The organism is Actinoplanes sp. NPDC048796, assembly GCF_040650035.1.
In the GTDB taxonomy this organism is placed as follows: domain Bacteria; phylum Actinomycetota; class Actinomycetes; order Mycobacteriales; family Micromonosporaceae; genus Actinoplanes.
This window is the reverse complement of record NZ_JBEZGO010000027.1, coordinates 1-48,004: the sequence shown is the minus strand read 5'-3', so window position 1 is coordinate 48,004 and position 48,004 is coordinate 1. Positions and strand designations below refer to the sequence as shown.

General features: G+C 71.0%; 35 protein-coding genes and 1 pseudogene. 19 read left to right on the top strand and 17 right to left on the bottom strand.

Annotated features, from left to right (window positions below):
- Positions 1-142: 142 nt before the first annotated feature.
- From AB0C26_RS45345 to AB0C26_RS45330, 4 genes are read left to right on the top strand one after another with little or no spacing between them, the layout of a single operon-like run.
- Positions 143-853, top strand: coding sequence for an ABC transporter ATP-binding protein (locus tag AB0C26_RS45345; RefSeq protein WP_360261274.1), 711 nt, complete (start codon positions 143-145; stop codon positions 851-853).
- Positions 850-2,130 (top strand): ABC transporter permease, encoded by a 1,281-nt coding sequence (locus AB0C26_RS45340; protein ID WP_360261272.1) that lies wholly within the window; start codon positions 850-852, stop codon positions 2,128-2,130. Before AB0C26_RS45345 ends, AB0C26_RS45340 begins: the two co-directional genes overlap by 4 nt.
- Positions 2,131-2,174: 44 nt before the next feature.
- Complete coding sequence (locus tag AB0C26_RS45335; RefSeq protein WP_360261270.1) at positions 2,175-3,383, top strand: sensor domain-containing protein; 1,209 nt, start codon at positions 2,175-2,177, stop codon at positions 3,381-3,383.
- Between the two features lies 1 nt (position 3,384).
- Positions 3,385-4,029 (top strand): response regulator transcription factor, encoded by a 645-nt coding sequence (locus AB0C26_RS45330; RefSeq protein ID WP_360261268.1) that lies wholly within the window; start codon positions 3,385-3,387, stop codon positions 4,027-4,029.
- A 463-nt stretch (positions 4,030-4,492) separates the two neighbouring features.
- Here AB0C26_RS45330 and AB0C26_RS45325 read toward each other — a convergent pair whose 3' ends face one another.
- The 3 genes from AB0C26_RS45325 to AB0C26_RS45315 are packed head-to-tail and all read right to left on the bottom strand — an operon-like array spanning position 4,493 to position 7,792.
- Positions 4,493-5,719, bottom strand: a complete 1,227-nt coding sequence (locus tag AB0C26_RS45325) for an ABC transporter permease (RefSeq protein ID WP_360261266.1) — start codon at positions 5,717-5,719, stop codon at positions 4,493-4,495.
- Complete coding sequence (locus tag AB0C26_RS45320) at positions 5,712-6,380, bottom strand: ABC transporter ATP-binding protein (RefSeq protein ID WP_360261264.1); 669 nt, start codon at positions 6,378-6,380, stop codon at positions 5,712-5,714. Before AB0C26_RS45320 ends, AB0C26_RS45325 begins: the two co-directional genes overlap by 8 nt.
- Complete coding sequence (locus tag AB0C26_RS45315; protein ID WP_360261262.1) at positions 6,377-7,792, bottom strand: peptidoglycan-binding domain-containing protein; 1,416 nt, start codon at positions 7,790-7,792, stop codon at positions 6,377-6,379. Before AB0C26_RS45315 ends, AB0C26_RS45320 begins: the two co-directional genes overlap by 4 nt.
- A gap of 288 nt (positions 7,793-8,080) precedes the next feature.
- Here AB0C26_RS45315 and AB0C26_RS45310 point away from each other — a divergent pair, with 288 nt between their 5' ends.
- Together AB0C26_RS45310 and AB0C26_RS45305 are read left to right on the top strand one after the other, a co-directional pair.
- Positions 8,081-8,509: a hypothetical protein gene (locus tag AB0C26_RS45310; RefSeq protein WP_360261260.1), complete on the top strand. Its 429-nt coding sequence runs from the start codon at positions 8,081-8,083 to the stop codon at positions 8,507-8,509.
- A gap of 69 nt (positions 8,510-8,578) precedes the next feature.
- A complete protein-coding gene (locus AB0C26_RS45305; protein ID WP_360261258.1) occupies positions 8,579-9,529 on the top strand; it encodes a hypothetical protein in 951 nt (316 codons plus the stop codon).
- A gap of 46 nt (positions 9,530-9,575) precedes the next feature.
- Here AB0C26_RS45305 and AB0C26_RS45300 read toward each other — a convergent pair whose 3' ends face one another.
- Positions 9,576-14,897, bottom strand: coding sequence for a GH92 family glycosyl hydrolase (locus AB0C26_RS45300; protein WP_360261256.1), 5,322 nt, complete (start codon positions 14,895-14,897; stop codon positions 9,576-9,578).
- A 215-nt stretch (positions 14,898-15,112) separates the two neighbouring features.
- Between AB0C26_RS45300 and AB0C26_RS45295 the strand changes: the two genes are divergently transcribed.
- Both AB0C26_RS45295 and AB0C26_RS45290 read left to right on the top strand, forming a co-directional pair.
- Positions 15,113-15,772, top strand: a complete 660-nt coding sequence (locus AB0C26_RS45295; RefSeq protein WP_360261254.1) for a Bax inhibitor-1 family protein — start codon at positions 15,113-15,115, stop codon at positions 15,770-15,772.
- A gap of 18 nt (positions 15,773-15,790) precedes the next feature.
- Complete coding sequence (locus AB0C26_RS45290; protein WP_360261278.1) at positions 15,791-16,018, top strand: VOC family protein; 228 nt, start codon at positions 15,791-15,793, stop codon at positions 16,016-16,018.
- A 237-nt stretch (positions 16,019-16,255) separates the two neighbouring features.
- On the opposite strand, the gene AB0C26_RS45285 is transcribed toward AB0C26_RS45290, so the two are convergent.
- From AB0C26_RS45285 to AB0C26_RS45275, 3 genes are all read right to left on the bottom strand, one after another.
- On the bottom strand, positions 16,256-17,356 hold the full coding sequence (locus AB0C26_RS45285) for a DUF3500 domain-containing protein (RefSeq protein ID WP_360261252.1): 1,101 nt from the start codon (positions 17,354-17,356) through the stop codon (positions 16,256-16,258).
- 190 nt (positions 17,357-17,546) lie between these two features.
- Entirely contained in the window at positions 17,547-18,251 is a 705-nt protein-coding gene (locus AB0C26_RS45280; protein ID WP_360261250.1) for a hypothetical protein, read from the bottom strand.
- A gap of 21 nt (positions 18,252-18,272) precedes the next feature.
- Entirely contained in the window at positions 18,273-18,785 is a 513-nt protein-coding gene (locus tag AB0C26_RS45275; RefSeq protein WP_360261248.1) for a GrpB family protein, read from the bottom strand.
- A gap of 326 nt (positions 18,786-19,111) precedes the next feature.
- Here AB0C26_RS45275 and AB0C26_RS45270 point away from each other — a divergent pair, with 326 nt between their 5' ends.
- Complete coding sequence (locus AB0C26_RS45270) at positions 19,112-19,324, top strand: helix-turn-helix transcriptional regulator (RefSeq protein ID WP_360261246.1); 213 nt, start codon at positions 19,112-19,114, stop codon at positions 19,322-19,324.
- A 339-nt stretch (positions 19,325-19,663) separates the two neighbouring features.
- The gene (locus AB0C26_RS45265) at positions 19,664-21,076 is read left to right on the top strand and encodes an NAD(P)/FAD-dependent oxidoreductase (RefSeq protein WP_360261244.1); all 1,413 of its coding nucleotides are present in this window, start codon (positions 19,664-19,666) and stop codon (positions 21,074-21,076) included.
- Positions 21,077-21,084: 8 nt separating this feature from the next.
- Here AB0C26_RS45265 and AB0C26_RS45260 read toward each other — a convergent pair whose 3' ends face one another.
- The 5 genes from AB0C26_RS45260 to AB0C26_RS45240 all read right to left on the bottom strand — a co-directional run bounded on the left by AB0C26_RS45260 (position 21,085) and on the right by AB0C26_RS45240 (position 31,475).
- Entirely contained in the window at positions 21,085-21,882 is a 798-nt protein-coding gene (locus tag AB0C26_RS45260; RefSeq protein WP_360261241.1) for an ATP-binding protein, read from the bottom strand.
- Between the two features lie 72 nt (positions 21,883-21,954).
- Entirely contained in the window at positions 21,955-26,742 is a 4,788-nt protein-coding gene (locus tag AB0C26_RS45255; protein ID WP_360261239.1) for a DUF4011 domain-containing protein, read from the bottom strand.
- A gap of 1,100 nt (positions 26,743-27,842) precedes the next feature.
- Positions 27,843-30,020 (bottom strand): MMPL family transporter, encoded by a 2,178-nt coding sequence (locus AB0C26_RS45250; protein ID WP_360261237.1) that lies wholly within the window; start codon positions 30,018-30,020, stop codon positions 27,843-27,845.
- Between the two features lie 12 nt (positions 30,021-30,032).
- Positions 30,033-30,599: a TetR/AcrR family transcriptional regulator gene (locus tag AB0C26_RS45245; protein WP_360261235.1), complete on the bottom strand. Its 567-nt coding sequence runs from the start codon at positions 30,597-30,599 to the stop codon at positions 30,033-30,035.
- Positions 30,600-30,719: 120 nt separating this feature from the next.
- Positions 30,720-31,475 carry a trypsin-like serine protease gene (locus tag AB0C26_RS45240; protein WP_360261233.1) on the bottom strand — a complete coding sequence of 252 codons (756 nt, stop codon included), beginning with the start codon at positions 31,473-31,475 and terminating at the stop codon, positions 30,720-30,722.
- Positions 31,476-31,732: 257 nt separating this feature from the next.
- Between AB0C26_RS45240 and AB0C26_RS45235 the strand changes: the two genes are divergently transcribed.
- Complete coding sequence (locus tag AB0C26_RS45235; protein ID WP_360261230.1) at positions 31,733-33,919, top strand: MMPL family transporter; 2,187 nt, start codon at positions 31,733-31,735, stop codon at positions 33,917-33,919.
- 57 nt (positions 33,920-33,976) lie between these two features.
- Here the strand turns inward: AB0C26_RS45235 and AB0C26_RS45230 are convergent, their stop codons facing one another.
- Complete coding sequence (locus AB0C26_RS45230) at positions 33,977-35,104, bottom strand: YncE family protein (protein ID WP_360261276.1); 1,128 nt, start codon at positions 35,102-35,104, stop codon at positions 33,977-33,979.
- 215 nt (positions 35,105-35,319) lie between these two features.
- Between AB0C26_RS45230 and AB0C26_RS45225 the strand changes: the two genes are divergently transcribed.
- Both AB0C26_RS45225 and AB0C26_RS45220 read left to right on the top strand, forming a co-directional pair.
- Positions 35,320-36,504 carry a helix-turn-helix domain-containing protein gene (locus AB0C26_RS45225; RefSeq protein ID WP_360261228.1) on the top strand — a complete coding sequence of 395 codons (1,185 nt, stop codon included), beginning with the start codon at positions 35,320-35,322 and terminating at the stop codon, positions 36,502-36,504.
- 22 nt (positions 36,505-36,526) lie between these two features.
- A complete protein-coding gene (locus AB0C26_RS45220) occupies positions 36,527-37,069 on the top strand; it encodes a DUF4240 domain-containing protein (protein WP_360261226.1) in 543 nt (180 codons plus the stop codon).
- 14 nt (positions 37,070-37,083) lie between these two features.
- Here the strand turns inward: AB0C26_RS45220 and AB0C26_RS45215 are convergent, their stop codons facing one another.
- Complete coding sequence (locus AB0C26_RS45215) at positions 37,084-38,877, bottom strand: cellulose-binding protein (protein ID WP_360261224.1); 1,794 nt, start codon at positions 38,875-38,877, stop codon at positions 37,084-37,086.
- A gap of 304 nt (positions 38,878-39,181) precedes the next feature.
- On the opposite strand from AB0C26_RS45215, the gene AB0C26_RS45210 reads away from it, so the two are divergent.
- Positions 39,182-39,634 (top strand): hypothetical protein, encoded by a 453-nt coding sequence (locus AB0C26_RS45210; protein WP_360261222.1) that lies wholly within the window; start codon positions 39,182-39,184, stop codon positions 39,632-39,634.
- Positions 39,635-40,013: 379 nt separating this feature from the next.
- Here the strand turns inward: AB0C26_RS45210 and AB0C26_RS45205 are convergent, their stop codons facing one another.
- Positions 40,014-40,910 (bottom strand): LysR family transcriptional regulator, encoded by an 897-nt coding sequence (locus AB0C26_RS45205; RefSeq protein WP_360261220.1) that lies wholly within the window; start codon positions 40,908-40,910, stop codon positions 40,014-40,016.
- An 84-nt stretch (positions 40,911-40,994) separates the two neighbouring features.
- On the opposite strand from AB0C26_RS45205, the gene AB0C26_RS45200 reads away from it, so the two are divergent.
- The 3 genes from AB0C26_RS45200 (at position 40,995) to ftsH (ending at position 45,371) form a co-directional block, all read left to right on the top strand.
- Entirely contained in the window at positions 40,995-41,852 is an 858-nt protein-coding gene (locus tag AB0C26_RS45200; RefSeq protein ID WP_360261218.1) for an NAD-dependent epimerase/dehydratase family protein, read from the top strand.
- Positions 41,853-42,097: 245 nt separating this feature from the next.
- The gene (locus tag AB0C26_RS45195; RefSeq protein WP_360261216.1) at positions 42,098-43,219 is read left to right on the top strand and encodes a hypothetical protein; all 1,122 of its coding nucleotides are present in this window, start codon (positions 42,098-42,100) and stop codon (positions 43,217-43,219) included.
- 94 nt (positions 43,220-43,313) lie between these two features.
- Positions 43,314-45,371: an ATP-dependent zinc metalloprotease FtsH gene (ftsH, locus tag AB0C26_RS45190; protein WP_360261214.1), complete on the top strand. Its 2,058-nt coding sequence runs from the start codon at positions 43,314-43,316 to the stop codon at positions 45,369-45,371.
- A gap of 80 nt (positions 45,372-45,451) precedes the next feature.
- On the opposite strand, the gene AB0C26_RS45185 is transcribed toward ftsH, so the two are convergent.
- Positions 45,452-45,895, bottom strand: coding sequence for a hypothetical protein (locus tag AB0C26_RS45185; protein ID WP_360261212.1), 444 nt, complete (start codon positions 45,893-45,895; stop codon positions 45,452-45,454).
- Between the two features lie 17 nt (positions 45,896-45,912).
- The gene (locus AB0C26_RS45180) at positions 45,913-47,151 is read right to left on the bottom strand and encodes an FAD-binding protein (protein WP_360261210.1); all 1,239 of its coding nucleotides are present in this window, start codon (positions 47,149-47,151) and stop codon (positions 45,913-45,915) included.
- A 98-nt stretch (positions 47,152-47,249) separates the two neighbouring features.
- Here AB0C26_RS45180 and AB0C26_RS45175 point away from each other — a divergent pair, with 98 nt between their 5' ends.
- Both AB0C26_RS45175 and AB0C26_RS45170 read left to right on the top strand, forming a co-directional pair.
- Positions 47,250-47,510 carry an STAS domain-containing protein gene (locus AB0C26_RS45175; RefSeq protein WP_360261208.1) on the top strand — a complete coding sequence of 87 codons (261 nt, stop codon included), beginning with the start codon at positions 47,250-47,252 and terminating at the stop codon, positions 47,508-47,510.
- Positions 47,511-47,546: 36 nt separating this feature from the next.
- Positions 47,547-47,882: pseudogene (locus AB0C26_RS45170) on the top strand (transposase); the annotation flags it as partial.
- Between the last annotated feature and the right edge of the window lie 122 nt (positions 47,883-48,004).

Here is a 48,004-nt window from a genome sequence, read left to right as displayed (position 1 = left end):
TTCTTCCCTAGACAAGAAGAGATGATCGATCAAGGGCTGTCCTCATGATCAGCCGGGGTCGATGCCGCACAGCTGCACGTTAAAACTCAAGCTAGCGCCAGCACCGATGACCGGCGGGCCCGTTCCGGCCAGGCTCGACGGCATGGAGAACGTCGTACAACTCGAGAACGTCGACCGCCGGTTTCCGCGGGGGATCGTCGCTCTGCGGAACGTGTCATTGGCCGTACGGGCCGGGGAGTTCGTCGCCGTGATGGGGGCGACCGGGTCGGGCAAGAGCACGCTGCTGCACTGCGCGGCCGGGCTCGACCGGCCCAGCTCCGGGTCGGTTCGGCTGGCCGGGCGGGAGGTCAGCCGGATGCGGGAGGGGCCGCTCGCCCGATGGCGGCGGGATCGGGTCGGGTTCGTGTTCCAGTCGTACAACCTGCTGTCCGAGTTGACCGTGGCGCAGAACCTGCGGCTTCCCGGGCGGCTGGGCGGGCCCCGGCGGCGCGGGGTGGACGAGGTGCTGGCGGCGGTCGGGCTGGCCGGGACCGGGAAGCGGCCGGTCGGTGAGCTCTCCGGCGGGCAGCGGCAGCGGGTGGCGATCGCCCGGGCGCTGATCACCGGGCCGTCGGTGATCTTCGCGGACGAGCCCACGGGGGCGCTCGATCCGGCCACCGGCGGCCAGATCCTCGGTCTGCTGCGCGGGGCGGTCGACCGGGACGGGGTGACGGTGGTGATGGTGACCCACGATCCGGGCGCCGCCGCCTGGAGTGACCGCCTCGTGCTGCTGCGGGAGGGCGCCGTCACCACCGACACGGCCACCCCGGACGCGGCCGCCATCGCCGACCGGCTGCGGGCGGTGGCCGCGTGATCCGGCAGGCGCTGCGGCGCAATCCGTGGTCGTTCCTCGGCCCGTTCTCCACCCAGCTGCTGGCGGCCGCGCTGGTCGCGGCGGGGCTCGGCATCGGCGAATCGGTGGGTGAAGGGGATCTGGCCGACGTGGCGGTCCTCTTCGTCATGATCGCCATCTATCTGTCGATCATCATCGTCGGCGTGACGATGAACGCGACCATCGCCCAGCAGGCCCGGGACATCGCTCTGGTACGGGCGATCGGCGCCACCCCGGGCCGGGTGCGCCGGGCCGTGGCCTTGCAGGCCGCCATCGTCGCCGTGCCCGCGACTCTGCTCGGCGTTCCGCTCGGCGCCTTCGGCGGTCGGCTGTGGATCGACGGCGTCGTCGGGCACGGGCTCGCCCCGGCCGACCTGACCTTCCACTCTCATCCCGGCGCGCTCCCGATCGCGCTGGCCGTCACCGTCGGCACCTCGCTGGCCGGCGCGCTGATCGCCGCGATCCGCCCGTCCCGGATGCGGCCGGCGGCGGCGCTGGCCGAGTCGGGTGCGCCGCGACGGCGGATCGGCCTCACCCGTACGGCCGCCGGTCTTGTCCTGGTCGCCGGCGGGGTGGTGCTGTCCGTCGCGATCGCCGATCTGGACGCGGAGACCACCGGCGACCTGGGTCTGTTCGTCATGCTCGCGCTCTGCGTCGGCGCCGGACTGCTCGGCCCGGCCCTGCTCAAGCTCACCGCGCTGGTGGCCCGGGCGTTCGGCGACACCGGGCGGATGGCGGGAGACACGATTGACGTACGGGCGAAAGCGCTCTCCGGCGCACTGGTGCCCCTGACCCTGGCCATCGCGTTCACAGCGGTCAAAGTGATCATCTTGAAGACCACCGAGCACGCGACGGGTACGCCGGCACCGGCCGCCGAGACCTGGCTGGAATACACCGGAACCGCCGTCTACGTGGCCTTCGCCGCCGTGGCCGCCGTCAACACGCTGGTGACCGTCGTGCTGGCCCGCCGGCGCGATCTGGCCGTCACCCAGCTGGCCGGCGCGACGAGGGGGCGCGCGCTCGCCGTCGTGATCTGCGAGGCTCTGCTCGTGACCGGAACCGCCCTGGTGGTCGGCGCGGCCGTGGCCGCCACGACGACGTTGCCGATGCTGCACACCGCTCTCGGCACCTGGACCCCGCACGTGCCCGCCACCTGGTTGCTGACCGGCGTCCTGGCCACGGCCGCCCTGGTCTTGGCCGGCACCGCCCTGCCCGCCGCCCTGGCCATGCGCCGCCCGCCGATCGAGGTGGTCTCCTGACCACGGCCCGCTGGAGCCGGGCCGGCGCCACCGCCGGGACCGCGGTGACGGCGTGGGCCACCGGCCGCGCCTGGCGGGAGCTGGCCTACCTGGTGTCCGGCGTCGTCCTCGGCCTGCCGCCGTTCGCGCTGGCCCTGGTCGGCGTCGTCGCCGCGGCCGCGTCGGTGCTGACCGTCGGCCTGCCCCTGCTGGTCGGGGTGCTGGCGCTGGCCCGGCTCCTCCCCCGCTACTTCCGGGGCCCGGCCCACCGGATGCTCGGCTGGGAGTGGGGCGACCCGCCGCCGTTGGCCGGGCGAACCCTGTGGGGCCGGATCCGCGCGTTGCCCAGCGACCCGACGGCCTGGCGTGCCCTGGCCTACTGCCTGGCCCACTGGCCGATCACGGTCGCCGGCGCCTACCCGGCCCTGGTCTGCGTGGTGCTCGGCCCGATCGGCATCACCTATCCCCTGTGGTGGCCGGCCGTCCCCGACGGCTGGCTGTTCGACAGCGACTCCTGGGCCGGCACCTGGCAGGTGGCGGGGCAGGGCCTGGCGCTGCTGCTCGCCACGCCATGGTGGCTCCGCCTGATGGTGCTGACAGACCGGTTTCTCGTCCGGGGTCTGCTGCACCCCAGCCGGGCCCAGCAACGCATCGCCGCCCTGGAAGCCGGCCGCGCGGCCCTGCGGTCGGACGCCGCCGCGCTCCTGCGGCGGGTGGAACGCGACCTGCACGACGGCACCCAGGCCCGGCTGGTCGCGCTGGGCCTGACCCTGTCCCGCATCGAGGCCCGCAGCTCGGAAGACCCGGTGCGCGCGCTGGCCTCCGACGCCCGCGACACGGTCACCGAGGCTTTGGCGGAGCTTCGCGACATCGTACGGGGAATGCACCCGCCCGCCCTCGACGACGGCCTGGAGGTCGCCCTGACCACCCTGGCCGCCCGCAGCGCCGTCCCCACCCAGGTGAGCGTCTCCCTACCCGGCCGCCCACCGGACGCGACGGCGTCGGCGCTCTACTTCGCCGCGGCCGAGCTGATGACCAACATCGCCCGCCACGCCGGCGCGACGAGGGCCCACATCGAGCTGCGCGCCGGCGACCGCCGCCTGCGCCTGACGGTGACCGACAACGGCCACGGCGGCGCGGCCGCCACCACCGGGACGGGCACCGGACTCGCCGGCCTGGCGCGGCGGGCGGCGGCCCTCGACGGCGAGCTGACCGTGGACTCCCCCACCGGCGGCCCGACCACTGTGACCATGACCGTCCCCGAGGAGGGCTGACATGCGCGTGATGATCGCCGAGGACAACCCGCTGCTCCGCGACGGCATCGCCCTGTTGCTCGGCGAGAACGACATCGAGGTGACGGCCGCCGTCCCGGACGCGGAGGCGCTGCTGCGGGCCGTCGCCGCCGACCCGCCGGACGCCGCGGTCGTCGACGTGCGCATGCCGCCCACGCACACGGACGAAGGCTTGCGGGCGGCGTTGACGATCAGATCCGCGTACCCCGCAATCGGGGTCCTGGTCTTCTCGCAGTGGGTCGAGACCGGTTATGCGCGCCGCCTGCTCTCGGACAACACCGGCCACGTCGGCTACCTGCTGAAGGACCGCATCGTCAGCACCAGCGAGTTCATCGGCGCCCTGCGCCGCGTGGCCGGCGGCGGCACCGCCCTCGACCCCGAGGTGGTGCGCCAGCTCCTGGCCACCCCCGCCGTCGACGCCGGCCTGGCCCGCCTCAGCGACCGCGAACGCGAGATCCTGGCCCTGCTGGCCGAGGGGCGCTCCAACGTGGCCATAGCCGAACACCTGCATCTGGTGGAGCGCAGCGTGGAGAAGCACGTGACGGCCATCTTCACCAAGCTCGACCTCCCCCAGGCCCGCACCGACCACCGCCGAGTCCTGGCCGTCCTGCGCTACCTACGCTCCTGACCGATCCGCCAAGCCGCGTCAGGTCCACGGTGCGCACTCGGGTTCTGCCCGTCCCGGCCGGCCGTCGCTACTCATCCGGCGTCCCGGTCGTGGGCCGAGAGCTAGACGCCGTGCTTGCGGAAAGCGGCCGGCGCGAGGGCGGCCAGCAGAGCGTCCCCATGATCGTCGCCGGTGGGCGACGGCTCTTCGCGGAAGAGTGGCGGGCACTTTTCGGCCGGCTCCCACCGATACTCCTCGCGAAACTCCCAGACGTGCTTCCATCTGACTTTCTCGTCCTACTGGCGACGCAGGTGTTCGGAGAGATCAGTCATCGCCATCGGCCGATGTTCCACGGATCCTGATCCCACGAGTCGGCGCACCGGCCGCGATTGCGATCGGCCCGCCGATCGGCTGGCTCTCGGGGACGTTCGCATGACGGCGGTGCTGCGGTGTCCGCGCTTCGTCGGGGCGGGGGCGGTGCCAGCTAGCGGCGCAGGGCCTCGAGCGGTTCGATGCGGGCGGCGCGCAGCGCTGGGTAGGCGCCGGCGAGGAGGCCGGTCACCGTGCCGATCAGTGGGGCGGCCAGGGTGGTGGCCGGGTCGAGGACCGCCGTCCACTGGTTGGCCAGGGCGACGACCACCGTGACGCACACGCCGATCGTGCAGCCGACCAGGCCGCCCAGGGTGCCGAGCAGGGCCGACTCGGTCAGGAACTGCCACGCGATGTGGCGGGGGCGGGCGCCCAGCGAGCGCCTGATGCCGATCTCGTTGGTTCTCTCCATGACGGCGACCAGTGTGGTGTTCGTGATGCCGGCCGCGCCGATGATCAGGGTCAGGCCGGCGAGCAGCAGGAACAGGGTGTCGAGGTTGCCGGCGACCTGGTCCTGGATCTGGCGTGGGTCCGGCGGGGGTGTGGCGGCCAGCAACTCGGGCCGGTCGGGGCGCAGGGCGCGCGGCGCCTGGGCGGCGATCAGCGGGGCGGCGCCGAGGCGGGTCTCGATCAGCATGCCCGGTGGGGTGTCGACGCTCGGCGGTCCGTACTCGGCGCGGGCCGTGCCGGCCGGGAGCAGCACCTTGAGCAGGGCGTCCGGGTTGCGCTGGACGGCGTCGAGGATTCCCACGACGGTGTATCCGACGCCGTCGACGAAGACGGCCGGCGCGGACGCGACGTTGGCTATGCCGAGCTGGGCCGCGGCCGCGGAGCCCAGCACCGCGACCCGAAGCTTGCGCTGGTCGTGGAAGCGGTCGAAGAGCACGCCGCTTCTCAGGGCCGGGTGCAGCGCCCGCAGGTAGCCCGGTGACACCGCGTCGGTGGCGATGGGATGGGACGGCGCGATCGGCGACGCCGACACCTGGGGCTGCTTCTTGCTGAAGACGGGCCAGGTCACCCCGGCGTGCACCACGCCGTTGAGGCGTTCGATCCGGGCGTCGGCGTCGGCCGGGAAGTCGTCGACCGTACGCCGCACCTCACGGTCGTGCGGGGTTCCGACGTCCTGCACGACGACCTGGGTGGCGGCCAGCTCGGTGAAGTCGCGGGAGATCTGGCCGGAGGCGGTGGAGGTCAGGCCGAGGGTCAGCGTGAAGGCGCCGACGCCGAGGATCGTGCCGATCATGGTGAGCAGGGTGCGGCCGGGCCGCTGGCCGACGCCGGCCAGCGCCTCGCCGGCCAGGTCGCGGGCGCGCAGGCGGGACGGCTTGATCGGGCTAGGCATCGGTGAGCCGCCCGTCGCGGATGCCCACGACCCGTTCGGCGCGGGCGGCGACCGCGGCGTCGTGGGTGATCATGACGATGGTGACCCCGTCGGCGTGTACCTGGTCGAGCAGGTCGAGCACCGTGGCCGAGGTGACCGAGTCGAGGTTGCCGGTCGGCTCGTCGCACAGCAGCAGACTGGGCCGGTTGACCAGCGCCCGGGCGATGGCGACCCGCTGGCACTCGCCGCCGGACATCGTGGCCGGGAAGGCGTCGAGTCGATGGGACAACCCGACCCGGCTCAGCGTCTGCCGGGCGGTCCGGGTGCGCTCCCGGGCCGCGACTCCACTGTAGAGCTGGGCCAGGGCCACGTTCTCCGTCGCCGTTCGGTGCGGGATGAGGTGGAAGGACTGGAAGACGAAGCCGATCCGGCGGCCCCGCAGCGCGGTGCGTTCCCTTTCACGCAGCGATTGCGTGTCGACGCCGTCGAGGCGGAGGGTGCCCTCGTTCGGCCGGTCGAGGAGACCGAGCAGGTTGAGCAGCGTCGACTTTCCGGAGCCGGACGGGCCGATCACGGCCAGGAACTCACCGGCCGCCACGGTGAGGTCGACCGGCAGCAGCGCGTGCACCGGCGGCGGGCCCGGGTAGGCGCGGCTCACGCGGGTCAGTTCCAGGACGTTCACCCGATCACCACCTCGTCACCGGCGCGGAGCCGGGCGCCGGCGGCCGGGCGCACCTCGACGAGGCCGTTGGCGTCGAGCCCGGCGGCGACGGGTACGCGGGTGCGCCCGCCGGAGGCGTCCAGGACGGTGACCGCGGTGCCGCCGTCCTGACCGGCCGACACCGCGGCCACCGGCACGACGAGCACCGGGCCGCCGGTCGACGCGGCGTCGACGGAGATGCGGACGTCCTGACCGAGCCAGCCCTCGGGCAGCGCCGGCTTCGGGGTGACCGTCAGCGGATGGCCGGCCGGGCGGGCGGCGGCCGGGTCCTGCCCGGGACCGGCCGTGCCACCCGCCTCGTAGGCGCCGATCGCGGTCACCGAACCGGTGCCGCGCTGGTTGAGCTGCTCGGCGTCGAGCCGCACCGCCATGCCGGGCTTCACCAAGGACTTCTCGGTCGGCGGGAGGATGCCCCGGACGGCGAGCTTCCCGGTGTTGAGCGTGACGAGCGGCGCGGTCACCGGGGCGCCGACGCCCCCGCGCAGCCGCTCCAGCCGCGCCGGGAAGCGCGGCACGAAGACGAACTCGTTGAGCGGCATCATGGCGCCGGTGGTGGCGACCAGCCGGGCCTGGTCCTGTTTCGCGGCCGCGAAATCCTCCCTCGCGTAGGTCAGGGTTTCCTTCGCCCGGTCGCGTTCCTGCTTCGCCCGGGCGACCGCGCCCGGGTCGGCCGGGGTGGCGGCCCGGGCCGCCGTCAGGCCGCTCTCGGCCTGAGCGGCCGCCTCCTCCGCGCTCGACACCGCCCGCCGCGCCTGGGTGACGGCGCGCTCCGCGGTCCGCGGCGTGGTCTCCGCGCCGCCTGTGGTCGGCACGTTGTAGCCCAGCTTCTGGTAGAGCCTGGTGACAGCCCGTTTGGTGCCCGGCCCGAACTCGCCCCGCGGGTCCCGGTCGGCGTATCCGAGGCTCCGCAACGCCTTCTGCAGCTGGGCGACGTCCCCGCCGCGGTCACCGGGGCGCAGGTCGCGGTAGGCGGGCACCGCGCCGGGCAGCGCGATGAGCGGCCGGCCCGACACCTCGACGAGGACCTTGCCGGCGGCCACGGCGGCGCCCTGCCGGGCCGGGGTACGCGTGACCACCAGAGCGCTGGCGCCCTGCGCCGCGGTCGGGGTGACGGTCAGGGAGGACTCGGCGGCGACCGTGCCGCGCAGCACCACACTCTTGCGAAGCACCTGCTCGGTCACGGCGGCGGTCAGCGCGCTCGGCGCCGGCGGGCCGTGCTCGGCGGCGAGCTGGGCCGGTGACTTCACCCGTGTCGAGGCGATCAGGCCGGCGGTGGCGAACAGGGCCGTGGTGACGACCACCGCGATCAGGAAGCGGTGCCGCCGAAAACCAGGGCCGCGGACAGACATGGACGGGCCGACCTGCGTGGTCATCGTTTCCCCCGTGGATTCGGATCTCACATTGGCCTGTTTCTATCATCGTCCCGCTTGCCGCGCCTTCGCAATCCCGTTCGCATTTCGATCATCGACGGGATGATCGAAAGGTGAACCGGGCTGCCCGTTGCAGGTTTCTGCCATTCCGGGGAGCGGCCTTGCCGGAATGTAAATGAGACGCCTAGCATCCAGAACCAAGTCGTAATCGACGGGGTTCCGGCCGGAGCCATGCACCTCAGGGAACGCATGCAAGGTCAGAAGGTTCGATTGCACACACGGGGAGGAAAAATGCGCAGAATCATTGCTGCGCTCGTGGGCACCGCGGTGGTCACCGCGGGAGCCGTCGGCTTGTCGACACCGGCGCTCGCCACCGACGCGCACGCCGACTGCTACGGCGCGTACAACGGCAACGGCGACGCCTGCTTCTTCTATCGGGACGGCCTCAAGGGCTCGTACGTCGGCATCTCCGACAACTCGGTGAACGACGTGATGAACCCCTGGGTGGTCTTCATGACGTCGACGCCCAGCAGTGACGGCAAGGGCAAGGGCATCGGCAACGCCGCCGGGTCCGAGCTCAACGGCGACTTCAGCTACTCGCTGCGGATCTGGGAGCACGCGGGCTGGTGGGGCCGTTACGACACCCTGCCGCCGAACACCTGGATCGGCCACAACCAGGGCGTGACCATCAACAACGAGCGGTCGTTCTCGCTCGTCTAGCCGCTTGACCGGAGTCGCCGGCGCCCGGCGCCGGGCGCCGGCGGCTTCACGCCTCACGGGGGAGTCACTGTGTTGTTGAGAGCCGCACGCTTCGTCGCGGCGGGAATCGTCCTGACCATCTGCGCCTCGGCCTGCGGTTCCCATGCCGCGCCACCGGCCGGCGACCGCAGCCGGTTCACTGTGGACAGCCCGCCGCCCGCCACCTTCACCCCGTCCACCGACGGCCCGGCCGGGCTCACGTTCCCGGTCGACGCCTACCGCGCGACCGCGTCGCAGAGCCTGGCCATCGAGAACGCGACGCAGATTCTGATAGCGCGGTGCGCGAAGCAGTTCGCGGTGACCGTCCCGGTCCAGCTACGGGCGATCGAGCCGGTGCTGAGCTACCGCCACCTGTACGGCGTGACCGATTCGGCCGAGGCCCAGCGCTGGGGCTACCAGGTGCCGCCGGGGCAGGCGCCGGCCGCCCCCGCGGCCGCCGAAGCGGAACCGATCTCCCGCGACGACATGACAGTGGTCTCGGGCTGGCCGCAGGGCCGGATCGGCGACCCCGCTCACCCGCCGGCCGACCTCGTCCGCAACGGCCGGAAGGTGCCGGTCGGCGGCTGCCGCGGCGAGGCGACGCGCACGCTCGGGCTGCGCGCCAACGAGAATCCGCAGGAGTCGCCCACGGTGCGCGGCATCGCCGACAGCGCCAGCCATCAGGCACAGGCCGACTCCCGGGTGACGGGGGCCTACCAAGCCTGGTCCCAATGCATGAAAGATCGGGGATTCAATTATCAGAGTCCCTGGGAGCCGATCGACAAGGTGTGGCCGAAGCCGACCGCCGGAGAGGAGACGAACACGGCGGTCGCCGACGTGGCCTGCAAAAAGAAGGTCGATCTGATCAGCATCTGGCATGGCGTCGAGGTGGCCTACGAAAAGGTCCTCATTCAGCGGAACCTGACGACGCTGACCGAAGAGAAGAAACGATTCGACGTGATCGCCGAAAAGGCGGCGAAGGTGCTCGCCGAGGGGGCGTAAAAAATGGGCCGGCCGTGATCACGGCCGGCCCATTCAGGAATTACCGTCAGTCCGTTCCGGTCACCGTGAACGGCAGCTTCACCGTGGCCGCCGACTCGGCGCCGGTCAGAGTGACGCCGGTGGCGCCGGGCTTGGCCGCGCCGGGGACGCTGACGGTCTCGCCCGAGACGATGCCGTCGGCGTTGGCCCGCAGGGTCGTGGTGGTGAGGCCGTCACCGAAGGTGCCGGTGACCGTCTCGTTCGGGGCGAAGCCCGAACCGTCGACCGTGATCGCCGTGCCGCGCGGGCCCGACGTGACCGACAGGGACGCCTCCGGGGCCGTGGCCGGCGGAGCGGACTCGGCGGCGGCCTTGAGGGTGGTCGCCGTCGCCGCCGACGCCGTGCCGGTCACCGTCACGGTGAAGGTGGCCGTCCGGCTCGACTGCGCGTCCCACGCGGTCACGTGCACCGTGTAGGTGCCGGCCTGGGCGTACGTGTGCGCACCGCTGATCGCCCCGCCGGTGACCGTGGCGCCGGCCGGCGCCGTGCCGTCGCCCCACTGGACGCGGGCGTTCGTGCCGGTCGTCGTGCCCAGCTGGGCCGTCAGCGACTGGCCGGCGGTGGCCGTCTGGTCGGCCGGTGCCGTCAGCTCGAGCGCCGGCGGCGGCGTGCCGTCGTCGGCCACCGCGAACACGTGGATCCGTCCCGCCGAGCCGGGGTCACCGGACTGCGTCGGGAGGGTCACCGAGACGAGCGTCTTGCCGGCCGGGATCTGGTAGGGCGCGGTGGCGAACAGGAACGGCTGCGCGTTGTCCCGGCTCGTGCCCAGCAGGCGGTACGCCGACTTGGCCACGATCACATTCCCGTACGACGGAGTGCCGTTGGGGTTGCCCCCGAGCGTCCAGTCGCTCATCTGGATCGGAAGGGATGCCGTGGTGCCGTCGGAGAACCTGGCGACGCCGGTCGTGCTCTGGTTGCCCTGGGTGCCGGCCCCGATGAACGAGATGCTCTTGGCGTCGGCGGGCAGGTTGAGCGTGATCGTCCGGCCGTTGCCGGTCGCGTTGTCCGGCTGCCCGGCCGGGATGGCCGGCGGGGTGAAGTGCAGCGCGGTTCCGGGCACCGTGGCCTGCTTGCCCGGCGTGACACCGGCCGCGGCGAGCGCCGTGGCCGAGTACGCCCAGTTCTTGGCGTCGCAGTTGGCCGCCCGCACCCCGTCCTCGCCGATGCAGACGTTGTCGAACGCCCGGACGAGCCCGCCCGCCGGCGCGTACGCCACGTCCACCCCGACCGTGGCCGAGCCCTGGCTGACGCCGTCGGTCACGGTGACCGAGGCCTGGTAGTAACCGGGCTCGGCGTACGTGTGGGAACCGCTGACGCTGTAGACCGCCCGCGAGCTGAGCGCCGTCGTGCCGGCGGTGACCGGCGTGCCGTCACCCCAGTCGATCGTCGCCTTGTATCCGCTCGCCGTGCCGCCCGTGACCGTGGCCAGCGGCACCGACACCGCCGCGCCCGAGGTGGCCGGCACCGCGGACACGCCGTCCACGGTGACCGCTCCGCCGCCGAGCTCGACGTCGCCGCCCGCAAGCAGCTCGATCTCCGCGAGTGAAACCGAAGCGGCGCTTGATTTACCGACGACCAAGCGGAACTGCGAGAAGCTGCCCGGCTTGGCGATGGCGAACGGCCGGGTCTGGTTACGCCACGCGAAGACCTCACCCTTGCGCGAGTCCACTGTGGTCCACGTGACCCCGTCCTTGGACCCCTGGAGTTTCCAGTCCGTGGGGTCGCCGGCCACCGCGCCCGAGGTGAGCGTGTAGTAGGTCGGCGTCTGCTTGCCACCCCGGTAGGCCCAGGTGACCGTCGGCGTGGCCGAGTCGAAGGTCAGCTGCGTGCTCGACGAGTCGTCGAACAGCTGCGCCGCGTTCGTGGTGCCGAGGCCGGGGCCGGTGGTGTCCTGCAACGGCTTCGGCTTCTCGGTGCCCTCGGTCAGCGACGGCGGGGCGTCCTTGGCCGCGGAGCCCCACGACGACGGGTTCGGTCCCATCGCGAACTCGATGGTGCTGCCCGTCCGGAAGATCGACGAGTCGACCGTGGTCGAGGTGTACTTGCGGCCGTCGACCTTCACGCTCTGCACGTACACGTTCTTGGTGCTGTTGTTGGTGGCCTTGACCGTGAGGTCGCCGCCCGGGCGGTGCACGGTCATCTGGGTGAACTGCGGCGAGCCGAACGCCCAGCCCGACGAGCCGACCTGCAACGGGTACAGGCCGAGCGAGCTGAGGATGTACCAGGACGACATCTCGCCGTTGTCCTCGTCGCCCAGGTAGCCCTGCCCGATCTCACTGCCGACGTAGAGGCGGCGCAGGATCTCGCGGACCAGGGACTGCGTCTTGGCCGGGGCGCCCACGTAGTCGTACATGTAGGGAATGTGGTGCGAGGGCTGGTTGCTCATGCCGAGCTGGCCCATCCGGACCGCGCGCGCCTCGAGGATCTCGTGGATGATGCCGCCGTAGCCGCCGGGGTGGTCGGCCTTCTCCGGCGTGGCGAAGAACTCGTCGAGCTTCTTCTCCAGGGCCTCCCGGCCGCCGTACAGATTCGCCAGTCCCTGACCGTCCTGCGGCGCGGTGAAAGCGAAGTTCCAGCCGTTGGTCTCGGTGTAGGCGCCGCCCCAGTCGAGCGGGTTGCTGTCGAGGAACGTGCCGGTGGCGGTGCGGCCCTGGAAGAACTTCGACTTCGGGTCGAACATGTTGACGTAGTTGCGGGCCCGGTTGAGGAAGTACGTCGACTCCTCGGCCAGCTGCGCCCGTCGCGCCTTCGGCGTGGCCGGGTCACGCGAGAGGTCGTACGCCATGTTGCCGATGCCGTAGTCGTTGATGAACCCTTCGAGGGCCCAGGACACCGACTCGCCGGTCGTGGTCGGCGTGTAGCCGAGGAACAGCGAGGTCTCGATGCCCTTGCGGCCGACCGCGCCGCGGCCCGAGGCCACTGTCGCGTCCTTCACGGCCGAGTCGTAGGCGGCGAGGGGGTCGGGGAGCTTCACATAATTGACGTACGCCTCGGCGAGCGCCACGTTCGCACTGGTGCCGGTCATCAGGTCGGCGTAGCCGGGCGACGACCACCGGGCGACCCAGCCCCCGTCGCGGTACTGCTGGACGAACCCGTCGGCGATCTTCCCGGCGATGTCCGGGTAGAGCAGCGTGTAGGCCGGCCAGACCGTGCGGTAGGTGTCCCAGAACCCGTTGTTGACGTAGATCTGGCCGTCGGCGACCTTGGCGCCGGTCGTGGTGGCGGTCGACGCGCCGGTCGCCGCCGACACCGGGCTCGCGTACTGCCAGCGCGGCGCGGCCGCGGTGCCGGTGTTCTCCGACTGCGAGTTCGGGTAGAGGTTCAGCCGGTACAGGTTCGAGTAGAGGCTGACCAGCTGCGTCTCGGTGGCGCCCTTGACCGAGATCCGGTCCAGCCGGTCCTGCCACGCGGCGGTGGCGGCGGCCCTGATCTCGTCGAAGCTCTTGCCGGTGGCCTCGAGGTCGAGGTTCTTGTGGGCCTGGTCGACCGAGAGGAACGACGTCGCGAAGCGCACGGTCACCCGCGGGTTCGCGGCCAGGTCGAAGGTGGCGGACGCGGCCGCCGTGCCGGTCGGCGCGCGGTCGAAGGCGCCGTACACGAACATCCGGCTCCGGCCGGCGGACAGACCGCTGCCGTTGTCCACCCAGCCGGTGAAGGTGCCGTCCGCGGCGTACGTGAAGGTCCCGTTGTGGAAGACGAGGGCACCGATGGTCTGCCCGGCCGGGAACGTGAAGTCCATGATCGCGGCGTGGTCGGTGGGCGCCATCCGCGCGGTCAGGCCGTTGCGCAGCTTGACGCTGTAGAAGTCGGGCCGGGCGATCTCGTCGTCGTGGCTGAACGGGACGGCCCGGGTGCTCGGCGTCCCGGTGGTGTTGCCACCCGCGAGCACCGGCATGATCGACATCTGGTTGCGGTCACCCATCCACGGGCTGGGCTCGTGCGAGATCGCGAGACCCTGCAACAGCGGGAGGTTGGCCGCGTTGTTGGCGCGCTGGTAGTCGTACTCCCAGGAATCGGACGTGGCGTTGGTGACCGGCGTGAGGAAGTTGAAGCCGTTCGGCACGGCCGACAGCGGCAGGTTGTTGCCGCGCGAGAAGCCGCCGGTCGCGTTGGTGCCGCGGCGCGTGTCGACGTAGTTGGTGAGGACCGAGCCGTCGATGGCCGCCGGCGTACCGGTGACGGTGACGTCGTCGATCCAGCCCTGGAACCGCGTCGCGGCGGTCGCGCCCGGATTGTCGTACGAGAGCAGGATCCGGTCGATCGTCTTGCCGTTGGCGACGGCGCCGAGGTCGGTCTGCACCGCGTTCCACTCGTCGGCGAACAGCGCCTTGGCCGCGCCCTGCCCGGCCGCGGTGAGCGCGTTGCCGTGCTGGTCGACCGGCGAGCGCTTGCTCAGGTAGCTGCCGTCGGTGAAGTGCAGGTCGAGGGCCGCGAAGGTCGACGGGTACTGCAGGTTCTCCCCGGTGAGCTCGGGGAAGATCTTGTAGCTCAGCCGCGACTTCGGGCCGACCGGGATGGTGACGTCGAAGAGCTTGTTGGTGGCGTACGAGCGCCCGTCCACCTCGGAACCGCCGGCGTACCGCAGCGACGCGACACCGGTGAACCCGGCCTTCGGCAGCATGTTGGCCCCGCGGACCGGCCCGTCGGCGACGACGCTGACCATCGGGGTGGACGGCGGCAGCACGTTCGAGCCGTCGCTGATGTCCCAGTCGGCCAGCTGCACCAGCGAGTCACCGGAGTTGGCGGTGACGTTCAGCCGGTAGTAGGCGTACGGCGTGGTGTTGGTGAAGGTGTACGTGTTCGTCGCGTACCGCCCGCCGAAGCTCTGGCCGGTCCGCTTGTCCAGATCCTTCCAGGCCGAGCCGTCGTTCGAGCCCTGCAGCGCGAAGTCCTTGGGGTCGCGCCCGGGCGCGTCGTTGGCCGAGGTCAGCGAGTACTTGACGACGGTGACCGGCGCCGCCAGCTGGTAGGCGGCCCAGCCGGTCGGGCTGAAGACCAGCCACTTGGTCGACGTGTCGCCGTCCTTGAGCTTCACCGCGGTCTCGTTCGGCGCGTTCTCGCCGCTGGCGGTCACCGCGGTGACCTGGCCGAGAAGGCTGCCGGGGAGCCCGGTGCGGATCGAGCCGGTCAGGTTGCCCTGTACCGGTTCGCCGGCCGCGTCGAGCTCGGCGGTGCTGGCCGCCGGCTGCTGGTCGCCGGTCTCGAACGACGAGCCGAAACTGCCGGGTTTCACGGCTGCGCTGGCCGCGGTGGGGATGCCGAACAGGCCTATCGGTAGCAGAAGCGCACCGGCGACGGCAACCCACCGCCGTGGCAGGACAGGGTTCATGCCTACTCCACTATGTAATCGAAGATCGCCAGCTTCACCTCCGCCTGACAACGTTGTCAAGAAAACTTCTCGAAATCGGCCCGAAACAAATCCGGCTTGGCCCCTGTGGCCATCCCCTCGACGGCGTGGGCCGCCATGGACGCTGGTCCAACACCACGCGTACCTCATCCCCGGCGAAGGATTTCCGCACGTTGCCGCCGGTACAGAGTGATGACATGGATGAGACCTACGCCTACCGTCCGGCCGTGGCCGCCGCCCGCGACCGGGGCCGCACCCTGTTCGCCCAGACGATGGGCTACGTCGCCGCGACCACCGCGCTGTTCGCCCTCGGCGCCTACCTGGGCCGCGACCTGTCCGGCCTGGCCGCCTTCCTGGCCTGGCTGGGCGCGTTCGCCGCCCTGATCGCCATGCAGTTCAGCGTACGGAGGTCCCGGCCGGCCACGGTCGCCCTGCTGGCCGCGTTCGGCCTGCTGATGGGCGTGGCGGTCGCCCCCACGATCGTCTACTACGCCACCACCGACCCGCAGGCCGTCTGGCAGGCGGGCGCCGCCACGGCCCTGTTCGTGGCCGGCTTCGGCGCCGCCGGCTACGCCACCCGGCGGGACCTGAGCGCCGTGGCCCGCATCTGCTTCTGGGCCCTGCTCGCCCTGATCGTCTTCGGCATCGTGCTGATCTTCGTCAACATCCCGTACGGCTCGCTGATCTACTCGATCCTCGGCCTGGTCATCTTCGCCGGCTTCATCATGGTCGACTTCCAGCGCCTGCGCCGCTCCTCGAACGTCGAAGTCGCCCCGCTCATGGCCGCCGCCATCTTCCTGGACATCCTCAACGTCTTCCTGTTCTTCCTGCGCATCTTCCGGGGCGGCAGCCGCTGACCCCGCGGCCAGCGCCTCCTGCTGGACCGCGGCGCCCCCTCGGCCCTGCACTACTTCCTGGTCGACGACGTCACCGCCACCGTCGACCGCCTCCGCGCCGCCGGCACCCCGATCGAGTCCGAGCCCCACGTCATCTTCACCCACCACGACGCCCTCCTCGGCCCACCCGGCACCGAGGAGGTCCACGCTTTCCTCCGCGACACCGAGAACAACCTGGTCGGCCTCGTCGAGCACCGCCCGCTCTGACCTCGTCGAAGGCGGCCCGAAACTGGGCGAAGGTGTCGGCCACGCGGTGGGAGGACGCGGTCGTCGCCGATTCAAGCGACTGCGGGCTCGCCGGGGGTGGCGTGGTCCAGCATCACCGTGTCCGGGCCGGCCGCCGTTCTGGATGCGCAGCACGTCGAGGTAGGAGGCCGGCAGGCGGCATCTCGGCGTCGACGGGTGGGCCGGTCCACGCCGGCGGGCCGGGTTCGAAGGGGGCCGTCATGAGTGGTGGCGGGAGCGGTGGGCGGCCAGCACGTCGAGGCCGAAGTCGTTCGACGGGTCTCGCCACACGGAGTGGGCGTGGTTGGCGCCGCGCTGCGTGTTGTCCCATTCGATCAGCAGCCGTGGACCCTGCACGCGGTAGTAGTGGGGCGCCCCGGGCTCGGTGGAGCCGGCCCAGGCGAAATGCGCATCGTCGACGGTGTACGCCGTGGGCACCGGCACGCGGTCGAAGTAGGTTCCGAGCAGGGCCTCGAGCAGGTCGCGCTGCCCGGCCGTCAGGTCGGCGCCGGGGACGCCCTTCGGCCGTGCCGTGTACTTCAGCGCCTCGTGTTCCCGGTCCCCGTAGCCGGCCGCGTCGTCGATGGCGTCGCTGGCCGCGCGCAGCTTCGCCCACTCGGCCGGGTCGGCGAAGGCGGAACGCCAGATGCCGGCCAGCGGAATCACCCGGTCGCCCTCGGCGATCGTGCTGCGGTTACCGGTCACCAGGTCGGACGGGGCCTTCGCCGACAGCAGGGCGCGGTCTCCCAGCGACACCGCGAGTTCCCGGGCCAGGTCTTCGACGCGGCCGAGCGGCCGGTTGGCGGCGCCGCCGAGCAGCGGTGACGTCGCCGGGTCGGCGCCCATGAAGCACGGCGTGGCCGAGACCAGTTCGCCGTCGGCGACCAGGTTGTTCAGCGACACGTGGTGGCCGCCGAACCGCCAGCCCCACGTGCCCTCGCCGGACGGCTTACCGAAGACCCGCAGGTAGTACAGGCCGGGGTCGCGGCCGCGTTCCCGGTCGAAGCGGGCCGTGAAGCCCTCGGTGTGGTCCAGGACGTTCTCCAGGCCGATGATCGTGGCCACCGTGACGTAGCCGGCCCGGGACAGCCCGGAGGCGACCAGCTTCATGGCCGCCCGCTGCTGCGCCGGCCGCTGCTCGTGCAGGGTGAGCCCGCCGTGGTCGGTCGGCGTGTAGAACCAGCGCAGCCGCTCGCCCCCGTCCACCGTCCCGGTCGCGGCCGGACGCTGCGTGGCGTCGAGCAGGTCCAGCCACGACACCGCGGCCGACGTCATGGCCGCGGCGACCTCGCGACGAGTGGAACGGCGGGAGTCAGTCATGGCCTCAATCTATCCTCGCCTCTGTGGCGCCCGTCACATGACAGAAGGAGGCGCTGAGGAGCCGGGCTACGCCAACTACGACCTTCACCAGGGTACGGAGGATCCGGCGGCCTCTTCTTCTACGAGAACTGGGAGTGGCCGAACCTGGACGCCCACCTGGCGACGCCGCATCTGGTCCACTTCGCCGAGATCATGGGTGGGCTCTCGACGAGAAGGGTTGAGCGAGCTCGAAGAGCGGGTCTACGTGGAGGTGCTCAGCGGGCGCGCGGCCGCGGTTGCCGCGTTCGCCGACCGTACCCAAGCGGGCTTGATTGAAGTCCGGGCGGCGGTGGACAAGCTCCGCGAGCAGCGGCTCGTCGCGGTGGACGGCGACCGGGTGTCGCCGGCGCCACCCGACCTGGCCATCGACTCGTTGCTGCTCGACCGGATGCGGCAGTTGCAGGAGGCCCGTCTCGGGCTCGGCGAGCGGGTGCGCCGCCAGCGTGGTGACAAGCCCCCCGATCAGGGCGTCGAGGCGGTGGTCGGCGCGGCCGAGGTCAGTCAGGTCTTCGATCAGGTGCTGCGCGGGGCCCAGGAGGAGGTTTTCGGCTTCGACTGGCCGCCCTATCTGGGCGCCTGCCACGACAATCCGACCGAGTTGGCGTTGCTGGCCGAGGGCGTACGGTTCCGGATCGTCTACGACCGGCGCACTCTGGAACGGCCGATGGCCGCGCAGCGGATCGGCGCCCGGGTGGCGGCCGGCGAGCAGGCCCGGGTGGCGGCCGGCGTCCCGGCCAAGCTGGCGGTGGCCGACGGCCGGATCGGCATGCTGTCGTTCCCCGGTCCTAGGTGGGGGCCAATTCTTGGCTGCCGCGGAGCTCGAAGAGCCCTTCCACCCCTGGCGAAGAAACGCCATGACGGAACTCCGCCACATCTGTTAAGACTCGTCACCTCCCCGCAACAGGGCGGCGATCAGCGCCCCTTTGCCCGCGGTGTACGCCTCCCGATCGTCCGCGTACCGCTGCGCCAGCTCCACCTTCAGCTCCGCATAGCGCCGAGCGTCCTCCGGGTGGCTCCGCAGCCGATCCCGAAACGCCAGCACGTCGGCGAACCGCCGGGACCCCACCGGAACGAGATGCAGATGGTGGGTCCGCCGAGCCGGATCCGGCTTGCAGAACCAGTGCATGACATCAGTCCGATAGGGCGCGTAGAGATAGTCGAGCCCCGCCACCAGCTCGATACAGCCCCGGCTCGACTCGAGGTCCCGAACCCCCACCATGATGTCGATGATCGGCTTGGCCGTCATCCCCGGAACAGCAGTGCTCCCCACGTGGTGTACCCCGCCCTCGACATGCTCCCCCAGCACTTCCTTGAGAGCCGCCGCTTCCCGCTCGAACCGCTCACCCCACACCGGGTCGTAGGCCTCAAGCCGAATCCGCTCATCCGTCATGCCCCCACCCTGCCCCACCCGCGCCGACCCCGCTGCCCGCGAAGAACTCCTGCACGACTGAGTTGCCATATATCCCGCACGCGAAGCTGTGTTCCTGGTGGCTGGTGACCAGTCAGGCCAATGGCAAGCTTGGTATCACATGGCGATTCCCCTGGCAGATGACCGTTTCACCGAGCACTTGGCAGCCCGGAAGCAAGAGGAGCAGTCATGACGAAGCCCACCAACTGGCGTGACGTCAAGGCCAAGGCGCGCGCGACCGACCGGCGTGGGACAGCGATGAGCGGGTGGCTCGCCGTCAACAGATGCGGGAGCAGATGCTCGCTTCGGTGAGCGGGGTCCAGCTGGCCGAGATTCGTCAGCAGCTCGGGGTGACCCAGGTGCAGCTGGCCGAGGCGACGGGCCTGTCGCAGGCCCGCATCAGCCAGATCGAGAACGGCGACGCCGTCAGTCTCGACACCCTCCGGGCCTATGTCACCGGCCTGGGCGGCCAACTCGACGTCGTCGCCCGGATCGGCAACATCCAGCTCAACGTGGCCTAGTTCGCACCTTGCCCGATCAAAAAAGCGGCCGTGAGCGGACCGAGGTCAGGAACGGGTCGCCGGCGGCCGAACGCCAGTGCTCCGCCGGAGACGCTGGTACACGCGATCGAGGGCGACGGCCGGGAGATCGCCAACCTGAACGATACCGGGCACGGGTGGGACAACGTGGCCATTTTCGACTGGAGCGGCCGGGTTAATCCCTCGCTGCGCTGGGCAAGCTGATGATCGGCGTCCGGCGGGCAGTTTGCGCCGGGCGCTCCACAGTGTCGGTTCTCACGGCATACTGAGCCTGTTCAGGGTGCTCTACTAGACGAGTCACCGAGCACCGAGGGAGTGTCAATGCAGCGGCATCGGGTGGCAGTGATCGGCGCCGGCTTCGGGGGTCTTTTCGCGATCAAGGCGCTGCGCAATGCCAACGTCGACATCACGCTCATCAACGGCACCGCGTACCACTTGTTCCAGCCTTTGCTCTACCAAGTGGCCACCGGCGTCCTGTCCGAGGGGGAGATCGCCCCGCCGATCCGCGAGGTGTTGCGCGGTCAGGACAACGTCGATGTGAAGCTCGGCTGGGCCGAGAGCGTCGACACCGACAACAAGGTCATTTCTGTACGGGGTCCGGGCATCGACTACACGGTCGAGTACGACACGTTGATCGTGGCCGCCGGCGCCTCGCAGTCGTACTTCGGCAACGACCACTTCTCGGACAACGCGCCGGGCATGAAGAGCATCGACGACGCGCTCGAGCTGCGGGCCAAGATTTTCGGCGCCTTCGAGATCGCCGATCTGCAGACCGACGAGGAGGCGAAGGAGCGCTGGCTCACCTTCGTCGTCGTCGGCGCCGGCCCGACGGGTGTCGAGATGGCCGGTCAGATCGCCGAACTGGCCCACCGGAACCTGCCGGGGCAGTACAAGCACATCGACCCGCGCCGGGCCCGGATCATCCTGATCGACGCCGTGGGCGCGGTGCTCAACACGTTCGGCGACCATCTGTCGACGCGGGCGCTGGCCCAGCTGCACAAGATGGGTGTCGAGGTCGAGCTGAACACCAAGGTCGTGAACGTCGACCGTACCGGCATCGAGGTCGAGTCGGAGCGCGGTCACCAGCGCATCCCGTCGATGACCAAGGTGTGGGCGGCCGGTGTGGCCGCTCCCCCGTTGGCCCGCAAGATCGCCGCTTCGACGGGGGCCGAGGTCGACCGGGCCGGGCGCATCATGGTCAACCCCGATCTGACGGTGCCGGGTCACCCGGAGATCTTCGTGCTGGGCGACATGATGAACCTGAACGATCCGTCGACCGGCCGTCCGCTGCCGGGTGTCGCGCAGGTCGCCATGCAGGGCGGCAAGTACGCGGCTCAGACGATCAAGGGGCGGCTCAAGCGCAAGCCGGCCGGTGACCCGTTCAAGTACTTCGACAAGGGCAGCATGGCGACGATCTCGCGGTTCTCCGCGGTCGCCAGCATCGGCAGCAAGATCCGGTTGTCCGGCTTCTTCGCCTGGGTGATGTGGCTCGTGGTCCACGTGTTCTACCTGGTGGGTTTCAAGAACCGCTTCACCACGGTGCTGCACTGGGCGGTCAGCTTCCTGGGCCGCGGCCGGTCCGAGCGGGTGGCCACCGAGCAGCAGGCCTTCGCGAGAAAGGCCATGTACGAGTACGGCAACCCGTTCGAGCGGGCCCGCCTGGCCGACGCGCCACCGGCCGACGAGTTGTCGACGACGCAGGTCGAGCCGGAGAAGGTCTCGGCCAAGAAATAGCCGGGAAGCTACGAGGGGAAGATGGTCGCCCAGACCATCTTCCCCTCTGCTGTCGGCAGGGCTCCCCATGCCGCCGAGGCCGCCTGCACCGTCCGCAGTCCCTGGCCGCGGGCGTTCCACAGGTCGCCCGGCGGCTCTTTCGGTGGGGGAAGCAGGGTGGGCAGCCGCGGGTCGCGGTCGTTGACGACCAGGTGCAGGCCTTCGTCGCGGCGCAGGACGACGACCACGATCGGGGTACGGGCGTGTTCGACCGCGTTGGCGGCGAGTTCGCTCATCACGAGCCGGGCCGGGTAGAGCACGCCGGAGGGCAGCCGCCAGGCCGCGCAGGCGTCGGTGACCAGGTTGCGGGCCAGCGCCGGGGTGTCCGGTTCGGGCGGCAGGGTGAGGCGCCGCTGGTCGGTGTGCGGGCGGGCGGCGATGGCCGCGGCCCGGGCCTGGATCAGGTCGGCGTAGGTGGGCAGGTAGTACGCGGCGCCGAGCCGGTCCAGGCGGTCGGCGAGCACGCTGGTGGCCGGCACGCAGGCGACCACGTGCACGGGCGGGTCCATGGCGTCGGCCACCCGGCGGGCCGTGATCCAGGTGAGGGCGCTGGCCGCGTGCGGGTCGTCGAGGTCGCACAGGTCGATGATCACCGCGTCGGGGTGACCGCCGAGGGATTTCTTGAGGGCCAGGAACGCGTCCCGGCTGAGCGAGCGTCCCCATGAGCCCCGAACGGTCACGGTGGTGACAACGTTGTCGACGTCCGCCGTGACCGTGACCTGGCTTGCTCGTACCGTGCGGCGGGCGAAGGGGTGGCGTGCGCGCATGACAGGCCAACGAGGGGTGTACATGAACGGGCACGCCTACCCGGCGAAGAGATCACCATGCGCGAATACCGGCTATTCACTCGTTAGTGGCAGGTCCTCTTCCGAGTGAAGTGGGGGCAGCAGCTCGCCCGAGATCGCGCGGTACGCCGACGGCGCCGGCGCCGCCAGCTGGTCCACGCCGACCGGGTCGGCCAGGGCCCGCTGGATCGCGACCCGCAGCCGCTCCTGCTCGGCCGCGGGATCCTGGTACCAGGCCACCGACCACACCCGGTGCACGTGCCAGCCGAGCTCACGCAGCTCCTCGTCGCGCAGGCGGTCCCGCTCGCGGGCCGACGGCACCCGCGCGTACTCCGGGCCGTCGAACTCGATGCCGAGCGCGAAGATGTCCTTCTCCTCCCCCGGGTGCAGCACGGCCAGGGGGATCCAGTGCCCGGCGGCGCCGACCTGACGGCGTACCCGATGACCCCATTCCAGCAGCACGGCGGAGACCGCGTCCTCGAACGGCGACGCGTCCTCGCGATCGGCCAGGTCGCGCCCGAGTGTGGCGGCGGACCTCTCGGCGTACTCCAAATAGGCCTTGAGATGACGCACGCTCTCGTTGCCCATGTCGGGAACGTCGCCCGAGCGGATCGAGGAGACCACCTCGATGCGGCGGGAGGCGCGGGTGATGGCCACGTTGAGACGGCGCCAGCCCATCGGGCGGTTGAGCGCGCCGAAGTTCGTGCTGATCTTGTCGTTCTCGTCGTAGCCGTAGCCGACGGACAGGATGATCACGTCGCGGACGTCGCCCTGCACGGCCTCCAGGCTCTTGACGAAGAAGCCGGTGAGCCGGTCGTCGTCGGTGAAGAAGTGCTCCAGGTCGGGCCGTTCGGCCACCGCCCGGCGCACCGCGTCGTCGATCGCGTCGGCCTGGGCCACCGAGAGCGTGACCACGCCGCACGTCTGACCGGGACGGGTCGTGTAGTGGTGCAGCACCCGCTCGGCGACCGCGTCCGCCTCGATCGGGTTGTCCGAGGTGGTCTGCCGCCGGTAGACGCCGTCGACCAGGTACATCTCCACGCCGTGGTCCGGCTCCTGCGGGTACGCGCGGGTCAGGCTGACCAGCCGGCCGTGGTAGTAGGCCAGGTCGGCGAAGGCGAACAGCGCCTCGTGGCTGCTGCGGTGGTGCCAGGTCAGATGCAGGATGGGGAAGGTGTCGCGGGCCAGTTCGAGGATGGACGGGAAGTCGGTCACGTCGTCCTCGACGCGGTCGTAGTACGAGGTGGGCGGCAGCTGCTGGTGGTCGCCGGAGACCACGAGCGCGTCGCCGCGGTAGATGCAGTTGATCGCGTCGGCCGTGGTCACCTGGGACGCCTCGTCCAGGATGACCATGTCGAACTCCATCTCGGGCGGCAGGTAGCGGCTGACCGCGAGCGGCGACATGAGCAGGCACGGTTTGAGCGCCTGGACCGAGTGCCGGGCCTGGGCCAGCAGTTCCTGTACGGCGAGGTGGCCGCTCTGCTTGTTGCCCTCGCGCCGCAGGATGCCGGGCTCGCCGGTGGCCGACGACGACGGGCGGCGGGCCTCCACGGCGTACACGATGTCGGCCAGCGCGGCCGCCGTCAGCTCGTTGTCGAGCAGCCGGAACACCTCGACGATATGGGTGCGCTCCTCGGCCGACGACGGGTGCAGGCCGGGGTCGTCGCGGATCACCGCGTCGGCCCACCCGCGGAGCAGAGCCCTTTCCAGTACGGGCCACACGTGCTCCACACTGATGTCCTCGGCCGCGCAGTAGTCGAGGGCGCCCTCGAGCCCGTGCTCGACCAGCACGCTGCGCGCGTCCTCGTGGCGGAACCACTCGTGCTGCCCCTCGGTGTCGTGCAGCAGCTCGACCAGCAGGTCGCGGGCGCTGTCGTAGTCGCCCAGCCGCTCGACCAGCTCACCGTGGCGGGCCGAGCCGAACGCGTCCAGCACCTGGCCGCGGGCCGACTCCCAGCCGGCCACCGCGGCCGGCAGGCCCTCGGTCGGGTGGGCCTCCATCAGCGCGTGCGCCTGCCCCGGGCTGAGCGGGGCGTCCTCGCCGGTGAGCACCCGCCGGGCGTGCGCGGTCCACGCGACGATCTCGTTCATCACCTCGTCGTCGGTCTTGGTGCCCCGGTAGACCGAGCCCAGCACGGCCGCGTGGGCGGCGGCGTCGGCCCAGATCGCCGTCTCGGCGTCGGTGGCCTTCTGCCGCTGGGCGGCGATCTCGCGGGCCTCGGTCAGGGTCAGGTCGCGGCCGGTGGGCACGCTGTAGGCGCGGATCATCTCGGCCGCCGCGTGCAGCGGGGCGATGTGCGCGCGCAGCCAGGTCACCGCGTCGGCGATCGGGCCCTCGCCCAGCTCGGGGCGGGGCGCGCGGGCCGGCGCCGGGCGCAGCGTGGTGCGGAACCGGGTGAACTCGTCGCGGGCCTCGCCGACGATGCGCAGCAGGGCGCTGTTCGGCCGCGGCGCGCACACGTGCACGGTCACCGCGGGCAGGGCGTCGGCCGGCACCTCCCGGATCACCTCGTCCGCGTTGTGCAGGGCGTGCTGGATGGCCGCGAAGTCGGTGTCGCGCCCGTCCCAGTGCCGGCCCAGGATCTCGGCGTGCTCGGCCTCGGCGTCGGCCAGGTCCTCCAGGGCCTGCTTCCAGGCGGCCGCGTCCTCCACGTTGGCGATCGCCTCGGCCGGCTTGACCTCGGGCCGCGCGGCCTCGACGGCCGCGTCCTTGGCCCGCCGGTACGGCCGCAGCAGCTTGCGCGGGCCGCGGTGCCGGGTGAGCCGGTCGGCGATCTCGGTGACCGGCTCGTTCAGCACCTCCTCGTTGAAGTGCCGGCGCGCCTGCGCCTCGGCCTCGGCGACCGCCTCGACGGCCAGCCGCAGGGCCCGGACGGCGGCGTGCGCCTTGGCCATCCCGCCCGGCTCGAACCAGGCCGCCTCCGGCTTGTGCTCGCGGCCGATCAGGTCGGCGATGGTGATGACCCGGGCCGAGTCGGGGAAGGTGACCACGTTGGGCAGGCCGAGCCGGGCGGTGACCCGGTCCATGCTCTCGTGCCGGCTCTCCAGACGGTCGGCCTCCTCGGCGAACTTGTTGGCCAGGTGGTCGGCCTGGGCGGCGTTCAACGGCCCCAGGTCGACGGCCTCGGGGACCAGTTCGGACAGGTCCGGTACGCCGGTCAGGTCCTCGGCCGACGGCAGCTCGGCCCACGGGATGCCGCCGTAGCGCAGCGCGGCCAGGTGATGCGTGAGATCCGTGGCCGCCTTCTGCACCGGGGCCAGGCTCTCGATGGTCAGCCACTCCTCCTCCACCTTGGGCGGCCGCTTGGCGGCGTGCCCGGCCAGGGCGGCCAGCTTGGCCGCGCCGGCCGGCTCGTGCAGGTCGAACGCGTCGGCCAGGGTCGAGTTGGCGATCACCGCCTCGGCCAGCTTGGTCAGCGAGGTCAGCGCCTGGCGCAGCCGCCCGTCGAGCGGCTCGCGGTCGGTCGCCTCCCGCCACAGGTAGGTCTCGCTGCTCACCCGCCCGAGCCGGGCCACGGCGTCCCGGATCCGGTACAGCGACTCGGCGGTCAGATCCTGCGGGTTGATCGTGGCGACCGGGGCGGCCGGCGCGTCCAGCAGCCGGGTGCACACGCCCAGCACGTCGAACAGGCTCCGGCCGAGCGGCTGACGAACGCGGTTGAGGGCTTCGGCGTACGCGCTGAGCCGCTCCCGCCGCTCCCGGACCGCCCGCCGGTCGATCGGGTCCATGGTCGCCAGCGCCGGCGGGTCGGTCTCGAGCGAACCGGCCAGGGCGGTGGCCACCTCACGCCGGCCGACCAGGTTGCTGTGCAGGGCGAGCAGGTAGTTGCCGAGCCCGGCCTCGGTGAGGCGGCGCTGCACGGTGTCGAGGGCGGCCGCCTTCTCCGAGACGACCAGCACCCGCTTGCCGGCGTGCAGCAGCCCGCCGACGATGTTGGCGATGGTCTGCGACTTGCCGGTGCCGGGCGGCCCGTCGAGCACGAAGCTGCGCCCGGCCAGGGCGGCGGCGACGGCCACCCGCTGCGAGGCGTCGGCGTCGAGCAGCAGCGGCGTGTCCTCGGGCGGCGCGACCTGGTCGATCTTCTCGGGCGCGATCGGCTCGAAGGCGAACGCCCGGTCGGCGTCGTGGGTGGCCAGCGCCCGGACGACCGGGTGCTCGACGATGTGCGGCTCGTTCTCGTAGAGGTCGTAGTACATCGCCTCGCGGTGCACGCTGAGGCAGGCCAGCACGACGGTCTCGTCGGCGTACCAGCCGCGGCGCTCCCCGATGGCCACGTCGACCTTGGCCCACAACACGGTCACGTCCAGCTCGGCCAGCGAGTTGATCTCGGGGATCTCGATGTCGAGGTCGGCCATCCGGATCACCAGGGCCGGGTTGACGATCGGATCCTCGGGCCGGGCGACCAGCTTGGGCCCGGTCGGATCGATCTCGACGGGGACGAGCAGAATCGGGCTTTCGTACGGCGAACCGTCGTCGTCCGACCAGTGCATCATCCCGATGCCGAGGTAGAGAGGCGAGACACCGCGGTCCTGCATCTCGGCCCGCGACCGGCGGTAGAACCGGTGCAGCAGGGCGCCGAGCACTTCATCGGGCAGATCGGTGCGCAGAACGTGCGCCGACCCGTCGTTCTCGAAGGCGTACCCACCGCCCTCCTGAAGAACCTTGACGATCGCCTTGGGCGACGGCCCGGTGATCTCCACCGAGCTCTGCGCGATCCGGGCGAAGTTGAGCAGCGGGTTGGCCCCGGTCAGGTCGACCAGTCCCGAGCGCCAGGTCTCGAGGGCACTCCTGACCTCGGCACCGGGCAACCCGACGACTTCAACTTCAGTTTCCGGCCACATGCCCTCAATTCCAGCAACCGAACGGCTGTCACGCTGGTCATTTCGCCGCTTACTTCCGGATATTTACGATATCGCCAATGACTCCCCCGCCGCCGACCCTCTACCCCACCCACAAACAGTCCCGCTCCGGCAGGCAACCACCCCCTCCCCCGACCCACCCCCGCCCCGCACGAACAGCCACCCGAAGCCGGCACTCACCTCTGTCCCGCGCGGGCAGCCACCCGAAGCCGGCACCCAGCTCCCCACCGCAGGCACTCCGCCCACTCATCCCCGGGACGGCCGGCAATCCACCCACTCACCTCCGGACTTGGTGCTCAACCCACTCACCTCGGCCCTGGCGTGCTCCACCCCCTCACCTCCGGACCTGGCGCTCCACCCACTCACCCCGGACCTGGCGCTCCACCCACTCACCTCCGCACGTGGCGCTTCCACCCCCCTCACCTCCGGACATGGCGCTTCGATCCACTCACTCCGGACAGCGGGCAATCCACCCGCCCACCTCGGGAGCGCGATCGCCAGCGGCAACTCGCCTCTGGGCGACGGCGCAGGGATCGGCATCGCCGGACACCTCAAGGCGATCAACCCCCTCGGCGTCCCGCTCACCTTTCGCCAGCCCGCTCGGGCGATCACGAGAGCTCCCCGAAGGCTCGTTGAGGGCTGCCAGCGGCAAGGACCACCACCGCGAGGCATCTAATGCCCCATGTCCGCTAAATCACCTTTTAGCGCACGGGCACATAAGGGCCGAGCCGTCGCCTGAGAAGGTGGATGCAAGCCGATCCAGCGCCTCAGAAGCCGAGCCGGCGCCGCAGAAGCCGACGCAAGCCGGGCCAGCGCCGCAGAAGCCGACGCAAGCCGGGCCAGCGCCGCAGAAGCCGACGCAAGCCGGGCCAGCGCCGCAGAAGCCGACGCCAACCGAGCCGGCGCCGCAGAAGCCGACGCCAACCGAGCCGGCGCCGCAGAAGCCGACGCCAACCGAGCCGGCGCCGCAGAAGCCGGCGCAAGCCGAGCCGGCGCAAGCCGAGCCGGCGCAAGCCGAGCCGGCGCCTAGGACTTCGGGCGCCGGCTCGGGTGGGGGCTGAGGGGCCGCTGGGGCCGAGGGGTCAGGAGGTGCTCAGGGCCTGCTCTTCGGTGCGCTTCGTGGGGGCCTCGCGCTCCAGGGCCGCGCCCTCCACGTCGACGGCCGGGAGCCAGGTCAGCCAGCGTGGGAGCCACCAGGCGGAGCGGCCCAGCAGGGCGATGGCGGCCGGTACCAGGATCATGCGGACCACGATGGCGTCGAACAGGATGCCGATGGCCAGGGCGAACGCGATGGGCTTGATCGTGTCGTTGCCCTCGGGGACGAAGCCGGCGAAGACCGAGAACATGATCGTGGCCGCTGCCACTACCACCGGGGCCGCCTGTTTGAAGCCGGTCACCACCGCGTCGCGGGGGGAGGCGCCGTGGGCGTGTGCCTCGTGCATGCGGGAGACCAGGAAGACCTGGTAGTCCATGGCCAGGCCGAACAGGATGCCGACGATGATGATCGGGGCCAGGCTCAGCAGGGGTCCCGTGGTCTGGGCGTTCACCAGGCCGGACAGCCAGCCCCACTGGAAGACGGCGACCGTCGCGCCCAGGGCCGAGCCGATGGTCAGCAGGAAGCCGAGCACGCCGACGACCGGGACCAGCAGGGAGCGGAAGACCAGCACCAGCAGGATGAAGGCCAGGCCGACGACCAGGATCAGGTAGCGCGGCAGCGCCTGGTCGAGTTTCTGCGACACGTCGATGCTGACCGCCGTCTGGCCGGTGACGTAGACCTTGGCGTCGGGGCCGTCGGCCACGTCGTCGCGGATCGCGTGGACCAGGTCGATCGTGGCGGTGTCCTCGGGGCCGGAGGTCGGGATGATCGTGATCAGGGCGGCGTTGCGGGCCTGGTTGGGCTGGGGCGGGGCCACCACCGCGACGCCGGGGAGCGTCTGCACCTTCTGCTGGACCGTGGCCGCGTACGCCGAAGAACCGGAACCGTCGACCAGGACCAGCAGCGGGCCGGCGAAGCCGGGCCCGAATCGCTCGGCGATGATGGCGTCGGCCTTGGCCGCGCTGCTGCCGTCGGGGGACTTCTGGATGAGCGTGGTGCGCAGTGAGAAGAACGGGATGGCGATGACGGCCAGCGCCGCCACCGCGAGGACCAGGCTGATCACCCGCTGACCGGTGACCAGGGCGGCCCAGCCGCGGAAGAAGCCGCGGTCGCGGACCGGCGCCCCGGCCGGGTTGGCGCGGACCTTCTTCGGCAGCGCCCGCATGCCGAGCGCGCCCAGGAACGCCGGGAGCAGGGTGATCGCGACCAGCACGGCGACCACGATGGTGGCCGCGGCGGCCAGGCCCATCTCGGTGAGGAACGGGATGCCGGCCACCGAGAGGCCGGCCAGCGCGATGACCACGGTCAGGCCGGCGGTGACCACGGCGGATCCGGCCGTGCCGACGGCCAGCGCGGCCGCCTCGGCCGGTGGCAGCCCGCGCCTGAGTTCCTGCCGGTGCCGGGTGACGATGAACAGGGCGTAGTCGATGCCGACGGCCAGGCCGAGCATGACGGCGAGGATCGGGGTGGTCGACTGCAGGTCGACGAAGCCGGTCAGGGTGGTGATGCCGAGCGCGCCGATGGCCACGCCGACCAGTGCGGTCAGCAGGTTCATACCGGCCAGGACCAGGGAGCCGTACGTCACCGCGAGCACCACCAGCGCGACGACGACACCGAGGATCTCGCCGGTGCCGCCGATGTCGGCCCCGGACTCCTGTGTCGCGTCGCCGCGAGCCTCGACGGTGAGCCCGCCCAAGCGCGCCTCGCCGACCGCCGCGGTCAGCGCCTCCCGCTCCTCGGGGGTGATCTCCGAGTTCTGGACGCCGTAACTGACCGTGCTGTACGCCGTGCTCTGGTCCCGCGAGACGGTCGGCGCCTGCGGGTTGAGCGGGTTGCTGGCCGACAGGACGCCCGGGAGCTTGCCCAGCTTCTCGACGGCGGCGGCGACCTTGGCCGCGTTCGCCTGGTCGGTGATCTTGCTGCCGCTGGGCGCCTCGAAGACCACCTGCGCGGACGCGCCGGCCGAGCCGGCACCGAAGCGCTCGCGCAGCAGCTTGAGCGCGACGGTCGACTCCTGGCCCGGGATCTCGAACGTGTTCACGGTCTGGCCGGACAGGGTCGCCGCGCCCACGCCGAGGGCGATCAGCGCCACCAGCCAGACGACCATGACTATGGCCTTGTGTCGTACCGAGGCCAGTCCCAGGCGATGCAGCAACGTTGCCATTAGCGATGTCCCTTACTTGTGGCCGGTTTGTTGGTGGCCCAGCGCGTCGTAGCTGACGGCGATGAGGTCGTCGTGGGTGACGACCAGGGGCTTGTCACGCATGGTGATGCCGAGCAGGACCAGCGCCCCGAGCGCGCCGACGACCCGGATGGCGCGCGCGTTGTCGCACTCCGGCTCGAGGGCGAAGGCCGCGAAGATGCCCTGCCCGAGCTCGTGGAGGGCGAGGCCCAGGTCGGACTCCGGCTCGCTCTGCAGGCCGGAGAGGAGGAGGGCGACAGTGCCCGGCAGGTCCATGGCGAGCTGGGCGAACTCGCTGAGCACGGCCCGGTCCCGCGCGGGCCCGGGTGGCATGTCCTGAACCTGGGCGGCGATCTCGCGGACCGCGCTCAGGGCCTTGTCGACCACCGCCTGCTGCAACGACTCCTTGGTCGGGTAGCGGTGGAGCAGGCCGGTCTTGGAGTAGCCCACGGCGTCCGCGATGCGCTGGACGGACGTCTCCCGGAAGCCGTGGCGCGCGAAGAGGCTGGCGGCGGCTTCGAGGATTTCGTCGTCGATCTGCTGCTTGGTGGGACGCGGCATGCGGACCAGAGTAGTCGGTTGCGGACCAGTTCGGTCGGTAACCGACCGTGGCGGTCCTCACTAAGTACGGCGGCGGCCGCGGGGTTTTGACTTCCCCGCGGCCGCCGTTCGAATCCTCTTCTAGCGGATGGCCTGCCTGATCCACCCGGCGATGTTGTCGGTCCGGGCGGCGGTCTCGACGCCCATGTGCGGGCAGGACGGGCCCGTGCTCACCACGGCCACCAGTTCGCCGCGCTTGGTGAAGAACGGAGCTCCCGAGTCGTACGGGCATGGTGTCGTGTCGCGGTCCGGCGCGTACCCCTGAAGCCCCGTCACGTTGGCACTCAGCTCGACCACCTCGAGCAGACCCGTGCGCAGGTGAGTGACCGGCGCCGGATCGACGCTGGTGGTGGAGCCGTAGCCGGTGAGGCGCACGATCGTGCCGATCTCGGGCGGGGTGCGGCCGATCCGGATCGGCCGGATGTCGCGCACCGGCCGGGCCAGCTGGGCGACGGCGACGTCCGCCGTGGGCGACTGCCGGACCGCGACGATCGTGATCTCGTGACCGCGTGTGGTGTCGGTCAGATCGGTGCGGCCCACCGTGGCGGTGGTCAGGTCGGCGACCGGGCGTTCCACGCGGACGCCGGCCGCGTCCCGGAAGCAGTGCCCCGCGGTGATCACCCAGCGCGACGAGATGAGGGCGCCCGAGCAGGCGCTGTTCCGCTTGCCGCCGTCGGCGGTGGGAATCCCGGTCATGGTCAGCTTGACGGAGAAGGCGTACTTCCCGATGGGTACGGGTTCGCCGTTCGCGACCGCGTTCGCGGGCCCCGTGACGCCGAACAGCACGCCGCCGATCGTCGCCGCGGCGACGAGCATCGAGCCTATTCGCTGTCTCATGTGGAGCACGCTAGACCACCGCCGCATCAGGGGCATTCCGGGGAAAGCCCTGAGAGTTTTCCGGCCGACACGCCCGATTCGACCGCTTCGGACGCGCGTTTTTGCTGCTTATCCGACAGTTGTCGAGCACCGGCTCCTCGGGGGACGACGGGGGTTCGGCCCGGATGTTCCCAGCTCTCTGACTGCCTAATTTCAGGTTCGACACAGAAAACGTTCTGGGGGGCTCTCGAATGAGTAAGCGGCCGATAACAGTACGCGTGGCGCGGTGGAGCGCCGAGCATCCGTGGCGGGCCATCGCGTTGTGGGTGGCCTTCGTAGCGGTGTGCTTCATGGCCGGCAACATGGCCGGGGCCAAGGAGGCGACCGCCGAGGACAGCTCGATCGGCGAGGCCGGCCAGGCCTACGTGATGATCGACAAGGGCGGGTTCGACTCGGCCCCGGCCGAGGACAACGTCCTGATCACCGCCCGCTCCGGCGCCCTGGACAAGGCCGCCGGCGACCGCGCGGCCGCCGACGCGGCCGCCGCCCTGCGCACCGTCACCGGCGTCTCCGCGGTCGGCGCGCCGGTCCCGTCCCACGACGGCTCGGCGCTGCTGGTGCCGATCACGATGAGCGGCGACCCCGAGACCGCCTCCGACCGGGTCGGGCCGCTGCACGACGCGGTGGCCACGGTGCAGCGCAAGCACCCCGAGCTGCGCGTCGAGCCGGTCGGCGGGCCGACCATCGGCAAGGCGCTCGACGACACCCTCGGCAAGGACTTCCAGCGGGCCGAACTGCTCAGCCTGCCGGTCACCCTGGCCATCCTCATCCTGGTCTTCGGCGCGCTGATCGCGGCCGGCGTGCCGGTGCTGCTCGCCCTCATGTCGGTGGCGGCCGCGATGGGCCTGTCCACGCTGGCCTCCCACCTGATCCCGTCCACCGACACCACCAACAGCGTGATCCTGCTGATCGGCATGGCCGTCGGCGTCGACTACTCGCTGTTCTACGTCCGCCGCGAACGTGAGGAACGCGCCAAGGGACGCGGCCACGTCGACGCGGTCGAGATCGCGGCCGAGACCTCCGGGCACGCCGTGGTCGTCTCCGGCACCGCTGTCATCATCGCCATGGCCGGTCTCTTCCTGGCCCGCGACGCCGTCTTCTCCTCGCTCGCCGTCGGCTCGATCCTGGTCGTGGCGGTCGCGGTCATCGGCTCGCTCACCGTCCTGCCCGCCCTGCTGGCCAAGCTGGGCCGCTGGGTCGACCGCCCGCGCGTTCCGCTGCTGTGGCGCCTCTCGGCCCGCTCAACGTCGCCGTCCGGAAGCGGCGTCTGGCGCCGCATCCTGCACCCGGCGCTGCGCTGGCCGGCCGCCACGCTCCTGGTCAGCGTGCTGGCGCTGCTCGCCCTGGCCGCGCCCGCCCTGGGCATGAAGCTCAAGTTCCCCGGCACCGAGGACCTGCCCCGGACGACCCCGGCGATGCAGGCGTACGACCGGCTGACCGCGGCCTACCCGAGCAACGGCACCACGCACGAGGTCGTGGTGGAGGCGCCGGCGTCCTCGGCCGCTTCCGTGCGGGCCGCGCTGACCCGCCTCTCCGACAGCACGCGGGACAACCGCCTGTTCGCGCCGGTGGAGGAGACCGGACCGGACCTCGAGGTGTCGGCCGACAAGACGATCACGGTCCTGGACGTGGCGACGCCGTACTCCTCCCGCAGCGACGAAGCGGCCGATTCCCTGCACGAACTGCGCGACACGCTGGTGCCGGCGGCGCTGTCCGGGCTTCCCGGCGCCACGTACGCCGTGGGCGGTGGCGTGGCCGAGAGCGAGGACTACGCGGCCCACGTCTGGCGGACGCTGCCGCTGGTGGCCGGCTTCGTCCTGGTGCTGACGTTCCTGGTGATGGCGTGGACGTTCCGGTCGGTGGTGGTCGCGCTGACCTCGATCGCCTTGAACCTGCTGTCGGCGGCCGCCTCGTACGGCCTGCTGGTCCTGGTCTTCCAGGGCAGTTGGGCCGAGGGGCTGCTCGGCTTCGAGTCGATGGGCGCCATCGTGTCGTGGCTGCCGCTGTTCCTGTTCGTGGTCCTGTTCGGCCTGTCGATGGACTACCACGTCTTCGTGGTGAGCCGCATCCGCGAGGCGGTGCAGCGCGGCGTGCCGACCCGCGAGGCGGTGGCCGAGGGCATCACCGGCTCGGCCGGCACGGTCAGCAGCGCGGCCCTGGTCATGGTGGCGGTGTTCTCCATCTTCGCGACGCTGAGCACCATCGACATGAAGCAGCTGGGCATCGGCCTGGCCGCCGCGATCCTGCTGGACGCGACCATCATCCGGGCGGTGGTCCTGCCGTCCCTGATGACCCTGCTGGGCAACCGGAACTGGTGGGCGCCGCGCTTCATGCGCCCCCGGGGCCGCCACGCGGCGCCGGTCTCCCCCGCCGCGCCCACCCCGGAGCTGGTCGGCCGCCACTGATCCCGTCGGCCGCCAGAAGCCCCCGGCAATCCCGCCGGGGGCTTCCCTCTGCCCGTCTCAGGACGGCGACTGCCAGTTCATCGAGACATGCCCGACGCGTACGCGCTGGGGATGGTCCCCGACCGCGACCGTGGCCACCCGCCGGCCGGTGGCGAAGCTGATGGCGCTGACCCGGTCGGCGCCGGACTCGGAGATGACACAGTCCTTGCCGTCGCCGCTGACCGTGGCCCAGTACGGCTTGGACGCCTCGACGAGCGGGCCCTCGGCCAGGGTGGCCCGGTTGACCACGGTCGCGTAGTCGTCCATGGTGCCGGCGACGCAGAGCTTGGCGCCGTCGGGGCTGATCGACAGGCCGTGGTGGCGCGAGTCGTTGACCCAGGTGGTGCGGTCGGCGCTGGTCGCCGGGTTCAGCGGCAGCGACTTGACCCGGGTGATCCGGTCGGTGGCCACGTCGTACTCGATCAGGCCGGCGAAGAACGAGACCTGGAAGTACAGCTTCGACTCGTCGGGGGTGAAGACGGCCGGGCGTACGGCGTCGGAGAGGTCGGCACGCCCGAACGCGTCGAGCCGCTGGCGCATGTCGACCGTCCGTACCACCTGGAAGTTCCTGGTGTCGGCGATCGTGATGTGGCGGTCGCCCTTGGTCCAGTCGAGCCAGGGGTCGTCGAGCGCGGTGTTCACCTCGCCGATCGAGGAGTTCCACAGGTAGCGGCCGCCGCCGGTGTAGATGTTCTCGTGCGGCTTGTCGCCGGCCGTGAAGGAGCCGAGCTGCCGTCCCGTGACGATGTCGAGCACGTGCACGGTGTTGGAGGTGGAGGCCGAGACGGCCACCGAACGGCCGTCGGGCGAGACGGCCATGTGGTCGCTGCGGTAGCCGGAGACCGGGAACCGCCACTTCAGCGCGCCGGTGGCCAGGTCGATCGAGACGACGTCGGCGAAGCTGGGCCGCGAGGCGACCAGGGCGGTGCCGTCGGGCGTGGTGTACATGTCGTCGACCAGCTGATCGTGTCCCTCGCCCGGGCCGGACCGGATGCCGAGGAAGAACGCGAGGCGGATCGGGTTGAGCGCGATCTCGGTGAGGCGCTGGTTCTTGTCGGGTACGACGTTCAGGCGGCCGATCTTGGCGTAGTCGCCGCTCGACCGGATGACGTCGACGGTGCCCTCCCAGTTGTTGCCGACGAACATGACCTCCCGCAGTTCGTCCTGTTTCGCCAGTGGCACCAACGTCAGCAGGGCGGCTGTCGCCGCCCCCACCCATCGGCCTGCGAACATGCCATCCTCCCGGGGTTACCTTGCGGTAATGACATCGAAACAAGAGAATCTTTCGGATCGATAGAGGCCGGTGGCCAAGGCCGGGCCGCCGCGTTGTGCCCCACCCACAACCGTCGCGGGAGGCGCCGATGCTGACCGAGCTGATCCGGGGCCTGGCCGCGGACGACGCCCTGGTGGACGAGGTGCTACGAGCGGCCGGCGGTCCCACGGTGGCCACCCGCGCCCAGGTGGCGGCCCTGCTCACCGCGGGCTGCGACGCCTTCCTGCGAGCCCCCGACACGCCCGTCGGCCCGGCGCACGCGGCCCGGTCGGTCGACGCCGCGTTCGGCTTCGCCGTCGACTTCAGCGCGGCCGGCCGTTTCGGCGCGGAGCTGGCGGCGCTGGGAGTGCCGGTCGCCGGGCTGATCGCCGGGGTGCACGCCGGCCGCAGCCGCCTCCTCGAGATAGCCGTCGACCGGGGCCGCGCGGCCGGCATCACGGACGAGGCCCTGCTGCGGGGACTGCTCAAACTGGAGACGTACGGGCGGGCCCTCGAACGGCATGTGATCGACGGGCACCGGGCGGCCGCGAACGGGCTCGACCGCGACGACCGCGCGGCCCGCATGCGGGTGCTGCGCCGCGTCCTGCTGAACGACCCGTCGGTCCAGGACGATCCCGAACGGTTCGGCCTGCGCGAGGACGGCCGCTACCACTGTGTGATCTCGGACGTGACCGACCCGGCCCGGGTCCGCGCCCTGGAAGAGGCGGTCGCCCACCGCGGCGGGGTCCTGGCCCCGGTGGACGGCCGCATCGCCGGCCTGACACCCCGCCTGCCCGCGGGCCGCGCCGTCGACCCACCCGCGCTGGTCATCGCCACCCCGCCGGTACCGCTCACCGACGCCCCGGCGGCCCACCGCCTCTGCCTGACCGCCCTCCGCGCCGCCCGCGCCGATGAAACCGTTCTCCCCCTCCGCCCCGCCCGCCTGGGTGAAACCGCTCCCCCGGACGGGGTCCGCTGGGTGACGGATCTCGCCGCCGAGACCGCGCTGGTCGCCCAGCCCCTGCTGGGGTCACTGCTGGCGGCGGAACTGCTGGCGGCCCTGAACCCGGCCGACGAGTTTCACCGCCAGCTGGCCTCGACCGCCGTGGCCTACCTCGACCACGGCCACCGCCTGGACCTGACCGCCGCCGCCCTGCACCTGCACCCCAACACCGTGCGCTACCGCCTCCACCGGCTCACCGAGCTCACCGGCTTCGCCGAGTCGCTGCCGGTTCCCGAGACGGTGCGGTGGTGGTGGGCCCTGCGATCCTGGTGCCGCCGACCGTCCAGATAGGACGCCCGATAACATCCCGCGCGTGGACGAGACGCTGAAGAAGCCGGGCCGCGTGCCGACGGCGGCCGAAGAGGACCGGTTCTGGGCCTTGATCGAGTCCGCCTGGCAGCGCCTCGGCCCCGAGCCGGCCGCGCTGCGCCGGGCCCTGATCGCCCGCGACCCCGACGACGACGAGGACTTCGAGCTGTACGCCCTCGACGGCTGGCTGGCCCCCTTCCTGCGCGCGCTGACCGAGCTGTCGGCCCCGCTGTCGCGCGCCGAGCTGGCCGACCTCGACCGCGTCCTGGAACGCCAACTCCACGACCTCGACCGCGCCGACATCCACGAGGTGACCGACGGCTCGGACGACGGTTTCCTGTACGCCCGCGGCTTCATCGTCGCCCTGGGCCGCGAGTTCCACGAGGCCGTACGCCGTGACCCCACCCTGGCGGTCCTGGACGCCGACTGCGAGGAGATGTGCTACTTCTTCGCCGGCCTCCACGAGGAGCGATTCGGCCGGCCCCCCGAGCGCGACTCCGGCATCTCCCGCGAGACCGGCGCCAACCTGGCCGGCTGGACCCTATAACCGCGTGGTTTCCGCTACGGCGTGACGACCCGTCCGCCCAGGGTCACCACCAGCCGGCCGTCGGAGGTGTAGGACCAGGCCAGCGCGCCCGACAGCGTGGCGCACCGGGAGCCGTTGGTGCCGGTCCAGAACTGGTTGCTGCTGTCGCTGTCGCCGACGATCTTGTCGTTGGAGCCGCTGCCGGAACGGCACGAGGTGTTCGTACGGAAAACCGATGTTCCGCCGTCGAACGAGAAATTGCGTTCCGTGTTGTCGATGCTGATGTTGTTCGCGATCGTCATCGTGCCGAGGTTCCGGTTGTACGTGAAGCCGTGCTTGCCGTTGCGGTACGCGATGTTGCGCCGGATCGTGTGGTTGACGCCGATGTCCTCGCCGCCCAGCTTGTAGCCGTTGCGGTCGCCCGCCCCGGCCTGGCTGCCGTCGCTGAGCGTGCCGTTGTTGTACGACAGCGAGTCCTCGATGGTCACCGCCCCGATCGGTCCGGTGTCCGTCTTCGTGTACAGATCCCAGCCGTCGTCGATGTTGTTGTGCGACACCGCGTACCGGAAGACGTTGCCGCCGCCGACCGTCAGCTTCGCCGCGAAACCGTCCGCGTCCTCCCCGTCGGAATCGGCGTTGTCGTGCGATTCCGCGCTGAGCACAAGATTGTTCGCCGGCCATTGCGCGTTCGGCGTGTCCGACGCGATCCGCGACAGTTGCAGACCACTGTCACGGTTGAAACGCGTGATCGTACGCTCAATGATGTTGTTGCTTCCGCCGACGAAGATGCCGTTGTCGCCGGCCCGCTCGACCACGATTCCGCGGACATGCCAGAAGTTGCCGTTCACGGCGAGACCGCGATTGGCCGGGTCCTCGGCCTGGGCCGAGAAATTCAGGACCGGGATTTCGCCGGGGTACGCGGTGAGCACTTTCCGCGCCGACGAGGTCCCGTTGTTGCCGGCCGCGATGGTGACGGTCTGCGCGAACGGATAGGTCCCGCCGCGCAGGTAGATCGTCCCGCCCGCCGCGATCCGCGTGATCGCGCTGGCCAGCGTCGTCGGCTCGGCCTGCGTTCCCGGCGCCGAGGCGCTGCCACCCGGCGCGACGTAGAGGGCACCACTGGTCGGCGGCGGGGTCGTGGGCGGTGGCGTCGTGGGCGGTGGCGTCGTGGGCGGGGGCGTCGTGACCGGTGGCGTCGTGGGTGTCGTGCCGCCCGCCGAGTCCACCACCACGTCGTCGAAGCGCCCGGCCGCCGACTCGGTCAGCAGCCCGATCCGCCCGGCCGCGATCGACGTGTCGGTCGCCGAGCCGACGCTGGTCCCGTCGACGGTCCCGCTGATCGTGCTGCCGGTGACCGTGAGCCGCAGCGTGTACCAGCTGCTCGTCGACACCGTCCGGCTGACACCGCCCAGCACCTTGACCGTGCTGCCGTTCATCGCCTCGAGCTGCACCCGGCCGGGCGTCAGCGACAGCCGGTACATCTTGGTCGCCCCGGCCGCCCGCGCCGTCAGCGCCACCACGCCCGCGCCGGAGCCGAACGACGTCGCCTTGACCCGCGCCTGCACCGCGTAGTCCGTCCACGCCGTGTCACCCGCGAACTCCCGGGCCCGCGCACTGCCGGCGTCCGACTGCTGCAACACCCGCGACCCGTCGGCGACCACCGACCAGCTGCCACCCGACTTCGACCAGCCACCGGCCCCCGACTCGAAGTCGGCCGAGAAGAGGGTGGCCGCCTGAGCGTCGGCCACGGTGAGAGCGATTCCCGCCGCCACCAGCGCGGCGGTCATTCCGGCGCCGGCGGCCCAGCGCACACGAGGGGAGGTTGACATGAGCATTTCTCCTTGGAGCGATAGACGACTCCGCGATAGCCCAGGCGCGGAAATTCACAGTAGATCTCTGCAACATTTGCCCGCGTATTTGCAGCCTCCCACAACCGCAACACAGCCGAAATATGTCACCGCCCATGCACGCCAGTCAATGCCTTGCCTTTGCAGGTTTGTTGCAGCCCACTATCTGTCTTCCACCGACATGGAAGGGCAAGCGGGGGACAGATGTCCGTTGTGCTGGTCGCCGCCTCGGCCGACGCTTCGGTCAGCGCTTCCCACCGAAGGAAGCCCGCATCCGGAGGTTGTGGTGACCCGAATCAAACGCTTGACCCTGCTCGCGCTCCCCCTGACTGTCGCCATGTTCGCCGCACCGCCGGCCGTGGCGGCACCGCCGAAAGCGACAGCCTCGTCACTCGCCCACGCCGCCCTGCGCAAGGCCCAGGCGGCCCCGAATCTGCCCTCCTACGTCACCAACTCCGTCGGCAACGCGAGCATCATCGCCGTCGGCGTGATCGGCAAGAAGGACGGCGTCTACAACGTGCCCGGCAAGTACGACGAACGACTGCAGCCGGACCAGTGGTCCCACAAGGCGTTCGGCTGGAACACGACAGGAGGCTGGTACACCGGTCCCGGCTACTGCACAGCCCAGCAGCGCTCCGACGACCGCGGCCGGACGTGGCAGGATCAACCCGACCTGGGCCCGGGCGTCCACCTGATCGGCCCGACCACCATCTACGCCATCTACGCCTACCCCTGCTAGCCGAGGCGGCGTCCGGCCTGAACCTTTGGACCGGGGCCCTCTCCTCCTCGGGAGTGAGGGCCCCGTCTGTCCTCGTCGCCCTGATCAACGCGCCTCACCCGGTATCAGCTGGCGCCGGCCGGATCGATCGCTGATGGGGCCGAGCCACGCATCCGGGCCGTCGACTGGGCCAGCCCGCCCTCAGGACCACCGTCGAGATCGTGCGTGAGCCTGCCGAGCAGCGCGCCTTCGCCGTCCATCCTCGCCGCTGGGTGGTCGAGCGAACGAACCCTGGCGTGGCTGACCGCGCGCCGCCGGCTGGCCCGCGACGACGAGCGTCAACCATCCGCCGGGCCGCATCAACGGCATGCTCCGCCGGACCGGTCAAGCAGGTGAGCGGTCAGTAGCGGTCGCGCTGGACGACGTGGGTGTCGATCAGGTCGAGGAAGGCCTTTGTGGCTCTGGTGGGTGCCGTCGCGAGGGCCGTCGCCACGGCCAGAGTCCAGGGTTCGGCCGGTGGGTCCAGCGGGACCGCCACGACCGTTGTCGTGGTTTCGGTGACCAAGGGTGGGACCAGGGCTATGCCGATGCCGGACTCGACGAAGCTGGGGACTGTGCTCAGGTCGCTGACCTCGACGGCGATCCGGCGGGTCACGCCGGCCGTTCGGAAGTCGGTGTCGGTGCGGGAGCGGTTGCAGAAACCGGTGGGCAGGTCGATGAACGGTTCGGCGGCCACTTCGGTCCGGGTGACCGTGTCGCGGGTGGCCAGCCTGTGGTGGGCCGGGACCAGCAGGCGCGGCTGGAACGTCGTGATCGGGTCGATACGTACGCCGGGAACCGGGTTTTGCACGCCGACGAAAGCGATGTCGAGCGTGCCCGCGCGCAGGCCCTCCAGGAGGCCGTCGGTGCCGGCGGCGTCGATGCTGAGGCTGAGCTGGACCTTCGGGTAACGTTCGCGGAAGTCGCGGACCAGGGAGCGCAGGTCGACCACGGTGAGACCGCTGAGGGTGCCCACGCGCAGGCTGCCGGTGACGCCACCGACGACGCCGTTCACCGCCTCGCGGGCCTGGTCGAGAGAGTCGAGGGCGCGGCGGGCCTCGGGGAGCAGGGCCTTGCCGGCCTCGGTCAGCGTGACCTTGCTGGTGCTGCGCTCGAACAGCGGGGTGCCCAGGTCGCGTTCGAGGGCGCGGATGCTGGCCGAGACCGTCGACTGGACGGCGTGGGTGCGGCGGGCGGCGCGGGTGAAGCTGAGCTCGTCCGCGACGGCGACGAAGAACTGGAGCTGGCGCTGTTCCACCCGGCCAGCTTATCGCCGAGGACGATGAGTGGGATCACAACTATTCGTTGGTGGCGGATAGCGCCGCGGGGTACTTGTTTAGCCATGAACATTCTTCTGGCCGGCTCGACCGGCTACATCGGGTCGGCGCTCCTTCCGGCCCTGGTCGCGGCGGGTCACTCGGTCACCGCGCTGGTGCGCGGCGAGGACAAGGCTTCGGTGGTACGGGGTAAGGGCGCGTCCGCCGTCGTGGGTGACATCACCGACAGCGCGCTCGTCACGCGGCTCGCGGCGGAGGCCGACGCCGTGGTGACCGTGGCGTCGCCGGGCGGTGCGAGCAGCAAGGACGACGAGACCGCCTTCGCCGACGCGGTCCTGGCCGGTCTCGGTTCGGGCAAGACCTTCCTGCGTACGGGCGGTATCTGGGTTCACGGCGAGGGTGTCGTGGACGAGGACACGCCGCGGGACGCGCCGGCCCTGACCGCGTGGCGCGAGGCGGTCGACACCCGGGTGCTCCAGGCGCCGGGCGTCCGGTCGATCCTGATCGAGCCGGGCATCGTCTACGGGCACGGCGGCGGCATCCCCAACGTGGCGGTCGCGGCGGCCCGCGCGGGCACCTTCGTCGGGCCGGGCACGCAGCACTGGACCACGATCCACGTGGACGACCTGGCCGAGCTCTACGTGGCCGCGCTGGAGCGGGCCGAGGCGGGCTCGACCTTCCTCGGTGTCAGCGGGGACAACCCGACGACCCGGGAGATCGGCGAGGCGCTGGCCCGCCGGCTCGACCTCGGCAGCGTCGTGCCCGAGACCGCCGAGGCGGTCGTGGAGCGTCTCGGCGCCTTCGGCGAGGCGCTGCTGCTCGACCAGCAGGCGACCGGAGAGAAGGCGCGCACGGTGTTGTCGTGGAAGCCGTCGCGGCCGTCGCTGCTGGCGGACATCGCGAACGGGTCGTACGACGCCTGAGGCCGTTTCACCACCCACATGGCCGGAAGCCGGGTGCGGCCTCAAGCCGCACCCGGCCGATGCCGAGAGGCGGGAGCTGCGCTTTTGCTTGTGGGCGCCCGCTGCCGCGTACAACTTTTTTAAAAAAATCTTTAAGCGTTGATCTGCTCGTGGGAGCGCTCCCGTATGGACGGGGGAAGCACGTTGGTTCTCCCATGGCGGAAGGCGCAGTCCCAATGTACAGATCCCGGTTCAACAAGTCCCGTGTGAACGCGCGCCGCTGGCAAATCGGCGCCGGAGTCGCGGGTGTCGCCGTGGTGCTCACGGGCGTCGGGCTCGGCGTGGCCTCGGCGGCGGAGACCGTGCCGACGGTGAACTGTCCACAGGTGAACAAACTCCCGGCCGTTCCGGCGCAGGCCCAGGCCGAAGTGAAGCAGAACCTGGAACTGCTGAACACGCAGATCCGGGAAGCGAACAACCGAATCGCCTCGACGGTCGGCCAGGGCGGGCCGAACTTCATTCAGAACGCCATTCTCGGCCCGCTGAAGGACAAGCGTTTCGCGACCATCAACCGCATCGAGACGGCGATCGGCCGGAACGCGGCGAAGCCGAACCTGAACGCCGAAGGGCTGTCCGGGTGCTCGCTGAACCAGAACGGCGGATCGTCGGCACAGCAGCCGGTGGCCGTGCCCGGCCCGGCGGCCGGCGGCGGGGGCCAGAACGCGGCGCTGCCCACCGTCAACTGCCCGCAGCTGACCAACCTGCCGGCCGTCCCGGCGCAGGCTCAGGCCGAGGTCAAGCGCAACCTGGAACTGCTGAACACGCAGATCCGGGAAGCCAACAGCCGAATCGCCTCGACGGTCGGCCAGGGCGGGCCGAACTTCATTCAGAACGCCATTCTCGGCCCGCTGAAGGACAAGCGTTTCGCGACCATCAACCGCATCGAGACGGCGATCGGCCGGAACGCGGCGAAGCCGAACCTGAACGCCGAAGGGCTGTCCGGGTGCTCGCTGAACCAGAACGGCGGATCGTCGGCACAGCAGCCGGTCGACGTGCCCGCCGCCGGTAACGGCGGAAACGGCGGAAACGTCGCGGTCGCCACCGTGAAGTGCCCGGCGGTGAACAACCTGCCCGCCATTCCGGCGCAGGCGCAGGCCGAGGTGCAGCGCAATCTGGAACTGCTGAACACGCAGATCCGGGAGGCGAACAACCGGATCGCCTCGACGGTCGGCCAGGGTGGTCCGAACTTCATCCAGAACGCCATTCTGGGGCCGCTGGCGGACAAGCGATTCGCCACCATCAACCGCATCGAAACGGCTATCGGCCGGAACGCCGCCAAGCCGAACCTGAACGCCGAGGGCCTCGCGCCCTGCACGCTGAACAGCTGAATCATCCCTTCCCGGCCGGCGTCCCCGCCGGCCGGGAAGTCACGCTCATCACGTGAACGCATTCCCGCCATACGGCGGGGGTAGCTTCGCGAACATGCCCGCCGACACGCCGCAGCAGAACCAGCCGCACCGCCCCCACCCGTGGAAGGTGGAGGGCGCTCCGCCCGCGCCGCCACCCGGACCGCAGAAGCCCCCGCGGTCGTCGTGGGTCCGGTTCGGCGTCACTCTGGTGATCCTGCTGGCGCTCAACTGGATCATCTCGTCGGTGCTGCTGGCGCCGCCGGAGCGCACCGCGGTGTCGTACACGTACTTCCTGACCCAGGTTCAGGCCGACAACGTCTCCGAGATCACCTCGACCGGGGAGACGATCGAGGGCCAGTTCAAGAAGGAAGTGGCCTACACGCCGAGCGGCGAGACCGAGTCGGAGAAGGTCGAGCGGTTCAGCACCGAGCGGCCGTCGTTCGCCGACGACAACCTGTTCGCCCAGCTGCAGGCCAAGAACGTCCCGGTCAACGCCAATCCGCCGGACGCGCCGGCGCCGCTGTGGCAGCAACTGCTCGTCGGTTTCGGGCCCACGCTGCTGCTGGTCGGCATCTTCGTCTGGATCGCGCGGCGGTCGGCGGGCGCGCTCTCCGGCGGCGGGCTGGGCGGGTTCGGCAAGTCCAAGGCCAAGTTGTACGAGCCGGAGGGCGGCCCCCGGACGACCTTCGCCGACGTGGCGGGCATCGAGTCGGTGGAGCAGGAAGTCACCGAGATCGTCGACTTCCTTCGTGAACCCGACAAGTACCGCAAGCTCGGCGCGCAGATCCCGCACGGCGTGCTGCTGTCGGGCCCGCCCGGAACCGGAAAGACGCTGCTGGCCCGCGCGGTGGCCGGCGAGGCCAAGGTGCCGTTCTTCTCGATCTCGGCCTCCGAGTTCATCGAGGCGATCGTCGGTATCGGCGCCAGCCGCGTCCGGGACCTGTTCGACCAGGCCAAGAAGGTCGCCCCGTCGATCATCTTCATCGACGAGCTCGACGCCATCGGCCGGGCCCGCGGCGGGTCGGCGTCGCTGGGTGGCAACGACGAGCGCGAGCAGACCCTCAACCAGATCCTGACCGAGATGGACGGCTTCACCGGCAGCGAGGGCGTGGTCGTGCTGGCCGCCACCAACCGCACCGAGATCCTCGACCCGGCCCTGCTGCGGCCCGGCCGCTTCGACCGCCGCGTCACGGTGAGCCCGCCCGACCTGGCCGGCCGCCGGCAGATCCTCGAGGTGCACACCCGCGGCGTGCCGCTGGCCCCCGGCGTCGACCTGCAGGGCATCGCGTCGTCCACGCCCGGCTTCGTCGGCGCCGACCTGAAGAACCTGGTCAACGAGGCGGCCCTGCTGGCGGCCCGCCGCCAGCACAGCCAGGTGGCGAACAACGACTTCACCGACGCCCTCGAGAAGATCACGCTGGGCACGGTCCGCGGCCTGATGCTGACCCCCGAGGAGAAGACCCGCACGGCCTACCACGAGTCGGGCCACGCCCTGCTGGGCATGCTGACCCCGGGCGCCGACCCGGTCCGCAAGATCTCGATCATCCCGCGCGGCCAGGCCCTGGGCGTCACCTTCCAGAGCCCCAACACCGACCGGTACGGCTATTCGGCCGAGTACCTGCGCGGCCGCATCATCGGCGCGCTGGGCGGCCGGGCGGCCGAGGAGGTCGTCTTCGGCGACATGACGACAGGCGCCGAGAGCGACCTCGACCAGGTCAGCAACATCGCCCGCCAGATGGTCGGCCGCTGGGGCATGTCCGACGCGATCGGCCCGGTCACGGTCCTGCCCCCGCCCGGCCAGGAGTCCCCGTTCGGCTCGGACAACATCGCCCCGGCGACCCGCGAGCTGATCGACGCCGAGGTCCGCAAAATCGTCGAGGAGTGCCACGCCGAGGCCCTGTCGGTCCTCCGAGCCCACCGCGACCAGCTGGACCGCCTGGCCCACCGCCTCCTGGACACCGAAACCCTGGACGAGGCCGACGCCTACGCCGCCGCCGGCGTAGACCGCGACACGGCCCCGGGCGCGGTGGCCCGAGGCGAGGCCCCCGGCACCAGCCCGGCCCCCGGCCTGCCCGTCTCGGTCTCCCCGGAATCGGCAGCGGTCAGCTCGGCCACGTCACCTTCCGACTGACCCACGCCCGCTTTCGTCTTCTCCCGATGCCGGGGACCGTGCGCTGGTCCCCGGCATCGACGCATGGACGGAGAGCGCCGCTACCGAGGCAGGGCCACGACGACGGTGGCGGCCTGGCCCTCGCCGAACTCCCAGCCGGCGATCACCGTTGCGGCGCGCATCGCGTCGAGCAGGGTGCCGTCGGTGCGAGGGCGTGGCAGCAGGCGGGGGTATTGACGGTAGTTCTCGATGTGGGCGGCGCCGAGCGGCAGGTCGCGGCCCGGCGCCACGGTGCCGGCGGCGTCGAGGACGAACAGGGAGCCGGCGTAGTCGGGGATCCATCGTTCCGGGCCGAGCCGGTCGTCGCCGCTGTCGCCGGACCGGCCGGCGACCGGGGTCGCCAGCTGGTCCGGCGTGATGTCGTCGAGGGCGTCGCCGGCCGTCTCGTCGTCGTGATGGAACACCGCGTAGGTGGCCGCCGGGTCGAACTCCCCCAACGGACGCCCGAGCAGCAGTTCGAACACGTGACTGAGCGATGTGGACACGCGGCCAACCTGGACCATCAGCCGAGGAGGGCGTTCACCCACGGGTTGCGGAAGGTGCCGTGCGGGTCGAGACGCTGGGCCAGGGCCTGGAAATCGGCGAAGTGGGGGTACTGGGCGCGGATCACCGCCGGGTCGGTGGTGAAGACCTTGCCCCAGTGGGTGCGGGGGTCGACGGGGGCCAGGGCGGCCTCCAGGGCGGTCACCACCGGGAGCACAGCGTCGGTGTCGGCGATCCAGGTGAAGTGCAGGGCCACGCTGTCGCGCTCGTAGTTGGGGCTCAGCCACAGGGTGTCGGCGGCGATCGTGCGGACCTCGCAGACCTGCAGGACCGGGGCGATCTGGTCGCGGATGGCGGCTACCGCGTCCAGGGCGGCCAGGCCGTCGGCGCGGGCCACGTGGTATTCGGACTGGAGCTCGGAGCCGTTGCTCGGGGTGAACTCAGGCTTGAAGTGGGGCAGGCGGGTGTACCAGGGGCCGGGGACGCCGGCCTGCTCGGTGCTGTTCGTGGCCGGCATGCCGGGTACCGGGTGGCGCTTCTCGGGGGCGGGGGTGGCGCCGAACCACGGGCCCTCCATCGCCTCGGCCCGCTTGAGCCAGACGTGGTTGATGTCGGCGCTGGTCCAGTCGGTGAACAGGCTGACGCTGTAGCCGTTGCCCATGATCTCGTCGAAGTGGGCGCCCAGTTCGTCCCGGGTGAGGCCGTCGTAGACGTACTGCCGCAATTCGAATGAGGGTACGACGTCGAGGGTGAGCGCGGTGACGACGCCGAGCGCGCCGAGGCCGACCACGACGCCCTCGAAGTCGGGGTCGCCGCGGTGGAACGTCACGGGCTTGCCGGTGCCGTCGATCAGCTCGACCGACGAGATGGCGGCGGCGAGGTTCTTGTTGCGTTCGCCGGAGCCGTGGGTGGCCGTCATGATCGCGCCGGCCACGGAGATGTGCGGCAGCGAGGCCATGTTGCCCAGGGCCAGGCCGTTGTCGTAGAGGAAGGCGGCCAGCTCGCCGTAGCGGACGCCGCCGTCGACGCGCACGGACCGGCGGTCGGCGCTGATCTCCAGGACGCGGGGCAGGCCGGCGAGCGAGACGAGCGTGCCGTCGGTGTCGGCCATCCGGTTGAAGGAGTGCCCGCTGCCGAGAACGCGGATCGGCCCGCCGGCCGCGACGATCTCGGCCACCTCGTCGACGGACGTGGGGCGCAGGACCCGCCGCGCGCCGAAGACGATGTTGCCGGCCCAGTTCGTTACTAGCTCGCTCATCAGCCCAGCGTAGGAGGAACCGCCCCGAACATAAAGATCAACTTTTTACCCGTACGTCATGACGATGAGTTTCAGGCGCATAACCGGTCGTACCGTTCATGACGACCTTCGCCCTGCCCGCAAGGCTCCACCGATCGGACATTTCGCCCTTATGTCGAGAAATCGGGTCGGGCTGCGGCGTCGTGGTCGTCGACGTCAGCGCCGTCACCGACCCTACGGTGATCACCATCGAGGCGCTGGCCCGGCTCAAGCTCGCCGCGCGCCGGCACGGCCGCGAGCTCAGAGTGCGAGGTGCGAGACCCCGTTTGACGGAGCTCGCATCACTGCTCGGCCTGGAGGGCGTCCTGATGGAGAGGTAGGGAGCGTTTGGAATGTTGATCGTTCGTTGAGCCCGCGTGGCGCGTGGTGACCTGACGAATGATCAATGGGCCAAGCTCGAGGCGGTGTTGCCCGAGGTGCGGATGGGACGCCCGCCTCGGGATCGCCGGACGGTGATCAACGCGATCCGCTGGCGGCTGAGGACTGGGTCGCCATGGCGGGACATGCCTGAGCGGTACGGGCCTTGGGAGACCGCGTACGGGTTGTTCCGGCAGTGGCAGCGCGATGGCGTCTGGGTCGAGATCGTGGCCAGGTTGCAGGCGGCGGCTGACGCCGAACCCAACGACCACGCCCTCGGCCGGTCACGTGGCGGGCTGAGCACAAAACCGCGTCTGGCCTGCGAGCACGGTGAGTGGCTCCGATGACTTACCAAACACTCCCTAGCTTGAGTTTTAACGTGCAGCTGTGCGGCATCGACCCCGGCTGATCATGAGGACAGCCCTTGATCGATCATCTCTTCTTGTCTAGGGAAGAA

What these genes read in the sequence shown, in the direction of transcription:
- AB0C26_RS45225 (WP_360261228.1), top strand. Translation starts at nt 35,320, where the DNA reads ATGCTGACCGAGCTGATCCGGGGCCTGGCCGCGGACGACGCCCTGGTG.
- AB0C26_RS45230 (WP_360261276.1), bottom strand. Translation starts at nt 35,104, where the DNA reads ATGTTCGTCGGCAACAACTGGGAGGGCACCGTCGACGTCATCCGGTCG.
- AB0C26_RS45330 (WP_360261268.1), top strand. Translation starts at nt 3,385, where the DNA reads ATGCGCGTGATGATCGCCGAGGACAACCCGCTGCTCCGCGACGGCATC.
- AB0C26_RS45285 (WP_360261252.1), bottom strand. Translation starts at nt 17,356, where the DNA reads ATGACTGACTCCCGCCGTTCCACTCGTCGCGAGGTCGCCGCGGCCATG.
- AB0C26_RS45240 (WP_360261233.1), bottom strand. Translation starts at nt 31,475, where the DNA reads ATGAGACAGCGAATAGGCTCGATGCTCGTCGCCGCGGCGACGATCGGC.
- AB0C26_RS45265 (WP_360261244.1), top strand. Translation starts at nt 19,664, where the DNA reads ATGCAGCGGCATCGGGTGGCAGTGATCGGCGCCGGCTTCGGGGGTCTT.
- AB0C26_RS45315 (WP_360261262.1), bottom strand. Translation starts at nt 7,792, where the DNA reads ATGACCACGCAGGTCGGCCCGTCCATGTCTGTCCGCGGCCCTGGTTTT.
- AB0C26_RS45215 (WP_360261224.1), bottom strand. Translation starts at nt 38,877, where the DNA reads ATGTCAACCTCCCCTCGTGTGCGCTGGGCCGCCGGCGCCGGAATGACC.
- AB0C26_RS45275 (WP_360261248.1), bottom strand. Translation starts at nt 18,785, where the DNA reads ATGACGGATGAGCGGATTCGGCTTGAGGCCTACGACCCGGTGTGGGGT.
- AB0C26_RS45325 (WP_360261266.1), bottom strand. Translation starts at nt 5,719, where the DNA reads ATGCCTAGCCCGATCAAGCCGTCCCGCCTGCGCGCCCGCGACCTGGCC.
- AB0C26_RS45345 (WP_360261274.1), top strand. Translation starts at nt 143, where the DNA reads ATGGAGAACGTCGTACAACTCGAGAACGTCGACCGCCGGTTTCCGCGG.
- AB0C26_RS45250 (WP_360261237.1), bottom strand. Translation starts at nt 30,020, where the DNA reads ATGGCAACGTTGCTGCATCGCCTGGGACTGGCCTCGGTACGACACAAG.
- AB0C26_RS45300 (WP_360261256.1), bottom strand. Translation starts at nt 14,897, where the DNA reads ATGAACCCTGTCCTGCCACGGCGGTGGGTTGCCGTCGCCGGTGCGCTT.
- AB0C26_RS45310 (WP_360261260.1), top strand. Translation starts at nt 8,081, where the DNA reads ATGCGCAGAATCATTGCTGCGCTCGTGGGCACCGCGGTGGTCACCGCG.
- AB0C26_RS45255 (WP_360261239.1), bottom strand. Translation starts at nt 26,742, where the DNA reads ATGTGGCCGGAAACTGAAGTTGAAGTCGTCGGGTTGCCCGGTGCCGAG.
- AB0C26_RS45180 (WP_360261210.1), bottom strand. Translation starts at nt 47,151, where the DNA reads ATGAGCGAGCTAGTAACGAACTGGGCCGGCAACATCGTCTTCGGCGCG.
- AB0C26_RS45175 (WP_360261208.1), top strand. Translation starts at nt 47,250, where the DNA reads ATGACGACCTTCGCCCTGCCCGCAAGGCTCCACCGATCGGACATTTCG.
- AB0C26_RS45280 (WP_360261250.1), bottom strand. Translation starts at nt 18,251, where the DNA reads ATGGCGTTTCTTCGCCAGGGGTGGAAGGGCTCTTCGAGCTCCGCGGCA.
- ftsH (WP_360261214.1), top strand. Translation starts at nt 43,314, where the DNA reads ATGCCCGCCGACACGCCGCAGCAGAACCAGCCGCACCGCCCCCACCCG.
- AB0C26_RS45295 (WP_360261254.1), top strand. Translation starts at nt 15,113, where the DNA reads ATGGATGAGACCTACGCCTACCGTCCGGCCGTGGCCGCCGCCCGCGAC.
- AB0C26_RS45260 (WP_360261241.1), bottom strand. Translation starts at nt 21,882, where the DNA reads ATGCGCGCACGCCACCCCTTCGCCCGCCGCACGGTACGAGCAAGCCAG.
- AB0C26_RS45245 (WP_360261235.1), bottom strand. Translation starts at nt 30,599, where the DNA reads ATGCCGCGTCCCACCAAGCAGCAGATCGACGACGAAATCCTCGAAGCC.
- AB0C26_RS45200 (WP_360261218.1), top strand. Translation starts at nt 40,995, where the DNA reads ATGAACATTCTTCTGGCCGGCTCGACCGGCTACATCGGGTCGGCGCTC.